Genomic DNA, 56330 nt, shown 5'->3' on the forward strand with positions numbered 1-56330 from the left:
AATGCCGGTTCAACGCCCGCTTTTGGTTATCGTGCATCCCTGGGGTATCGACATAGATCGCCTGCCCCGCTTCGGTGGTATTGATCCCCACAATGCTGTGGCGCGTCGTTTGCGGCTTGCGCGAGGTAATGCTGATTTTTTGTTTCAGCAAATGATTCATCAGCGTTGATTTGCCGACATTGGGCCGCCCGATTAGGGCAACATAACCACACTTCATTGATTAACCTTATGTAATAGTTCAAGCATTTTCTCAGCGGCGGCCTGCTCGGCTTTTTTGCGGGTAATCCCCGCACCGACGGTCGTGTCGCTAAGAATAGGGATGGTGCATTTGACACTAAAGGTTTGCTCATGCGACAGACCGGACATACTGATTAAGGTATATTCGGGCAACTCTAGCTTGCGGGCCTGCATCAGCTCCTGCAATTGGGTTTTAGGGTCTTTTTGGCCGCTTAGGGTTGACAGTCCAGCCAATTTTTCGGCAAACAACTGCTCTATCCATTGCTGGCAAGCGACAATACCCTGATCTTTAAATAGCGCACCCATGACCGCTTCCATAGCATCCGATAAAATCGAATCACGCCGGAACCCACCGCTCTTTAATTCCCCCGAACCCAACACCAGATAATCGCCTAACTGATGCTGCCGCGCCAAGGCCGCCAAAGACGACTCGTTGACCAAACTCGCCCGCAAACGGCTTAAGGTGCCTTCGCTGGCCTCAGGAAAACGGTCATATAATTTTTGCGCGATGACAAAGCCTAAAATGGCATCGCCCAAAAACTCTAGCCGCTCGTTATTTTTTGCACTCGCACTGCGGTGCGTCAACGCCAAGGCAAATAACTGAGGGTCACTAAACGTCAGCCCCAGTTTTTTACTCAATAGCTCCGGCTTTCTTACCACTAGCCACCGACCTCGAACGAATCGTTAAATTCGACTAACACACTTAAATTGCCCATAATCGGTTTGACGACCTCGTATTCAATCGTCACCTTAAGATAACCGCCGCTCTTAGTGATTTGGACATCTTCTGGCTTGACATCATAAACATAGTTCACACCAAATTGCTTACGCAAGCCATCACGGATTTGAAAATCGCTCTGATTTTCAATCCCCGGCACTTCCTTAAGCTTATCCAAAGCCCCCGATACCTTGGTGTGATCCATATAAATCGGCCCTATTTTCAAGATCAGCAGGGCGACAAAGCCGATAAACCCCAATATCATAATCAACGATATGAGGGTTATACCGCGCTGGGACTTACCTAATGTCTTCATAATGTTCTCCAGATGCTTAGATTAAATAAATGAAACTGTCATTTTAATGTAAAACCGTACCCAGACGGTCAAAGCCAATAATACCGCTGCGTTCTAAATCCCAGCTCATCCAAATAAAGAAAGCTTTGCCGACCAAATTTTCTTCCGGCACAAAGCCCCAATAACGTCCGTCATTACTGTTGTCGCGGTTATCACCCATGACAAAATACTGGCCTTGCGGAACCTCATAAACGCCTTCCCTGGACACGGTATCATTACGCACCAAAATACTGTGCTCAACCCCCAGCAAATTCTCCATCAACTGCTCAGCCCCAGTCATATCTTCGCCTTGGCCGACCCCTGTATAACGGCCCATCGACACCTCGCTGACTGCCTGACCATTAACCGTCAGACGTTTATTTTCATAAGCGATCTTATCGCCAGGCACACCAATGACCCGCTTAATATAATCCGTCGTCGGATCTTTAGGAAAACGGAACACCACAATATCACCGCGTTGCGGCTCGTTCAACGGAATAATTTTTTTGTTGATGACCGGCAAACGGATACCGTAAGTAAATTTATTGACCAAGATAAAATCCCCCACCAATAAAGTGGGCATCATCGAACCGGAAGGGATACGGAACGGCTCGGCCAAAAACGAGCGTAACAGCAAAACAATCAGCAGAATCGGAAAAAACGACCGGGCATATTCGACCGTTATAGGCTCCTCGGCTTCGTCGAACACCTTGCCTGCGGATTTGAGCCGCAACAGATAAGCTCCCCAAACAATGCCCGTTATCACCGTGCCAATTAACAAAAAAAATGAAAAATCAAAATCAATCATAGTAAATCGGGTCTGTAGTTAATGAAAAATAGGGAGTGATTATTCTTTGTTAAGTTGCAACACCGCCAAAAAAGCCTCTTGAGGGATTTCTATGCTGCCCACTTGCTTCATCCGTTTCTTACCCGCTTTTTGTTTTTCCAACAATTTTTTCTTCCGGCTGATGTCACCACCGTAACACTTTGCCGTGACATTTTTACGCATCGCTTTGACCGTAGAACGGGCAATGACTTTCGAACCTATCGCCGCTTGGATGGCGACTTCGTACATTTGCCGTGGAATCAGCTCTTTCATTTTTTCCACCAAATCCCGCCCCCGGTTATTGCTTAAATCCCTATGGACAATAATCGACAAAGCATCGACTTTCTCATTATTAATCAGTACATCTAACTTAATCAGATCGGCTTCCTGAAAGCGCAGGAACTCATAATCAAACGACGCGAAGCCCCGGCTGACTGATTTTAAACGGTCAAAAAAGTCCAGTACCACCTCGCTCAGAGGCATTTCATAATGCAAAGACACTTGCCGTCCGGCAAACTGCATATCTTTTTGTACCCCGCGTTTTTCGATACACAAACTGATCACACCGCCCAAATACGTTTCCGGCACCAAAATATTGGCGCGGATAATCGGCTCCCGGATTTCCTTGACGATACCGCCATCGGGCAATTTCGCCGGGTTATCCACCATCAGAATAGCACCGGTTTGGGTGATGACTTCGTAAATGACCGTCGGCGCGGTGGTGATCAAATCCACGTCATATTCACGCTCCAAGCGTTCTTGGACGATCTCCATGTGCAACATGCCCAAAAAGCCGCAACGGAAGCCAAAACCTAAGGCTTGCGACGTTTCCGGCTCAAACTGCAAGGCCGCATCGTTGAGGTTCAGTTTATTCAATGCCTCGCGCAACTCTTCGTAATTGTCGGAACTGACCGGATACAGCCCGGCAAACACCCGTGGCTGCACCCGCTGGAAACCGGTTAGCTGCTCGGTCGCGGGCTTATCCGTCCAAGTGATGGTATCGCCGACCGGCGCACCAAAAATATCCTTGATGCCCGCCACCAGAAATCCGACCTCTCCCGTATTCAGCACATCCTTTTCCAGGCGTTTAGGGGTAAACACCCCCACTTTTTCCGCCAGAAACGACTTGCCCGTGGACATAATGGTAATCTTCTGTTTTCTGCGGATGCTGCCGTGCATAATCCGAATCAGTGACACCACACCCAAATAACTGTCAAACCACGAATCAATAATCAACGCTTGCAAGGGGCCATCAATATTGCCGGTCGGCGGCGGCACTTTCAGTACCAACTGCTCCAATACATCATGGACACCAAACCCCGTTTTCGCGCTGATCATCAATGCCTCATCGGCAGGGATGCCAATCACTTCCTCAATTTCGGTCTGTACCCGCTCCGGCTCGGCAGACGGCAAATCAATTTTATTAAGCACTGGCACCACCTCCAGCCCTTGCTCTATCGCTGTATAGCAATTGGCGACACTTTGTGCCTCCACACCTTGAGCCGCATCCACCACCAACAACGCGCCTTCACAAGCCGCCAGCGACCGCGACACTTCATAAGAAAAATCGACATGCCCAGGGGTATCGATAAAGTTTAGCTGATAGGTTTCGCCATCCTTAGCCTTAAAGTCCAGCGTGACGCTTTGAGCCTTAATGGTAATGCCGCGCTCACGCTCAATATCCATCGAATCGAGCACTTGTGCCGACATTTCCCGCTCAGTCAGGCCGCCGCAAATCTGAATAAAACGGTCTGCCAGCGTCGATTTGCCATGATCGATATGGGCAATAATGGAGAAATTTCTGATATGTTTTAAATCCACTGATGTTCTACTGATAAGTTATGAAGATAATTTGGAATGCGGTAAGTTACTGTAGCGCTTGATATGCAGGGCATTGTAACAGATTCACAGGCCATTAAGGGGGCCGAACTGCGCTTTCCGGCAATTGCCCACCGAAACAGCCGCACCCGCCCTGCCACCGCCCGCCAATTTTTTGCCGCCGCCGACACTGCCACAAGGCGGCGAGACCTTAACGGGAATGGAACACTACAATCGTCTTGCCGTGCGCGGTCAACAACTTTTTGGCCTCCAGTTCCCGCAAAATCCGCCCTGCCATTTCTCTGGAACAGCCGACTAAGCGGCCAATCTCTTGACGGGAAATATGTAGCTGGATACCGTCAGGGTGGCTCATTGCATCCGGCTCATTGCATAAGTCCAGCAAAGCGCGGGCGATGCGCCCCTCGACATCCATGAAAGCCAAATCGGTAAATTTACGGCTGGTGGTCAGCAACCGTTCCGCCAACTGCTCACCGATCATATACAACAAATCTGGCGCATATTCCAGCAACTCCGTTTTCAGCAAGTAGTGGAAATGCTCATAACTGACTTCGGCCAGATAACTGGGGCAACGGGTTTTGACCGTCACCTTGCGCACATCGGTTTCCTTAAAAATGCCCACCTCGCCCAAAAACTCATTCCTATTGACATACGCCAGCATCAGTTCCTGCTTACTGTCGATATCTTCGGCGCAGACACTGACCGAACCTTCAATAATAAAATACAGCCTATCACCGCTGTCGCCAGGCTGCATGATAATGGCTTTGGCGGGATAGTGCTTTTTATGGCACAGCCTTAAAAACACCTCTAAGGCTTCTTGTCTATACATTGGCGGCTGGCTTTCCTGTGTCATACTAATCGCAAATCCTCTATTTTTTGTTATGATGCAAATTATCACCCTAGAATTTTAGCAAAAAAATCAACCTAGGAACGTTATCAATGTACATTTATATGCTACCCTATGCGTCTTTTTTCGCTAGGGAGAAAAATAATCATGCAAGCAACAATCAAATGGATAGACGGTGTCATGTTTGTGGGCGAAACGGGTAGCGGCCACGCGGTTGTTATAGACGGCCCGCCCGACCACGGCGGCCGCAATATGGGTGTACGCCCGATGGAACTGCTCTTATTAGGCGTAGGCAGTTGCTCGTCATTCGATGTAGTGCAGATTTTACAGAAAGGCCGCAACAACATCACCCATTGTGTCACCGAAGTGACCGCCGAACGGGTCGATGCCGTACCCAGCGTATTTAGCAAAATACATTTGCATTTTATTGTCACAGGCCATGATTTAAAACCAGCGGCGGTGGAACGGGCAGTCAAACTGTCAGCGGAAAAATACTGCTCTGCCTCAATCATGTTAAGCAAAGCAGTTGAAATCACCCATGATTTTGAAATTATAGAGGTTTAACTATTTTGAACAAATTGCAACTACACGGCTTTAATAACCTGACCAAGTCGCTCAGCTTCAATATCTACGATATTTGCTACGCCCCTGCCGAACAGCAACAGGCCTATATCGAATATATTGACGAGGCCTATAACGCCACCCGCCTGACGCAAATCCTTAAAGATGTCGCGGAAATTATCGGTGCGCAAATCCTTAACATAGCGCATCAAGATTACGATCCGCAAGGCGCCAGCGTCACCATGCTGATTTCCGAAGGCGATGTGACCCCGCCGATGAGCATGAACAGCCAATCGCCAGGCCCCTTACCTGAGACTGTACTGGCGCATTTGGACAAAAGCCATATCACCGTCCATACTTATCCCGAAAGCCATCCTGACAACGGCATCAGCACCTTCCGTGCCGATATTGACGTGTCCACCTGTGGCCGCATCTCGCCATTGAAAGCCCTAAACTACCTAATCCACAGCTTCGAGTCCGATGTTGTGACCATGGACTACCGGGTACGCGGCTTTACCCGCGACATCTCCGGCAAAAAACACTACATCGACCATAATATCACGTCGATCCAGAATTACATTGCCAAAGACACCCAAGAAAGCTACCAGATGATTGATGTTAACGTCTACCACGAAAACATCTTCCACACTAAAATGATGCTCAAAGAAACCGAACTTGAGAATTATTTGTTTGAAAAAGAAAGCAATTTAAGCGGCCCTGAAAAATCAGAAATCCAAAAGAAATTGCAAAAAGAAGTGACCGAGATTTTTTACGGGCATAACTACCGCAAAAAGAAAATCAAAGTCGCCGATTAAATCACACTAAGCGCACAGCAGGGTGTGGCGGCATAAACCCCAACACGCCCTCTACCACCAACAAACAAGCCTCCACGCAAACAACCGAACACCTCTGTCAGCTAATAGGCCTACTCCCCACCCCGAAACCATCCCAACTGTTTATGCAAACTCACCACCGTGCCGATAATAATCAAAGTCGGCGGCGAGATTTTCTCTTGGGCGATTTGGGCGGGCAAGGTGCTTAACGTTCCCGTGTAAACCCGTTGGGTACGGGTCGTGCCTTGCTGTATCAAGGCAATGGGCAAATCTGCCGGACTGCCGTGCGCCATCAGCGACTGGCAAATTTTCTCCAAGCCCATAGACCCCATATACACCACTATCGTTTGGTTAGGCGCGGCCAGTTGCGTCCAATTCAAATTAATGGAATCGTCCTTTAAATGCCCGGTGACAAACGTGCAAGATTGCGCATGGTCGCGGTGCGTCAGCGGAATCCCCGCATACGAGGCGCAACCGGAAGCGGCGGTAATGCCCGGCACGACCTGAAAAGCGATGCCCTCCTGCATTAAGGTCTCAATTTCCTCGCCTCCCCGGCCAAAAATAAACGGATCGCCGCCTTTTAGGCGCACCACACGCTTTCCTGACTTAGCTAAATCTGCCAGCAGCCTATTAATAGAATCTTGCGGCAGGCTATGATTTTGCCGCTGTTTGCCGACATAGATTTTTTCGCAATCGCGCCGAGCCAAATCCAACACTTCCGGCGATACCAAATGGTCATAAACCACCACATCAGCTTGCTGCATCAGGCGCAAAGCACGGAACGTCAACAAGTCCGCCGCGCCTGGGCCGGCACCGATCAGGTAAACCTCGCCTTGAGTGGCGGTATTTTCATAGTCCGCCAAGGTTTGCAACAGCTCTTGCTCGGCTTGCAAGCCGTTACCCGCATAGACTTTTTCAGCCACCGATCCTTGAAAAATGTTTTCCCAAAAAATCCGCCGCTGCTCAGGGACGCTAATACGTTGCTTTACCGCACCGCGAAATTTTTCCGCCAATTGCGCCAAACGCCCATAAGTAGGCGGCACAACGCTTTCTATCTTAGCGCGGAGCAACCGCGCCAACACTGGCGCGGCACCACCCGAAGACACGGCGACCATCAACGGTGCACGGTCGATAATGGCGGGCAAAATAAAACTGCACAAGGCAGGGCTATCGACGACATTAACAAAAATATGCTGGGCATCCGCAGCGGCGGCAACGGCTTGGTTAGTGTCCGCATTATCTGTCGCCGACACCACCAACATAAAGCCTAGTACATCGTCGGGGCTGAAGGCTTTTTCGATCACCGCCAGCTTTTTCTCGCTAGCCAATTGGGCAATAGCGGCGTTAATCGCCAAGGCGACCACCGTCACCTGCGCCCCGGCCCGGAGCAGCAAATCAATTTTACGCGCGGCGATATGCCCCGCACCGACGACCAAACAAGGGCGGTTATGAAGGTTAGCGAAAAGAGGGAAATAATCCATTGCGAGTGATGATGCGTCGATTGAAGTGGGGATGCTATTATAAGCGCTCTAAAACTTAGTTGCGAACCCTTAAAAAGCAAACATGATTGAATGTAATGTAGAAGTAGATGCCAGCGGGCTAATGTGCCCGTTGCCGTTGTTACGTTTAAAAAAGGCGTTAAACAGCATGGCCAGTGGCGAAATCGTTAAAGTCATCGCCACCGACCCGGCGGCACATCTGGATTTTGGCGTTTATGTCGACCAAGCCGGCCATCTGCTGATTGACATCGTGCGCCACGAGCACAGGCAAATTTTTTATGTGCAAAAAAAGTGATGCCGCCCAAAACAGTAAAGGATAGCGTTTTACGGCTACTTGCGCCAGTGCCGGAACTGCTGCTCAGGACACTCCCCCGTCCTTAAGCTGATAATCGGCCAGTTGGCCGTTTGCGCAAAAGCCGCCAACTTCGCATCCGGGTCAACCGCCACCGCATAATCGACCAGTTGCAACAGCGGCAAATCATTATGCGAGTCGCTATAAAACCAACTGTCTTGCAAGTTTGCGCCGGATTCTTTCAGCCACGCTTGCAAGTGGTTGATTTTCCCTGCCTGAAAGCAAGGCGTACCGACAAACCGCCCCGTATAACGCCCGTCCACCTGCTCCGGTGTCGTCGCCAATAAATTATCGATACCGTAAAGCCGGACGATCGGCTCGGTAACAAAGCGGTTGGTCGCGGTGATCACCAGTAAAGTGTCGCCCTGCGCCCGATGCTTATCGACTAACTGCTGGGCAGGCTTTAACAGGATCGGCGTGATGATGTCACGGACAAACTGCTCACGCCATTGGTAAAGCTGTTCCGGCTCATGCTCCGCCAAAGGCTTTAACGAAAACCGCAAAAACTCGACAATGTCCAACGTGCCTTGTTTATACGCTTCATAAAACCGCGCATTGGCCGCCTCGTAGGCCCTTTTATCAACCACACCCTGATCAACCAAAAACTGCCCCCATAAATAATCGCTGTCATCCGCTATCAACGTATTGTCTAAATCAAAAATCGCTAAACTCATAATCATCCTATTAAAAAAGGCCCCGCCGCCTTATTGGCGGGGCAATAATCCGGCCAGTTTGGACAAACCCGCCAAAAGCTAAAAATCAGCAGTGAAATGTATCATCAAAAGGCCGTTGCGCTATAGCTTCCCTGCATGATTTATGGAACAATGGAGTAATTACAAACATCTTGCCAAGCATAACAACACATTCTAAAGGCAGGGTAAAAAACAACAGGTTTTAACATGATAGACTCAAAAGGATACCGGCCCAATGTCGGGATCATCCTTTGCAATGACGAGGGTCGCGTGTTTTGGGCAAAACGGATGGGCGTGGACGCGTGGCAGTTCCCTCAAGGCGGCATTAATGACAATGAAGACCCTGAAGCAGCGATGTATCGAGAATTGTGGGAAGAAACCGGACTACAAAAACACCATGTACAACTTTTAGGCCGCACCCGTTACTGGTTGCGCTACCAATTGCCGGAGCGGTATATCCGCAAAAACTCGCTGCCCTTGTGCATCGGACAAAAACAAATCTGGTATATGCTGCGTCTGTTAACCACAGATGCACAAGTGCGCTTCGACCACAGCCCCAAACCGGAGTTTGATAGCTGGCGGTGGGTAGACTATTGGGAGCCGCTGAACGATGTGGTGTATTTTAAACGCAAGGTCTACCAAAAAGCCATGACCGAACTCGGCGTGATTCTGCCTGCCTACGGCATACCTATCAACATCTGCGGGTGCTTGCCTAAGGCTAATGCGGCGGGGAAGAAGGTTAAGCCTTAAATAAGCCTGAGGTGGGCTACGCGTTCTTGGGGGTAGGTTTTGCAGGACTAACGCTTCTATTTTTGCCACGAAATTAACAAGGCATCGCCATTCCGGCATACCCGCAGAACATAGGGATTGTCGGAATGCGCACCCGCTTACGCTGCCTTAATATTCAAAAAAATCGGTAAAACCCTGTCGTTGCAGACATGTTTTTAATTTATTATCACCTGTCCACAATAACCCGGCCAACTCCAAAGTTAAAGCAACATGCGGAGTATCGTTTTCATCCACGGATTTACATAAACCATAGGCTTGCTGCCAATTTTCAACACCAATCAACTCCTCTTTGTAAATATGGAGCCGCTTTAATAGCACATAATACAACTTGATAAGCTCGTGTTCCGGCAATTGGCTTAATCGGATAATTTTTTCTTTGTGCTTAAACAATTCCATTAATATCAGTTCACAAATAAACAATTCATGCCTACTTTCCAAAAGCACCTGTAAAAAGCGTGACTTTTCATGCAATAAAGCGGAAAAAATAATATTGGTGTCAACAATTATCGGTCGCATAAAACTTTATCTGCCAGCATTTGCCAAACATCACTATTAATCTCCTTAGCTAACTCTTCGGCTTGTTCTTGGTTTAATTGGCTATTTTTACTTAATGCCGTCAATTCAATATAGTCTAAAAAATTAGCCACCGCTTCTTGGGGGATAATCCCTTTAGGAAAACGGATCACAACTTCTTTCTCTTCCAAAGTCACTTGCGCTTGCATATCATTACACCTTATCAACAAATTAAAAGAAAAAAACATCATCTAATGGTTCGTCAAAATCATCATAAACGACGATTTTCTCCCTATATTCACCGACAGTCCGTTTTCCGGCAACTTGTTTTTGTTGCTGCCCAGATGGGGAAACCACAAAATCAGCGACTTACTTTTGTGGTTCAGACATTAAAATTTCAATTTCGCTTAATAATGGCTGGCGGTGCATATGTATTCTTCGATTGGCTTATCAACGGGTAAAAATAACGTCACAACGTATCAGCATTTTTCGGCTATCACTCCGCCCCCGTCTCCGGCTTAGCGCTAGGTACCCGCCGCTTACCAATATTCTTCTTATCCCGCTGGCGAATTTTCACCTTCTCCGCCGGCTTCTTTTTCTCCTCTTCCTTCTTCTTTTTCGCCCCCACCGCCTTGCCTGAGGACTTAACCTTCTTCGGCCCGGTATAACTGCCTTGCAATTCTTTAATAGTGCGGCGGATAAAGGCCTGCTTCAAAAACCGTTGGATGCCGGACATCAAATTCCATTCAGTGCTTTTAACCAAGGCGATGGTAACACCTTGCTCGTCAGCGCGGCCTGTACGGCCTATGCGGTGGATGTAGTCTATACCATTTCTGGGCACATCGAAGTTCACCACCAGATTAATGCCTTTCACATCCAAGCCCCTCGCCGCCAGATCGGTGGAGACCAAAATATCAATCACCCCTTCGCGGAACAGGTTCATCACCCGCTTGCGCTCGTAATGCTCCATTTCGCCATGCAGCACCCCCAAACGTAGGCCTAAATTGCGCAACGGGTTTTCCAATTCAATCGCCTTATTGCGGGTATTGGTAAACACCAAGGCTTTTTCATAATTGTCATTCAACAACAACCACGCTAACAGGCGTTGTTTATGGTCGTTGTCATCGGCCAAAACGATTTGCTGTTCAATGTTACTGTGGCCGTCGTGTAGCGTATTCAGGGCTACGACCTGATGCGGCTTTAGGATTTTGTCAGCCATTTTAATGACCCCATAATGGGTCAAGGTGGCCGAAAACAATAGCGTTTGCCGCTCAGGGTTACAATGCTTAGCAATCGCCAGCACCGCGTCGCTAAAGCCCATATCTAGCATCCGGTCGGCTTCATCTAAAATCAGCACCTCCAAATGGCTAAAATCAGAAGTCTTATTGGTCAATTGCTCCAATAAGCGCCCAGGGGTAGCGATAATGACATCGGCATTTCTGCGCAACACGCCTTGCTGTTGCTTAAAATCTTCGCCCCCCGTAATCAAACCGACCTTTAAATCCGTAAATTCGGCAAGCTGTAAGCAGTGTTGATAGATTTGGCTGGCGAGTTCGCGGGTGGGCGTTAAGATCAGGGCGCGGGTACCGAACAGCGACGTGGGTTTAGCCAGCAACTGCTGGAAGGTCGGCAATACAAACGCGGCGGTTTTGCCGCTGCCCGTTTCGGCGCTGACCAATAAGTCCTTACCCGTCAAGGCGGGCGGAATGGCGTGTTGCTGTACGGGAGTCGGTTGGGTAAAGCCCATTTTGGCAACAGCGGACTGTAAAGCGTCGCTAAGGGCCAATTGGGCAAAAGATAAGGGCGTTTCTGAGGTATTTGCTTGCATGTATAGGTGTGGAATAGGAGGAAACTTGAGCGGGTGCGCTAATGTGCCATTATAAACGCTTTACCCGCTAAGCCCCGTTTAAATGTCAGGTTGCCTATTGGCGTTTAAATGGTAAGCTTAGACCACCTATAGCTTAGAAGAGCCGTCCGTATGATACCGATTAGAGATACCGCCCCGTGTTATGACAAACCTTTAGTGACGTGGACGCTAATCGTCGTGTGCGTCGTGATTTTTGTCGCCATGTACTTTATGCCGGACGCGGACAGCTATCGCTTGATTAACCAATACGGGATGGTACCGATGCGTTATGCGCACGGCTGGGCCAGCTATAACGGCATGGCGTTTGACGGCTACTTTTCGTTTCTCAGCAACTTGTTCCTGCACTCCAGTTGGACGCATTTGTTAATGAACATGTGGTTCTTATGGATTTTTGCCGATAACGTCGAAGACCGTATGGGGCGGTGGCGGTTTTTGCTGTTTTACCTGATCTGCGGCCTGTTTGCGAGCGCGTTACAATGGTTTTTTGACCCTAATCTGACCATTCCGGTCGTCGGCGCGTCGGGGGCTATTGCCGGGGTATTGGCCGCCTATTTCTTCCTGTATCCGCTGGAGCGGGTGATTGTCTGGATTCCGTTATTTTTCTTACCCATCGTCATCCACGTCCCGGCCATTTCTTTCTTGGGCTTGTGGATATTGCTGCAACTGCACAACGCCACCACCTCGATTATCTTTGATAACGTCACCGTCGATGTGGCTTGGTGGGCGCATCTGGGCGGCTTTATCGCCGGGTCGCTGTTATACCGGTTCTTTTTGCGTAAGGATTACTTTGAGGGGCGTTGAGCAACTCCCCCTATTGAGCTTGGCCCCTTATAATGGCTTATTTTTACGATCATCTCGATCATGACATCAAAACCATATTGCTGGCGCAAATCCGCGATTTATGGACGCATAACTCCACGTCGCTTGAAGGCAATAGCCTGACCTTAGGGGAAACTGGCTTTATCCTTGAAGAAGGCCTCACCATTCAAGGCAAGCCTCTTAAAGACCATAACGAAATCTATGGCCATGCCAAAGCCATAGTCCTCATTTACGGCCTGTTAAGCCGTCCGCCCGCCCCGTTTAACCGTCAAGACCTGTTTCACCTGCACGAAACGGTAATGACCGAACGGGTCAGGGACATTGACCAGCCTATCGGCAATTGGAAGACGCAAACCAACTATACCAGCTATATTGGCGCGGATAATCGGCAAGCATGGCGGGAATACCCCGCACCACACTATATCGACAGCTTAATGGCCCAATGGCTAGATGCCTTAACCGCCTATTGCGCGGTTAGCCATACTGCTACCCAAGCGGCGGCGGCCTACGCGGACTTACATCTTAGCTTAGTCAGCATCCACCCGTTTTTCGATGGCAATGGCCGCATGGCAAGACTGCTCGCCAACCTGCCCGTACTCCAATGCGGCTTTCCGCCCATCGTTATCCCCCAGCAAGACCGCTACCAATACAAACAAACGCTATCGGCTTACCAAAACACTCTCCCTGACCTGGCAAACCTGAGCCGCTTAGAACAGCTTCCTGATAACCCTGAAAAACACCATTTTATTGGCTTATGCAACAGTTATTGGCAGGAAACCCTGCACTTATTAGCCAATGCCAATGCCATCCAAGAAAAACGCCGGCAGAGCAAGGCATAAACCGCAGCAGCCAAACAAACGGGGAGCGGCAAAGGAACCCCTAACCACAAGCAACGCTGATTTTTTTAGGTGTCGCTGACAGAGCCAACGCCGACAACCACGCTTGGGTCGGCAAGGGATAAATGCCCGGAAAATCCGTATCCCTAAAATCCGCATCATCCGCAAAAATGATGTTCAACTCGGCGGTCATCCGGTTGGGTAGCCGATACCAAGGCACCAACCCTTCTGTGTGCGTGGCGACCGCCCCACGGGTGCGAAAATCTAACTTGCCTTGCCGGTTGCTGTATTTCATCAGGGTATAAGCATTCATAATAAAGCGTAGCCGCTTCCAACCCGTCAGCTTAGGATGCCAACGCGATTGGTCTTGCCCTTGATGTTCCAACAAGGTCGCGTAATTGCCAAAAGCCAGTTGCGATTCGGCTTCATAAGCAAAGGTCAGGGCTTGGCTAAATGTCCATTCAGCCGGGATACCCGCATGGACTAGCGTAAAATTAAGCTTGGCATCATGATGGATCAGTGGACGGCCACGCAACCATTTCAACAACACCTCCCTATCCGGTGCTGTAAGGATTTCATCCAAAGTATCGCCCGCCTCCGGTTGCCTCAGTCCGGCCGCAACGGTCAGGACATGCAATTCCTGATCACCCAAAACCGTCACGGCTTTTTTCCCCAAGCCTTTCACAAACCGAAGCACCTCTAGCGACTGCGGCCCGCCATTGAGCAAATTCCCAGTAAACCATAAGCAATCGTTATCAGGATTAAACTGTATTTTCTCCAGCAACGCCAATAACGCTTGATAATCGCCTTTTACACTGCCGATCGCATAGGTGGTCATAGCACTTCACTTCCCAATAGATAATGCCCATACCCATATCAATTATTATGCCATCGCCTAAAAGCCACTGAGAAATCGAAAATCCGGCTGGGTATTGGGCAGATAAGCCCTAATAACGTGCCCTAAGCTGTTTTTAACCCGTGCCAAGCGGACAACGGCACTGTCATCAACGACAGGGCATGGCGGCTTTGTCATAAAGCCGCCGTCTTTTAGACGGCATTGTCAGCAATAGCACCAATGCCACTACCGCCGCCAGATGCCCAATAGCCCAAACACAGTGACAACCAAACTTTTTCAGCCCTTAATGCGGATGGTTTAAATATTGCTTGCGCCTAATCATCAACCAACAGGAGCTTATTATGGATAAAATCGGCATATTTTATGGTACTGAAAAAGGCCTGACCGCTGCGATGGCCCAAGTCATGTACCGGGTGTTAGGCGACGGTATTGCCGATGCGCCAGTCAATGTCAATCAGGCAAGAGTCGCGGACTTATTGCAATACCAAGCCTTGATTTTAGGTGTGCCCAGTTACGGGGTCGGTGAATTGCCGGGCAGAACCACAGGCAGTGAAGAAGGCAACTGGGAAGAGTTTTTATTCCGCCTGGATGAGGCCGATTTGTCGGGAAAACGGGTGGCGTTATTTGGTTTAGGCAACCAGCAAAAATACTATGACCGCTTTGCCAGCTCATTAATCCATTTATACCACTATATGGTGTCTTATGGTGCCGAAGTGATCGGACGCTGGGGGACAGAAGGCTATCATTTCACCCATTCCCATGCTGTTATCGACCAGCAATTTGTCGGTTTGGTGTTAGACCACCATAACCAACCGGAACTGACCAAAGACCGGATCATCACATGGCTGGAACAAATCAAACCGGCATTGCTGGAAAAATTGCCGCAACATCATTAACGCTTAGCCTGATAGGCTGTCACGGCCATCAGGCACCACCACCCTACGGAAAGTCAAATTAATCCGCCCCTCACGAAGATTTGCATCCATAGGGACGCTGTGTAACCAATGGTGTTGGAAATTCGGTTGCATCACCAGCAAGCTGCCGCTAGGTAAAACAATCTGCCCCTGTGCCAAGGTCTTTTTATGGCGAAATTGCAAAGGCCGCGCCGCGCCTAACGTTAAGGAGGCTATAACAGGCTGTGCGCCTAACTCCCGCTCATTATCCGCATGCCAGCCGACATAATCGTTGCCATCCCGATAGCAATTGACCAAAACCGAATTGAACGGGTAGTTTACATACGCCTCGACCTTGGCCTTAATCTCCGACAACAACGCCGTCCAAGGCCGGGTCTGCAACAAATTATTGCTATAACTGTAACGTATCCCGGCATCGGCGTGCCAGGTTTGTAACCGGGGCAGGACAAATTGCCGCCCCGCAACACAATAGCGGTTATCCGGCCAAGCGTGTCCGTCGCGTAACAACTGATACAGCCGACTACTATCGTCAGCATCGTAAAAGCCTTCCGTCAACGCCAATTCGGGACACTGCACCCTCTGCCCCATATCCATTAGCTTGGGCGGTTGTTAATATGCGTTGCTAAGGCCATATCCATCGTCGTGATATGCAGCGCTAACCATTGCGGCAAACGCTCTTTGACAAACGAACGCCCAAACACAATCAAACCCTTATCCACCCGCGACTTAAACTGTTTAAATTCCCCCAACACCCGCTGATGCTCACCTTTATGGTCGGCAATCCCAGGATAGGCAAACTCCGCCATCCATTGGTCTTCCCTAGCAAAATGCTGCTCGGTATGCTCGTATAACTGCTGGAACAACGCCGGAAAAGCGGCATTATCGGCGCTGGCCAAGGCGTTAAGCAAGCCGATAAACGCCGCGTGATCCTCATCAATCGGCCCATACGCCACGCTCAGTGTCGCCGAGTTTTCAAGCAAAGCCATAGTATTCCCCTAAACCTAAAAAATGCTTAACCAACCCGATAGCCTTCTTCCTGCAACACCCGCCTGACCACCGGACGCGTCAGCATCAGCCGATAATGTGCCAAACACTTTTCCGGCAACGGCATACCTATTTTGTCCGCCCAAAACTCGACATAAAACAAAGCTGCATCAGCAATGCTGAATGCGCCCAGTGCGTAGCCTTGCGGCGGTAATGCCCAATTAATGACCGCAAACGCCTGTTCGGCAATAGCCCAACCTTGGGCTTTAACCGCCTCACTATCGGCGGTGTTGATAGCGAATTTGTCGGTAGTGAACAGCCGCGCAAAGCCTTGCCCATGTACCGTACCGACCACATAAGCCATCAGCTCAAGGGCGCGGGCATCGCCGTCCGCATCGCCAGGCAAGAGCTGGGCTTTAGGGTAGCTACGCGCCAACCAATAGGCAATGGCTTGGAATTCGGTCAGGGCAGTGCCGTCATTGCGCACCAGCGTCGGGATTGTTGCCTTAGGGTTAATGGCAAGATAATCTGGTTGGGTGTGGTCCCCGGCCATAAGATTGACCAGATAAGCCTCAAAAACCAAATCCAATTCTTCCAACAAGATATGAATACCCGTCGAACAAGAACCCGGTGTCATATACAATTTCATAGGCTATCTTCTCCTAGAATAGAAGGCGGCACCGAGTCCAAAATATACGCATTCACGGCTAAGGCAAAGTTTTGCCACAGCCCGGCAATATCATGCCTGACGGCATTAACGTAGGCCTTGTCGGGCTTATGCTCGCTGGGGAAATTGGACAATGCGCAGGAAGTACGGTGCTTATCGACGACAAACAGCAAAAACTCATCGACAAAACCATCGAAAACCGTTAGCACCTGTTTGCTTAATTCCGATAAGCCCCGGTTTATCGGCACGGCACTGCTATCAAACGGCAAAATTTGCAAATAAGCCAACGCCTCGTCATAAGCCTGAGTCAAAACCACTAAGACATTACGCTGAAAACAGCCGTCCCATTGTTGCCGAGAAAGATCATAAGCCAGCAACTGTTCGTAATGTTTTCGCAACAGCAACTTGCGTTCGGCGATATAGCGGTGGAATTGGCCAATACTTGCGGCATTGGGCGAAATGTTTGTCATCAGGCAGTCCTTAAGAAAAATCTTCGTACATTGACGCAGCTGTTTAGGCGATGACCGTAATGCCAACCCTTAAAGTCAGCATAAAACAGCCACACAAGGGCGCAGAAAAGCCGCCCACCATTGGCCTCAGCGCGTTAAAGCAAAAACACATTCAATAATAAGGCCAACCTGTAATATTTTAATTAATAGTCAGTAAAATCAATTGGTAAGGAACTTAATGGACATTCTACCAAAACCATTAGCATAACGGGGAATCGCTTAAGGTTGTCATAAGTCCAACAAAATCGGCAAAAAAAGCGGACATCGTGACAGAGGAGTATGGGTTTAAAGCATAGAATCCGAAGCTGGCCATAAACATATAGAGCCCGGTAGCCAAATCCAAGAAATGCAACTATTTTGTTTTTTGTGTCTTTAGTGCTTTTCGTGGACAAGAGAAAAACCTACTTACGCTTTTGCTTCCTCAACAGCTTCTTAGCCGCCTTCTCGGCGCGGATAATCTCTAACTCGGCCAGCTCTTGCACCATCATTGCGGGCGTTTCCATGGTCATTTTCCCTAAGGTACCCGTACGGAATTCCGACAAAATAATTTTCGCCACTTTATCGCCGTCGATTTTTCCGCCTGCCCGCAAGCAACCGCGCTGCTTGCCAATCACCTCCAATAGCCCGGCTTCATGTTCGGGCAATTGCGTTAATTGAAAACGGGCTTTGACAGTTTCTGGATAGTGCTGCAACAAAAATTCCGCCAAGAAGGCGGCAATGTCATCGTGCTGAATGGCGGTATCTTTGATAGCCCCGGTCGTCGCCAAGCGGTAGCCGGTGTTTTTGTTCTCCAGATTTGCCCACAGCATCCCTGGGCTATCTAACAGGATAATGCCATTGCCTATATCGATGCGTTGGAGCATTTTAGTAATGGCGGGCTCGTTACCCGTTTTGGCGATCGTGCGGGCAGCCAAGATATTAATTAAGGTCGATTTGCCGACATTCGGGATACCCATAATCAAGGCATGGATTTGCTCACCTGCCCGCTTAGTCACCATCTTATGGCACAAGGCGGTAATCTGGCGGATTTTCTCCGGCTGGCCGGAAGTCACCGCCAGCGTTTTTACTCCCTGCTCTTGCTCCAGATAATCCTGCCAGTGTAGAGTCAGTTCCGGGTCGGCAAGGTCGCTTTTATTCAGCACCTTAATGCAGGGCTTATCGCCACGCAACTTGCCTATCATGGGGTTTTGGCTGCTAAAAGGGATGCGTGCATCAAGCACTTCTATAATCAAATCAATCTCAGGGAGAATGGCTTTAATTTCTTTACTGGCCTTGTGCATATGGCCGGGGTACCACTGAATCAACATAGTATATTAATCAATTAGAAAAAAAGAACGCTAAACCGACAAGATAGCAGATATGGCTTTAATTCGCTGAACAATCCCTTTATTATGGGAAACTGTTTTTTCCACCGCCGGTAAACCATGAAAGAAAATACCCTGACCAGCAGTTTTTACGCCTATTTGACCCGCTTAAGATGGATTAAGCGTTGGGGACTGAAACGCAACGCCCATGAAGAAAATGTCATGGAACACAGTTGGGAAGTGTCGGTCATCGCCCATACCTTAGCGCTGATTAAAAACCGTTACTTTAATGGCCAAGTTGATGCCAACGCCATTGCCACGGCGGCCTTGTACCATGACATCACCGAAGTCATCACCGGGGATTTACCCACCCCCATCAAATATTATTCCGAAGAAATCCGCAACGCTTATAAGGAGATTGAAAAACAGGCAGAAATGGAATTGTTACACCTATTGCCTAGCGAAATCCGCGAGGATTTTAGGCCACTGATTTGTCATGAGCACCTGCCGGAAGAACACATAAAAATCATCAAAGCCGCAGACAAAATTTCCGCTTACCTTAAATGCCAAGCCGAACTGAAAGCGGGTAATTTAGAATTTGAAATTGCCGCCGAGCATCTGGCGTTAAGGATTGCCGAATCCGACCAACAAGAAGTGGCGTTTTTTATGCGGGTGTTCGCGCCCAGTTGCGGCTTGACCTTAGACGGTTTAATGAAGACCTATTGAAATGGTGGGCATATAAAGCCTCCGACAAATTTTAGCCAAAAAAAAGCCGATGCAAACGCATCGGCTTTTTTAAGGGCAGGACGAAAAAGCTTACAAGCTGTTAACCGCGTTCAAATCTTGGAACGCTTGTTCCAAACGGGTAACGATGCTCACTTCGCTGGCACGTTGCCAAACCCGTGGGTCATAGAATTTTTTGTTCGGTTTGTCGGCACCGTCTGGGTTGCCGATTTGGCCTTGCAAATAACCTTCATTTTTCAGGTAATACTGTCTGATGCCGTCCCATGCCGCCCATTGGGTATCGGTATCAATGTTCATTTTGATAACGCCATAGCTGATAGATTCGCTGATTTCTTCAGGAGACGAACCGGAACCGCCGTGGAACACGAAATTCAAGCTATTAGCCGGAACGCCGTATTTTTCGGACACATATTTTTGTGAGTTATCCAAAATGCTCGGAGTCAGCTTAACGTTGCCTGGCGAATAAACGCCGTGGACGTTACCGAAAGAAGCCGCGATAGTGAAACGGTCACTGATTTTGCTCAAATGCTCGTAAGCATAAGCCACATCTTCCGGTTGGGTGTACAACATGGAATGATCCATGCCGCTGTTATCGACACCGTCTTCTTCACCGCCAGTCACGCCCAATTCAATTTCCAAGGTCATGCCCATTTTGGCCATGCGCGCTAAGTATTGGCCGCAAATTTCGATGTTTTCTTCCAAGCTTTCTTCCGACAAGTCCAACATGTGCGAACTGAACAGTGGCTTACCGGTTTGGGCAAAATGTTTTTCACCTGCATCTAACAGACCATCGATCCAAGGCAACAGATTTTTAGCGGCATGGTCAGTGTGCAAAATAACCGGCACGCCATAAGCTTCCGCGACATTATGCACATGTTGCGCACCTGAAATCGCGCCCAAAATAGCTTGTTGTTGACCGGCTAATTTCAGCCCCTTACCTGCGACGAATTGTGCGCCGCCGTTAGAGAACTGGACAATAACCGCCGACTTAACTTTAGCCGCCGCTTCTAATACCGCGTTGATAGAACCGGTACCGATAACGTTAACCGCTGGCAAAGCAAATTTATTTTCTTTGGCGATGGCAAAGACTTTTTGTACATCGTCGCCTGTAACTACACCTGGCTTGACGACATCTGAAATTTTTTGTGACATTGAAGTAAGAGTCCTAAATTTTGATAAATAAGCCCGAAAAAATCTAGGCCGCTTATCGCCGATAGCGCATAAACGGCCTACGCAGTGAATACTTAGGCAGCCACTTCTTCTAATGTTGCCAAGCGCTCAGCCAACAGTTTTTCTAAAGCTTCTAAGGCAACGGTAAAGCCGTTGATGCCTTCTGCCAGCTTGTCAGTCGCCATACGGTTTGCAGCGTGCATGGTATCAAACAGCTCTTTAGTGACATTGATTTTTTCGATAGACAAGGTCGCCGCGTGCGCTGGGTCTAATTTGCGTGGCAGTTCGCCTTCAGTCGCTTGCAATTCAGCCAACAAAGAAGGGGCAATAGTCAACAAGTCAGAACCGGCCAATTCGGTGATTTCGCCGATGTTACGGAAGCTTGCGCCCATAACTTCAGTTTTGTAACCGAACTTTTTGTAGTAGTTATAGATTTCAGTGACCGACAATACGCCTGGATCTTCCGCCGCAGGGTAAGAATCACGGCCTGTGTCTTTTTTGTACCAGTCAAGGATACGGCCTACGAAAGGTGAGATCAAGGTGATACCGTTTTCGGCACAAGCAACCGCTTGGTGCAGACCGAACAACAAGGTCAGGTTGCAATGGATACCTTCTTTTTCTAAAACGGCGGCGGCTTGGATACCTTCCCAAGTTGACGCTATTTTAATCAAAATACGCTCACGCGCAATGCCCGCCGCTTCGTATTGGGCGATCAGTTCACGGCCTTTAGCAATAGTTGCATCCGTGTCGAAAGACAGACGTGCGTCAACTTCGGTAGAAACCCGGCCAGGAATAATTTCCAAGATTTTCAGACCAAAAGACACAGCCAAACGGTCAAACGCCAAAGAAACGACTTGAGCGGAAGTGGCATCCGCACCTAAAGTTGCTCTTGCACCTGTCAGGGTATCGTCAACAATGCCTTGATATTGTGGCATTTGTGCCGCCGCAGTGATCAAAGAGGGGTTAGTTGTCGCATCTTGAGGTTTAACTGTTTCAATCGCTTGAATGTCTCCAGTATCTGCGACAATAACAGTGAACTCTCTAAGTTGCTCAAGTAAATTTTTTGCCATAAATAGTGCCTTCTTATAATAGTAAAAATTTTTTAAATAGCCGGATGGGAAAGCGTCTGTATTTTAAAGCGTTATGCCAGCTACTGGGGGGCGGGCTAGAATTCACAACGCCACAAACAACAAACAGCACCTAAGATGCTGTTTGTCTATTCCACACATCAATCATCTGAAAGTTAAAAACTAGGCACGATTCCTCATATACTTATCGACACCTGTTTCAATCATTTCAATTTTATTTTTGTTTGCCAATGCTTGTCTTGCCATGTATTTAGTTACACGGCTAATTTTAGGCAGACTGTCCTGGTTTTGTAAGTATTTGGCAACGCCTGTCAATTCAGGTTTTGCCACGGCGGCAGGCTTTTCTAATTTAGCCAGCAACGCCTGCTTTCTCATGTACTTAGCGACCTTACTCAATTGCGGCAGATCTTCCTGTTGCTTAAGATACTTTTCCACGCCAGTTAGTTCAATATGAATAACGGCTGGTTTTGCCTGTTTCGCTGCCAAGGCTTGTTTGGCCATATACTTAGCGACTTTCGTTGCGGGCGGCAGGCTCTCTTGTTTTTTCAGATACTTTGCCACGCCGCTCAACACAGGTGCGTCTTTTTGGTTGCTTAAATATTTGGCAACACCGGTCAATTGCAGTTTAGCGGCTGGCTTTGGGGCGTTTTTTTCCGCCAGTGACTTTTTCAGCATGTAGCGGGTAACACCGCTAACAGGCGTTTGTTGGGCTTTTTCTAAATATTTAGCCACGCCCGTAATCACTTGAGTATTTCTTTGTTCTTCGAGTGACTCCGCTTCTTCTTTATCCGCCTCTAAAAGCCGTCTTTGGCTTTCCAAATATCTCGCAACGCCAGTCAGACCACTTGCATCGGCAGCATAGACAGGCGCAGCAATGTGAGTTTCCACATGCGTCCCTTCATCATCGTGCCGTTTCATAAAAAAGAATAAGCCAGCCACAGCGGGGAAAAAAAATCCACTCAAGTAATTTTGGTTCATTGCTTATCCCCGGTTACGCATGTATTTTTCAACGCCAGTCGCCGCACCTGCCGCTGTTGATTTGGCGACAGTCACTTGTTTGGCAAGATATTTGGCAACACCTGTAGAAGGCGCGGCTTTAACTTGTTTTTCCAAGTATCTGGAAACGCCAGTACCGGACACTTTATTTAAGTATCTGGATACGCCTGTCAAACCGCCTTTAGCGACGGGAGCAGGAGCAGGGCTAGCCGCCGCTTTTTTACCGCTGCATTTGGTTTGGCCTTTAAACAGGAAGCCGCCGACCAAGCCTAAAGCAATCAGGCCGATCAAGTAAGTGGATTGTGACTCTTCTTTAGCGGCAGCAGCGACGCTGGTGCTTTCAATTGGGGTCTCTACAGCAGCACTTTCGCTGACGCTTTCTGATTTACTGGCCTTAGCAGGTGCAACGGCACCGGGTTTATAGTTAGGGTCACTATAGACAACTTGTGGCTGAAAGTTGGCGGCCGGATATTTCGCATCCACTTCATTGCTGGCAGAAGCCTCTGCAACTTTTGCCGCAGGTTTGCTGGCTGAACCACTTTTGGCTATCAAATCGTTATCTTGAAAAACGACTTGTGGTTGGAAGTCTGCCGCAGGGTATTTCTGATCTGCACCTGCTAGCGGACTAGCAATCAATAAGGTCGCAAACAAACCATTTATAAGATTATTTTTTTTCACGTTGTTCACCTTTAAGTCGGAAGAAATAGAGGGTGGGCCTAAGGAGGATAAATAGCCATTTATCTTACTTAGGGCTTACCCTCCATGAGTAAGCTATGCAAATAGTCTAAAAGCCATTGCCAACACCAAGCTGCTTGTTGCCCGGTGCTGCGGCAACGGCTTAATTTTAGTTTTAAAGTACCGCTTCTACATTTAGAACTACATTTTCAACAGTAAAACCGAACTCTTTAAACAGTTGCCCTGCGGGTGCTGATTCACCGAAATGATCAATACCGACAATTCTTCCATTGGTGCCGACATACTTCCACCAACCATCGGTCACGCCTGCTTCAACGGCAACGCGTTGGGTTACAGAAGAAGGCAATACGGACTCTTTATAAGCCGCATCTTGGGCATCAAAAATGTTGGTCGATGGCATGGAAACGACACGGATGTTCTTACCTGAGGCTTTTAACTGTTCCGCCGCCTTCACAGCCAGCTCAACTTCTGAACCGGTCGCGATAATAATCGCGTCAGGTGTACCTTCGCTATCAACCAAGATATACCCGCCACGGGTGATGGCACTAATTTGTGCATCAGTACGCGGAACATGCGGCAAGTTTTGGCGTGAAAACACCAGTACCGAAGGGCCGTCTTTACGTTCAATCGCAGCACGCCAAGCGACAGCGGTTTCGACTGCGTCACAAGTACGCCAAACGTGCATACCCGGAATTAACCGCAGGGTCGCCGTTTGTTCGACAGGCTGGTGGGTCGGGCCGTCTTCACCTAAACCGATAGAGTCGTGGGTGTAAACGAAGATAGAACGGATTTTCATTAAAGAAGCCATTCTGACCGCGTTACGTGCATACTCAGAGAACATCAGGAAGGTCGCACCGAAAGGCACCAAACCGCCGTGTAAGGCCACGCCGTTCATAATCGCGGACATCCCGAACTCACGGACACCGTAATTGACATAGTTGGCATTGGGTTTATCGGCCCGCATAGGCTTATAACCTGTCCACTCCGTCATGTTAGAGCAACCTAAGTCAGCAGAACCGCCAAAAATTTCCGGCAATAATTTCGCGTAACCTTCGATAGACGCTAAAGAGGATAAACGGGTAGCAGTGGTTTTGGCTTCAGCGTTCACGGCACTGACAAACGCGTCCGCGCCTTCAGCCCAATCTGTCGGCAAATCACCTGCCATACGGCGTTGGTATTCCGCCGCCAACTCAGGATATTCCGCTTGATACGCTTGGAATTTTTCATTCCACGCCTGTTCGGCGTGCGCACCTTTTTCTTTGGCATCCCAGCCGGCATAAACGTGTTCAGGCACTTCAAAAGCACCATAATCCCAACCTAATGCCGCCTTAGTCAGATTGATTTCGGCATCACCTAACGGTGCGCCGTGGCAAGCATGGGAACCGGATTTATTGGGCGAACCAAAACCGATAGTGGTTTTGCAGCAAATTAAGGTCGGTTTGCCGGTAACAGCTTTTGCCAACTCAATCGCTTTGTAGAGAGCATCAGAATCGTGGCCGTCAACATCGGCAATCACATGCCAGCCATAAGCCTCGAAACGTTGTGGGGTATTATCCGTAAACCATCCATCAACATGACCGTCGATAGAAATGCCGTTGTCATCCCAAAACGCCACCAGTTTGCCCAAACCTAAAGTACCGGCTAACGAACAGGCTTCATGGGAAATGCCTTCCATCAGACAGCCGTCACCTAAAAAGACGTAGGTGTTGTGATCAACGACAGTATGCCCGTCACGGTTAAATTGCGCGGCCAGAGCTTTTTCGGCAATCGCCATACCGACAGCATTAGTAATACCTTGGCCTAATGGCCCAGTGGTGGTTTCTATGCCAGGCGCGTAACCGTATTCTGGGTGTCCGGGGGTTTTAGAATGCAACTGACGGAATCTTTTCAGCTCGTCAATCGGCAGATCATAACCTGTCAGATGCAACAGGGAGTAGATCAGCATTGAGCCATGACCATTTGAGAGAACAAAACGATCACGATTCGACCATTTTGGGTTGGTCGGATTATGGGTCATGAAGTCATTCCAGAGAACTTCGGCGATATCCGCCATGCCCATTGGTGCCCCTGGGTGACCAGAGTTTGCTTTTTGTACAGCATCCATGCTCAAAGCGCGTATGGCGTTCGCTAATTCTCGGCGCGAAGTCATATTGTTCTCCTTACTATTTAAATTACTTATCAGTGACAACAGCCATAACAAGGCCTTGCCAGGAAAATTATTTTGTTATTATGCAAATAAAACGGGAACGGGTATAACTAACCCGTTCCCTTGGCATTATTCTAAGTTAGCGTGCCTTTCTCTCATAATCTCTTCAGGAATTCCTTTTTCATGAATGATATGGGATACAGTCGATTCTAAAAATAATAAAGTGGACAGTTCAAACACAGTACCCATTGGCATACCAAAAACTTTTCCGTATTGCTCGGCACGGCCAATTTGAAACACTGCATCCGCCATATCACCGATAGTTGATGAATCCTTAGCGGAAATCAACACGATGTTAGCGCCTATCTTTTTAGCACTTTTAGTAAATGCCACTAATTGCTCAGTTTCCCCAGAACCGGAGATAATGATCAACAAATCACCGGCTTTTATGCTCGGTGTGACAATCTCACCTACGACGCTTACATCGTAACCACCATGCACTAATCTCATAGCAAAGAAATTACCGACAAGCTTGGAGCGGCCGGCACCCGCGATAAAAATGCGTTTGGCGCTGTCGAGCAATTGAGTCAACTTTACATCGTATGTGCCGTCTGTGGCTTCAAGAATGCTTGAAATCTTTTCTATGACAAGTTGCTGGTGCATTCTTATACCTCAGTTGCGTCAACCAATTCACGGATTTCACGGGCAGCTTCAGCAGGAGATGGAGCGCCGTAGATAGCCGCGCCAACAACGATGATATTTGCACCTGATTTGACAACGTCTTGTACGGTTGCCGCTTTGATACCGCCAGCAACTGAAATTCTGACGTTCAAGCCTAATCTGGCGATGTCGTTCAGGTCAGAGAAAGGTGTGTGGCCGGCCGCTTGTGCGTCCAGACCTGTGTGGATACCCATGATGTGGGCGCCAGCTTCAAATGTTGCGCGTGCGCAAGCAACTTTGTCTTCAACGTTGATCAAGTCGATTTGGGCTTCTGCGCCGAAGGCGTTAGCCGCTTTGATAACACCCATGCAAGTTGCCAGACCGGAAACACCCAGAACTGTACAAATGTCTGCGCCAGCAGCATAAAATGGCGTTGCTTCGTATTCGCCAGCGTCCATAGTTTTAAGGTCAACCAAGATCAGCTTGTCTGGGAATTTAGCTCTCAATGCTTTAACCAGGTTAACGCCGTTGTGTTTGATGCATGGAGTTCCGATTTCAAAAATGTCAACGTGTGGTGCAACTTGCTCAGCAAGCGCAACGGTTGCGTCGAAATCTAATGAATCCAATGCCATCTGAATTAATGGTCTAGCCATGATATGTGCTCCGAAGGGTTATTAATAATTATAGTTTGTTGCATAATTGTTTTGCGGACGTAACTGTAAAGTAGAATAGGCATATATGTCAATGCCCCAATGCTTAATGCCCAATTAACGCCGCCGCCCGCTTACGCGACCCCATAAAAATATCATACAAAATCATTATTTTACAATTAATATCTCCACCTCCTTATTTCCGCCCGCCCAGCAACAGCCCCGTAAGCCTAAGACCGCCTAGCAAACACTCTAGTTAAGCGGACTACGGCTAACGCCAAGCCCCCACCGCACTGCGAAAACCGCCTCTTTTCGGCACTATTTAAAGATGCCAATTGACAATAAACCTTTTATACTAGTCGGCTAACTAAAAGCCCTTTCATTTGAGACCCTGTATGGAACCCTTTATCAATATCCGCGCCCTTATCATTGACATGGACGGGGTTTTGTGGCACGGCGACCAAGCCATCCCCGGCCTGACGGATTTTTTCCAAACGCTACGCGCCCAAAACCTCCGTTTTATTCTTGCCACCAACAACGCCAGCCTGACCCCGCCCCAATATGTTAACAAACTGGCGAAAATGGGCGTAACCGTCACCGAAAATGAAATCTTAACCTCCGGCATGGCCACCGCCCTCTACTTGAGCCAGCATGAAGACCCTGCCACTACCCGCGTTTTCGTCCTTGGTGAAGCGGGCGCGAGCGAACCGCTACGCCAATGCGGCTTTACCTTGACCGGACTCTACCAGCTTAACAGCGCCAAAACTCCAGGCGAAGGCGCGGATATTGTCGTCTGCGGCAAAGACCAAACCCTTAGTTGGGATAAGCTCGCCACCGCCAGCCTTAACATCCGTGCCGGGGCTAAATTCATCGGCACCAATGCCGACACCACCCTACCCACCGAATACGGCATCACCCACGGTAACGGCGCGATTTTGGCCGCCCTGCAAGCGGCGACCGGTGTCAGCCCGACTATCATCGGTAAACCGGAACCGATCATTTATCAACAAGCCATGGCCTTACTCGGCACCGACCCAGCCGAAACCGTCGCGATAGGCGACCGCCTGGAAACCGACATTTTAGGCGCAGTGCGGACGGGTATCCGCAGCCTGATGGTCTTAACAGGCGTATCGACCCAAGCCGACTTGGAAACCTCAGATTACGGCCCGACCTGGGTCATGGCGGACATCCGCGCCGTCACCGAGGCCTTAAAAACCTTAGCCGCTTAACCCCCAACCTCGCCAAGGCGACCGCCATGAAGAAATTTCTAAACGCAACCGACACCTTGCTTACCGAAAGCCTCGGCGGCTTTGCCTTGGCACATGCCGACATCATCGAATTAAGCGCCCCGCCTTATGTTATCCGCCGCAAACAGCCCAAGCAGGTAGGCAAAGTCGCCTTGATCTCCGGCGGCGGCTCCGGTCACGAACCGTTGCATACCGGCTTGGTCGGCTTAGGAATGCTCGATGCCGCCTGTCCTGGGCAAATCTTTACCTCCCCTACCCCCGACCAAATGCTGGCGGCGGCGCAAGCGGTCGACACGGGCGGCGGGGTATTATTTATCGTCAAGAATTACGCGGGTGACGTGATGAATTTTGAAATTGCCGCCGAACTGCTGGACAGCCCGAACGCGACTGTATTGGTAAATGATGATGTCGCCATACCCAAAAGCCAAAGCACTGGGCGGCGCGGTGTCGCAGGCACCTTAATCGTGGAAAAAATCGTCGGGGCCGCCGCCGAGCAAGGCGCCGACTTGGCGGCGTGCAAAGCCTTGGGCGAGCGCGTCAACCAAAACACCGCCTCTATGGGTGTAGCCCTGAGCAGTTGCACCGTACCCGCCCTAGGCCACCCGACCTTTACCTTAGGCGAGCAGGAAATGGAAATGGGCGTCGGCATTCATGGCGAACATGGCCGCGCCACCTTACCGCTGACTACCGCCAGCGCGATTACCGCGCAACTGGCGGCACACATTGACGACGACTTAAAACCCCAAGCCAACGCCCAAGCGTTGTTGCACATCAATGGCTTTGGGGCCACACCGCTGATGGAGTTGTATCTGATCTACGCCTTAGCCGCCGAACATTGGCAACAGCAAGGTGTCAACATCGTCCGTTCCTTAGTCGGTAACTACACCACGTCCCTAGACATGGCAGGTTGCTCCATCACCCTAACTTTGCTCGATGACGAAATGCTGCGGCTCTGGGACGCACCCGTCCATACCGCCCAGTTACGCTGGGGCTGCTGACAACACCGCGCTAATGGCGCAAATCATCAACTGGCAGGACTTTGCGCCCGCATCGATATGGCCGACCGAACGTTCCGCCAAAAACGCCGCCCGCCCCTTGGTCGCAAACATCGCGCGGGTAGACTCTACCCCCGCTATAGCGACCGCCTGCACCCCGGTTAACACCTCGGCGGCGGTACAGGCATCCGACTGGAGATAAACCGCCACTGGCACCAAAACATCCAGCATGGTTTTCTCGCCTGCCTCAGATTTGCCGCGCCGCTTCATCGCCTCAACCCCCTGCGCAAACACCCCGGCAAAGCCCTGCAAATCCAAAGTCTGGTCTGCCGCCGCCTTCGCCATCGTCAGCAACAACGTCCCCAACAAAGACCCCGACGCACCACCCACCGTCGACATCAAGGTCATACCCATCTTTTGCCACGCCGCCGACCACGTCAACAAACCCAATTCCTCGCGCTGCGCCAGCAAAGCCACCAGCCCGCGCTGGAGATTAATCACATGGTCGCCATCACCAATCGCCTGATCCAACGCCGCCACCGCCTCGGCATTTTCGTCAATGGCATTGGCAACGGCTTCGATTAACTGGGGTAACAGGGTGGTAGGATAAGTCATGATTAAGTCTCAATTTTTAACGAATAGACGGGTAATAATGCACCGTGTTTTTAATATCCGCTTTACAGCTTCGCCTGCAAAGCCTTGTCCAACGTCAACAGCTCAAGGCTGTGGGCTTGTGCTGTGGCGGCAATAATGCTGTCGGGCAGTTTTGTACGGTGTTGCCGCCGGAACTGGATGGTCAGCTCCTCAATGGCGGGGCTTAGGCTTAGGTAGGTCATCCTGTCCAGCAAGGCCTTAACCGTCCGCTCCTCATGCTCTGTTATGCCAACAAAGCCCAATAGCTCCATACGGGTGACGGTACTGTAGGCGCATTGGCTAATACCTACTTGCTTGCTTTGCATTAAGGCAATCACTGCCGCGCTGTGTTGGTACATACCAAGGATAATATTAGTGTCCAGCAAATAGTTAACGCCATTCATCGCGCATGGCCTGTTGAATGGTCAAAGGGTCTCCAGCAAAGGAAGGCAGCTTAGGAAGCGTGCTTATGATGTCCGCCATCAGTTCCGGCGGCGGCTCGGTTTGCTTCGCGCCCAAATAGTCAGCAAGGGCTTGCCTGATCAATTGCACCGCGCCCGTGTGTTCGCGTTCCATCAGTTGATGCAATAATCGGGCAGTATCGTCATCAAGCTCTAAGGTCATCATGGCTTTGGCTCCGTTGGGGTTTTGTGTTTGGGTTTGTTGGCGGGTTCAGCACCCGCCCCTGTGTACCAGTCAAACTGCACTCAATCCGGTGTTGGGTACACGCTTGGGTACACACCAATTGTGCGGTTAAATGACACTATATGCAACAACCTGACACGAACAATACCTTATTTTCAAAGTCTTAAAAGTATTTTGACACCACATGACACCACCTGAAACATCACTCAATGTTTTGAATCTGCTCCCGCATCTGCTCAATCAGCACTTTCAACTCAATCGCAATCTGGGTCATTTCCTTATCCGCCGACTTTGACCCTAAGGTATTGGCCTCACGGTTCAGTTCCTGCATTAAAAAATCCAAACGCCTGCCGACGGGTTCGGGCTGCTTCAACACCCGCAAAACTTCGCTGATATGGGTGTCTAAGCGGTCCAGCTCTTCAGTGATGTCGAGCTTTTGCGTCAGAATGACCAACTCCTGTTCCAAGCGGTCAAAATCCGGTTGCGCGACCAACTCGACAACCCGGTCTTTCAGGCGGTTACGGATCAGGCGCAACACTTCCGGCATCCGCCCGCTGGCGGAGACGACAAAGCCCTGCATTTTTGAACAACGCTCTTCAATCAGTATCTTCAACTGCGCACCTTCGCGCTGGCGGACTTCCAAAAAGATCGCCAAGGTTTGTTTAAGCAAGCGCTTAATGCCTGCATTCAATGCCTCGCGGTCAACATCCGGCTCTTGTTGGATACCCGGAAACGCCAAAATATCCAAAGCCGAGAACGACAACGCCGCCGGCATCAGTTGCTCGATTTGCTCGGTCGCCGCCAACAAGGTCGATACCGCCTGCAAATTGACGCTAAAACCCGCCCCATCGTTGGCTTTCTTATAACTGACCGTACATTCGACCTTACCACGGCTAACTTTTTCGGCAATCAGACTGCGCAAGTCGGCTTCTACACTCCGTAAACGTTCCGGCAACTTGACTGTGACATCACAATAGCGGTGGTTGACCGAACGCAATTCACAATTAATGGTCAAGCTTCCTATTTCCGCCTCCTGGCTGGCATAAGCCGTCATACTTTTTATCATTTTTCACCTAATGCGAATGGGGTTATGTAAGGTAGGCACATCTGTAAGCCGCGCCATTTTAGGTGCAACTATACTATGATTAGCTTGTAAACAGCAGATAGGCCGATTAACTTTCTTAACGCTTTGTGTATTTACATCAGAATTACCGCCAATTCAGGTATACTGTGCGGTTTTCATTTTGGCGGAACAAAACTTATGAGACCAAGCGGACGCAATCCCGATCAACTGCGCGAGATAACATTTACCTGTGGCTATACCAAACATGCAGAAGGCTCGGTGTTAGTTGAATTTGGTGATACCCGTGTACTATGCACCGCCAGTGTTGACCGTAGTGTACCGCGCTTTTTAAAAGGCAAGGGCGAAGGCTGGATAACCGCCGAATACGGCATGTTACCCCGCTCCACGCACAGCCGCATGGGGCGCGAAGCCAGTAACGGCAGACAAGGCGGGCGGACACTGGAAATTCAGCGCCTGATTGGCCGTTCCTTACGCGCGGCGGTTGATTTAAAGGCCTTAGGCGAACACACCCTGACCATCGACTGCGACGTTTTGCAAGCGGACGGCGGCACCCGCACGGCGGCGATTACCGGCGGCTTTGTCGCCTTATCATTGGCGGTCAAAACCATGATGAAACGCAAGCAAATCAAATCCAACCCCTTATACGGCCAAGTTGCGTCGATTTCGGTCGGCATTTTTAACGGTATCCCAGTTTTGGATTTGGACTATGCCGAAGACAGTAACGCCGAAACCGATATGAACGTGGTAATGAACGATGCCGGCGCCTTCATCGAAGTGCAAGGCACCGCCGAAGGCCACGCCTTCCGCAAAGACGAATTGGATGCCATGCTGATCTTAGCAGGCGGCGGCATCAACCAATTGATGGAAAAACAACGTCAGGTGCTGGAGGCCTACCGTTAATGTTCCCCCTAGGCCAACAAATTGTTTTAGCCAGCGGCAATGCCGGAAAAATCCGCGAAATCCAAGCCATTTTGGCGGGGCAAGTCATTGTGCCGCAAGCGGCGTTTAACGTCGCCGAATGCCCCGAAACCGGCTGCACGTTTGTTGAAAACGCACTATTAAAAGCGCGTAACGCCGCCTTACAATCCGGCCTGCCCGCCATTGCCGACGATTCCGGGCTGATCGTCGATGCCTTACACGGTGCGCCCGGTGTCCGCTCGGCGCGTTATGCGGGTGAAGTGGCCAGCGACCAAGACAATGTGCAAAAACTGCTCAGCGCCTTGGCGGACGTACCGGACGGGCAGCGCACGGCAAGGTTTGTCTGCGTCCTCGCCCTGCTGCAACACGCCGAAGACCCTTGCCCCCTCATCGCCCAAGGCGTATGGGAAGGACACATCTTGCGCCAGCCTGTCGGCGAACGCGGCTTTGGTTACGATCCGGTGTTTTGGGTGGCGGAGCAACAATGCTCATCCGCACAACTGCCTGCGGAACTGAAAAACGCCCTCAGCCATCGCGGGCAAGCGTTAAGGCAGTTATTGGCGTTGGTGGCGGGTAAACTGACACAGCCGTAACAAAGCCTAACACCGACACGCCCGTTTAGGCTACCGTGCAAAGGCTAAAGACCTTTGCACTCCATCCCTTATCATCCCAAGCCAAGTAGTCTTTATAATTTTCCGATAAATCAGTGACATCCGGCATACCGCCTAAATAACCTGTTTTTTGCAAAATTGCTAAAACCCTTTCACCTTCCATTGGCATGTACCTCGCCTTATCTATTTCATCAATAGCGAAAGCGATTAACTCAGACGTATTTTTTTTGAGTGTCTGCTCCAGCATCCCTAACTTTTCCAAATGCTGACTATCCAATTCGGCGGAGATTTGCATTGTGTTATCCTCTTTTTGGCTTAATATGGCATTGTTTTTGTCGGCCAATATACCCTACCCAACCGCCCTTTTTAGCCGCCAAGCCACCCAAAACCCAACAATAACCCGCCTCGCCTCCCTTAAACCAAAAACTAACACTTAACGCCAAGCCGCAAATAAGTTAAATTAGTTACCATGACGACAGAAACCAGCCTCCCCCACCACATTGCCCGCCAATTTGACGCGTCCGCCTGCGCCCTTGCGCCGTTGGGCAATGGCCTAATTAACGACACTTTTTTAGTCAGCACTACGGATGGGCGGCACTTTGTCTTACAACGCATCAACCAACAGGTATTCCCCCAGCCTTTGCTGATTAACGCCAACTTATCGGTGCTCAGCAAGCATATCCGGCAACAGCCTGGGGCACGGCTGCAAATCCCCGCCATCGTGTACACGGCGGCTGGCGAAAGCCATGTCCAAGATAGCCAAGGCGGCTTGTGGCGGGCGCAAAGCTTTATCGCCAATACCCAAAGCCTGGAGTCCCTACGCAACCTAGACGATGCCAGACAAACTGGCTACGCGTTGGGGCATTTCCATCGCCTGCTCAGCAACCTTAACCCCTTAAGCCTGCACGACACCTTGCCGGGTTTCCACATCACCCCGACTTATTTAAACCATTATCATAACATTAGCAGCCAAACCTGCGGAACCGACCCGTTTTGCGCCGACTTCATCAGCAACTTTCAAGACCGTGCCGACCGCTTAGAAACCGCCCAACAACAAGGTCGCCTATATTTACGGGTCATCCATGGCGACCCTAAACTGAATAATTTTTTGTTTGCTAAAGACACCGCCAGTATTGTCAGCCTGATAGACTTAGATACCGTCAAACCTGGCCTAGTGCATTATGATATTGGCGACTGCCTACGCTCATGCTGCCACGACCCCGTTACTGACCACTTTAACCTGGACATCGGCGCGGCGATTTTAACAGGCTACCTTAGCGAAGCGGGGGCATTTTTCAGCCCCGACGACTACGCCTACCTGTATGCCGCCATCGAATTATTGCCGTTTGAACTGGGCTTGCGGTTTTATACCGACTACCTGCAAGGCAACCGCTACTTTAAAGTATCTGCACCCGAACAAAACCTGCACCGCGCCCAAGCACAATTCCGGCTCTGCGCCTCAGTTGCCGCCCAACAGGCCGCACTCAGCGCATTAATTAAACAACTGACACCCGATAAGGCCACCCTTGATTGAGACCGCTGCCACCGAACGCCGCCAGCACCTGCTTGGCTTCACGCTGGTGCTATTGGGTGCTTTTGGTTTTTCCGCAAAAGCCATCCTGATTAAGCTCGCCTACGCCGAAGACACCCCAATCGATGCCATTAGCCTAATGGCCTTGCGCATGGCATTTTCCCTACCGTTCTTTCTGCTCGTCGCAGGCTGGCAACAACAGACCACACAAGCCGCCATGACCCGCAAACAATGGCTAACCATCACTGCCTTAGGCTTAATGGGTTATTATATTGCCAGCTACTTAGACTTCCTTGGCCTGCAAAGCATTTCCGCCGGGTTAGAACGGGTTATCCTCTTCTTATACCCGACCTTGGTTGTACTTTTTTCAGCCCTATTTTATCGGCGCCATATCACCTTACGCGTCGGCGTGGCGCTAACCTTAAGCTATGCGGGGATGTTGCTGGTGTTTATCGAACAACTGTCACTCACCAATCAAGCTATTTGGTTAGGCTCAGCCTTAGTGCTGGGCAGCGCTATTGTCTTCGCCTTATTTACCATGGGCAGCGGTGTCATGACGCACAGTATCGGTGCCGCACGTTTTACCGCTTACACCATGACCGTCGCCAGTTTGGCGACCTTAGTGCATTTTGGCTTAAGCCACGGCTTGGAACTGACCCAGTGGCCGTTAAAAATTTATGGCTTGGCTTTGCTGATGGCGATTTTCTCAACCGTACTGCCCGCGTTTTTAATGAATGCCGGTATCCGCAAAATTGGCGCAAGTTCGGCTTCCATCATCAGCACCATAGGCCCCATCGCCACCTTAGCGCTGGCGCACTTTGTCTTGGCAGAAGCCATTACCGCCCTGCAAATAGCCGGCACTTTTTTGGTACTGGCAGGGGTTTATGTGGTCGGCAAAAAATAAAAACCTTAAAAAGTGACATAGTACCTTTACATTAGCTTACCAATTTTCTAAAGTCCCACTTTAACAAACGGACTGACCGCCCATAACGACACATCCAAAAGCTTCCACCTACCCGTAAATGATGGATAAACGATGATTAACTTTACAAAAATGCAAGGGTTGGGCAATGATTTTGTAGTCATTGATGCCATCTCTCAAACCATTAGCTTAACGCCGGAACAAATCCGCTTTATGTCAGACCGCCATTTCGGCATTGGTTTCGACCAATTGCTGCTGGTGGAGCCGCCCATCAATGCCAACGCCGATTTTAAATACCGCATCTTTAACGCTGACGGTGGCGAAGTCTCACAGTGCGGTAATGGCGCCCGTTGCTTTGCCCGCTTTGTCCGTGACAAAGGTTTGTCCGATAAAGCCGCCATTTGTGTCGATACCGACTGTGGACAACTGACTCTCTATTTTGACGATGACGGCCTCATTACCGTCAATATGGGGGTACCACGCCACGCCCCCCACGAAATCCCCCTACAAGCGGAACAGGAATCCAAGTTTTATACCGTCGCGGTAAACGATACCGAAAAAGCCTTTGGCGCGGTCTCTATGGGTAATCCCCACGCCGTCATCCAAGTCAACGACATCCGCACCGCGCAAGTCAAAGACATAGGCGCCGCCTTAGAAAGCCACCCCGTCTTCCCTGCCCGCGCCAACATCGGCTTTATGCAGGTGCTAGACCGCCAACATATCAAGCTACGGGTCTACGAACGTGGTGCGGCAGAAACCTTGGCCTGTGGCAGCGGCGCCTGCGCGGCGGTCGTCATCGGCATAGAACAGCATCTGCTCGACCACAATGTCAGCGTCGAACTGCCGGGCGGCACTCTCAAAATCCACTGGGACGGACGGGGCGAACCGGTCTTAATGACCGGCCCTGCCATTTCCGTATTCGACGGCAACATCAGCCTGACGAACGAACCCTACCTATCGGAACTGTCAGAAGGCCAAGTCGAACGTTACCTACAAAAACACCCCGAATTTTTCAATGAACACCTTAACTTGCTAGAACAAATTCACATCCCCCACCCCAGCGGCAACGCCGTGTCGCTGATTTCCAAACAACTGGAAATATTCCGTAGCCGCCATCACGAAATGGAAAACCAGTTGACCGAGCTGATCGACATAGCGCGTGATAACGATACCTCCATCATGCGTATGCACAAACTGTCTTTGGCCTTATTGGATGCCACCACCCTGGCCGATGCCGTCAAAAACCTCAATATCGCCCTGTGCGAATATTTCCTGACCGATTTTGTCGCCATCAGAATCATCAAAGAAGGCGGCCACCCTCACTTAGACGAGCTATTTATCACCCCGCACAGCGAAAAACTGAAACCGTTTATCAAAGAATTGTCCACCCAACAACCCGGCTGCGGACGGCCAACCTTGGCACAAGCGCGGGTACTGTTTGGCGAAGCCGTCGCCGCCGATGTAAAATCCTGCGCCATTATCCCGATGATGTTTACCGAACTGGAAGGCATACTCGCCATCGGTAGCCGTGAAGAAGACCGTTTTGTCGAAGGCATGGGACATTTATTTTTAAAACAAATGAGCGAACTGGTCGGCACCCGCTTTATCGCCCTGCTCAAAGCCTCCTGATGCACACGGATGCCGAACAGCAACTGGCGGCCTTTTTCACGCAGCTGGCCGAAGAGAAACGTGCTTCCCGCCATACCGTCAAAAGCTACCAACTGGACATGGCCAATCTGTACCGCTATTGCACAGACAAAGCCATTACCCAATGGCGCGACGTACAGGCCGCCGACATCCGTGCCCATATCGCCGGCCGCCATCGCCAAGGCATCGCCAGTAAAAGCCTACAGCGCGAACTCTCCGCCATCCGAAGCTTTTACCACTACCTGCTGCAACACCAATACGCCAACATCAATCCGGCACAGCACGTCAAAGCCCCTAAACAAGCGCGTAAACTGCCCAAAACCCTTGATGTCGACCAAGTTAAAGGCCTGCTCGAAGCCGGCACCAGTTCCATCCTGGAAGTCCGCGACCTCGCCATGTTTGAGCTGTTTTACTCCTCCGGCTTACGGCTGAGCGAACTGTCGGCGCTCAACTTAGAAGATATCGACCTAGGCGACCACTCGCTGCGGGTACGCGCCGGTAAAGGCGACAAGGCACGCTACCTGCCCATCGGCGGCAAAGCCATCGCCGCCCTGGAAAATTGGTTGCCACAACGGCAAAAATACGCCAAACCCGAAGACAGCGCCCTGTTTATCGCCGCCAAGGGGAGCCGTTTAGGGCAACGCAATATTGAACTGAGGCTAAAGGTCTGGTGTCAGAAAAAAGGCATTGCCGAAGCCGTGCATCCGCACATGCTCCGGCATTCCTTTGCCAGCCATTTGCTGGAAGCCAGCCAAGACTTGCGTGGTGTCCAGGAACTGCTAGGCCATAGCAACATTAGCACCACCCAAATTTATACCCATTTAGACTTTCAGCATCTTGCTGATATTTATGATAAAGCCCACCCAAGAGCGAAAAAAAAACCGTAATATTGACCGCCCCGATAAGCAAAAACCCAAAAAACCTGCTACCATGTAGCCTATTTTTAACATAAAGAAAGAGCTTTCTTTTAAGCGGGTATCGATTCAAGGCATAGAGGCCTGCCGATACTGGCAAATTAAATCGGAAGCCAACCAGGCAATCCGTTTTAATGCGCATACTTCTGCAAAGGTACTGAAAAATGGCGGCGAATAATACAACGCAAGATGTAAAATCTAGAGGCATACTCTGGGGCTTTGGTGTGTTTATCGCCATTGTCATGGTAGTCCTGATAGTTTTAGGTGCTTGGTGGGGAAGCGAGCCTGGGCAGTTCAATATCTTGGATGAAGCGGAAACCCGCGCCAAAGAAACCCACGACACCGAAAATATGCCGGTCGGCTACGTCTACACCAACACCTTGGCACATATCGCCGAAGTGCTGCTCCACAAGCCCGGCGGCTACATCACCAATGACGTAGGCCCACCGGGCGTACTGCTCGACAACGTCCCTAGCTGGGAATTTGGCGCCTTGGTCATGTTGCGCGATGCCACCTCGGCGTTACGGAACCACTTCGCCCGCGACCAGTCACAATCGGCCGAAGACCCTGATTTGGCGACCGCCGAACCGTACTTTTATTTTGAGAATGACTCTTGGGCCTTACCGTCCACCGAAGCCGAATATGAAAAAGGCGTGGAAGCCCTGCATAAATACATGACCCGCCTGCAACACTACGGCGGCAACGTCAAGCAGGCACAGTTTTATTCCCGCGCCGACAATCTGTGGCAATACACCGAAGTTGTCATCAAACGTTTGGGCGGCTTATCCACCCGCCTGACCGCCAACAACTCAGGCAACAACTTTGGCCCAGGGCTTACCCAAGTCGATATAGACCTTAACGAAAAAGATGCCAACGTCGCCAGAATCCCTTGGATGGAAATTGATAACGTCTTTTATGAAGCGCGTGGGGCGGGCTGGGCGTTATTGCATATCCTGCGGGCCATCAAGCATGACTTTAAAGACATCCTGCTCGACAAACGCGCCATGCGTACCGTCGACATTATGATCAAATCCTTGGAAAACTCCTTAGAGCCTATCTTAAGCCCGATGATCCTAGACGGCGGCGGTTATGGCCTGTTTGCCAACTACTCCTTGACGATGGCTAACTACATCGCCCGTGCCAACGCCGCCGCGTTGGATTTGCGTGACATTATGAACCGAGGTTAACCGTATATGGACGAACAAATCAACAGCAACTTAAAGCAGCTTAGCACTTGGAAACGTATTTTCTTTATGCTGATTTTCGCCGTGATCGGCGAACTTATCCGCCTACTGGTATGGACAGTTGTCATCCTGCAAGTCGCCTCTTCCCTGCTGACCGGCAAACCCAACCCCAACGTCCTTAGCTTTGGGCGCAGCCTGTCGCTTTACAGCTACCATATCCTGCTGTTTTTGACCTTCTCGACCGAAATTGTCCCGTTCCCGTTTTCAGACTGGAACAGCACCACCGCCCTACAACTCGCCGACACCGAAGCCACCAAAGACTAAACCGCCTTTAACTAAGGCAAACCTAAAAGGAGCGCGGGCATCTTGCCCGCCCCAGCGGCCAAACCAACCGCCCTTCCTAAACCAAGCCGCCAATAAGGCCATTCGCAGCGGCGGGCTCCACCGCCCCCCCTATTGCAACAGCGTCTGCAATACCTTGTTTTGCCATCAAATACTGCACCATATCCTGATTATCCACTTGCTCATAAATCGCTTCAACAGCCAGCGTTAAGGCTATCGACTCAAAAACCGCCAAATCGCCCAAATAATAATAATCTGGCTTCCAAGCATTGCTTTTGCGCAGCACTTGTACTTGGACGAAATCTTGCTCAATCACCACATATTCCTGCAAAGACGGCAGATTGATATACCTTAACAGTTTTGTGGTAAGATCGGATTTTCTGGTCGATTGCGACAACACCTCGACAATTAAAGTCGGGGCGTTCGAGAAATAACTCTGTCCCTGCACTTTTGTGCAATCAACGACAACATCAGGGTAAACATAATCATGCCCGACGCTAACCTTCAACGGCACCTTAATGTCAGACATAAACGCGGTGCAAGGCTTACCCTTCAAATGGTTTCTGAATTCACTGGCTATATTTAAAGATAAAATATTATGGTTGATGCTGGATCCGGCCATGGCATAAACCTGCCCACCGATATATTCGCGCCGGACATCCGAACCCGGTTCAGTCGCCAGATAATCTTTTTCAGACATCGGGATGCCTGCATAATCAAAATAAGCGTGTAATGCCATATCTACAATCTCCAAGTGGGACTGGCGCTAGCTGAATGCAGGAACCAGTATATGAAATGTTAGGTTTTGGTTTTATAAGCCTTATGATACCTGAAATTGCCCACAAAACGCTGTAAGAGCAGGCCAATTTCAAGCCACCGCCCCGACTTATAAATTGTCCTTCCCTTGGCATCGGCAAAAGCTTTTTCTGCCCCATCCAGACAAAAATAAAAGCACATCAGTATAGCGGCTAATAACCACTGCTCCAGCTACATTTGCCAACCAACCCGAAAAAAAATTCAGAAAAGCTCAATTTTTTTTCCAAAAATGGTAATTTTCAACAGACACGGCTCTTTTTATTTGCCAAAATGAAGACCAGTTAAACAATGGATGCCAAAAACCCATACCCATGATCTTTACCTGGCCGATTTTAAGCGGTAGCTCCCCCCTTAACCGCGTTTTTGTCAAATCCTCCAAACTGTGCCTGCTCTCCGTAGCGATAGGCCTAGTAGGTGCGGTTTTGTGCTTAACGCCGCTGGGTGAAACCCTTGAAGAAGAAGGTGGCTTGGCTTGGCTGTTTGCTCTGCGCGGCGAAACTGCACCGCCGCAAGATATTGTTATCATCAGCGTCGACCAAACCTCAGCGGATTTTTTCAAACTCGCTGACGATCCAACAGACTGGCCGCGCGAATATTATGCGCAATTGATCGACCAGATCAACCAACAGCATCCGACGTTGATCGCCCTCAATATCTTTTTTGGCAAACCCATTAATGCAATAACCGACCAACAACTGGCGACTGCCATTGCCCGCGACAACAATGTTATTTTAGGCAGCTACATCAAATATAAGACGCTTAACCCATCAAGCGGTGGCGCTGCTCCCAGCACAGAAACCCTGATGGAATCCATTGAGCTTATTAACAACGCCGCGCTCAGTGCCGCACCCTTCCCCTTACCTAAAGGGGCTTCCACCGTCAAACAATTTTGGGTTGACAAAGAAAGCGCCGGCCTTAGAACCTTCCCCGACTTTATTTTTCAATGTTATGTCCTTAAAAAAGCCTATCCCAACCTTCTGACCTTACTGGCTATCGCCCAATCTCCTCTAGCCACGCAGTTGCCGCCCAGCTTTGCCGAACTGGCCAAACAGCACACTCTATCCGAAGACCTAGAAAAACTCCGCGATGCGTTGGCCTTACAGGCGACCAACCCCGACCACTGGCAACACCTGCTTAACCAAGCCGCCGTACCTGCCCAACAGCAACGCCTCTTAGCCGCTTGGCTAAATTTGGCCGACCATAAAAGCCTCTATTACAACCACTACGGCAATGTCGGCAAAATTACAACCATTCCGTTTTATCAGGCCCTCAACGGCCTACCGCCCGATACCTTACGCGACAGAATCGTCTTGGTCGGCTTCTCCGAAAGCATCGAACCCGAAAAAGCCCAAGGCTACTACACCGTCTATTCACACGCCCATAACCAAACCACCAGCCCGATTGACCTTGCTGCCACCGCCTTAGGCAATCTCATTGATAATACTTGGCTAAAGCCCTTAAGAAGCGCCTATCAGTTTCTCCTGTTGCTAGGCTGGGGTATGCTGCTATCGGCTTACTGCGTGATACGCTCTTACCGCCTCGCCATCACCGTCATTTTGGCCTCAGGAGCAGCATACACTTATTTCGCCTACTACGAATTTGTCACCGCCGCTATCTGGCTACCGTTAACTATTCCCCTCGCCCTACAAATGCCCTTAGTGCTGACCGCCGCCTCGGTTATCCACTTTCGCCACACCAACCGTACCAAAACCAAAATGCAGTTGGCATTGCATAAACTACTGCCCAAAGAAGTGGTCGATAACATTCCGCACCAGCCCGATACCATGATCATGGACACCAGCGGTAAACTGACTCAAGGTGTCTGTCTGGCTACCGATGTCTGCGACTACACCCAATTGTCCGAAGCCTTAAAGCCTAAGGCCTTAATTGACCTGATGAACGCCTATTACCAGACCGTCTTTCCGCTGGTCAACCAACACGGCGGGTTTGTCACCGATCTGGCAGGCGATGGCATGTATGCCGTATGGGCCCACACCGACCATAATCAGCAAGCGCGTAGTAACGCCTGCCAAGCGGCACTGACCATTAAACAGAACTTGGCAGCGTTTAACCAAGATCAGCCCTATCCCTTAATCACCCGCTTTGGTTTGGCCTGTGGCGAAATCAGCATTGGCCATACCGGCTTTACAGGCCGACTGATCTATCGGGCAATAGGCGATCCGGTCAATACCGCTTCAAGAATTGAAGCCCTTAACAAACAACTAGGCACTCATATTTTGGTTAATGCCGCGGTCATTGCCGACTTAGACGATTTTTTCCTGCGTGATGTCGGCTTATTTATCTTAAAAGGCAAAGCCAAACCCGTACATATTTTTGAACTGATGGCGACCCAGCAACAAGCGAGCGACCGCGACCGCGCCTTAACGGCTGCCTTTGCCAAAGCCCTAGCCCTCTTCCAAGACCACCAATGGCTGCCCGCGCGGCAAGCTTTTAGCAAAATAACCGAACAATTTCCTAATGATGGCCCTAGCGGCTTCTTCCTGCGCTACTTGGAGAACACCACAAAATTGCCAGAAAAATCCGTCGATAATCAATTACCCATGATTATCAATGTCACCACACTGAGCTTTTAGTTGTAATATGGGCAGTGATATGCTTCAATTAGCCAGCAAAAAAGTGCAGTTGATTTTGTTTCGGGGGAAACAAACGCCGCACCTCTTTCAGTCAGCTATAATAACAATAACTATGCGCCAGAAAGTCCGCTATTCTTACATTGTCATTGCGCTGCTTGTACCCTTAAGTACACAAGCGGCACTCAATTGTGGGCAGTCGGTCGCACAAATCGTCTCCGCACAAGGTAAAGTCGAGAGCCAACAGCCCGACAGCAATACCTGGTTAAACATCGAAGCGCACAATGAACTTTGTCCGGGCGATAAAATCCGCACCGGCAAACACAGCCGCGCCACCTTACAAATGCGCAACGAGTCGGTCATCACCCTAGAGCAAGCCACTACGCTGATTTTTCCGCCACCCTTCGACGATACCCCAAAATGGCTAGCTTACCTGCGCGAAGGCACCGCCTTCTTCCGTAGCCGCCAACCGCAAAACCTAGAAGTGCAAACCCCCTTTGTCAACGCCGTGCATGAAGGCACCGAATTTTTGGTCAGCGTTAACAGCGGACAAACTGCCGTTACTGTCTTTGATGGGCAAGTCCGTGCCTATAACGCAATGGGCAGCGCCCAAATCAAACCCGGCTTTATTGGTGTTACTCCTCAAGGCAAAAAGCCCTATTTGCAAGCCCTGCTCATCAAACCCGAAGATGCCGTGCAATGGGCTTTATACTATCCGCCGCTGCTGGATTATAAAAAATTTCTCGCCCCCAACACGTCGCCGTCCCAGCAACAAACCGTCAAAAGCCAATTACTGGAAAATTTTGATACCGCCATACCCAGCAACCAACAGGACAACGGCTTTTTAGCGACAAAAGCGTCTTTGTTATTAAGCGTCGGGCGTGCCGACGAAGCCCAACAGCTCATCGGCCAGATCTTAGAACGTGACCCCAAAAACAGCGAAGCTTTCGCCTTACAAGCCATTATCGCGGTCAGCAAAAACCGCCAAGACGAAGCCTTAGCACTGGCGCAAAAAGCCGTGGGCAACAACGTCAAATCCAGTGCCGCCCTACTTGCCCTATCTTACGCTTACCAAGTCTTATTTAAACTGCCGGAAGCCCTGCAAGCCGCCCAGGCCGCTTTGCAACAGGAACCCACCAGCGCCCTGGTCTTGGCCAGAATTTCTGAACTGCAACTGTCCTTAGGCGAACGCGACCAAGGCCTAGCAGCCGCCCAACAAGCGCGTAACGCCGACCCGGCTCTGGCCCGCACCCAAACCGTATTAGGTTTTGCTTATCTGGCGCAAGTCAACACCCAATTTGCCCAAGAAGCCTTTCAGCAAGCCATTAGCATAGACTCTTCCGATCCATTAGCTTGGTTAGGCTGGGCACTGACCGATATCCGCACCGGCAAACTAGAGTCAGGCAAGCAAAAGCTGGAAACCGCCGCCAACCTCGACCCCAACAACGCCGTTATCCGCAGCTACCTGGGCAAAGCCCATTTTGAACTGCGCAACCCCGACTACGCCGAAACCGAATTTAAACTGGCCAAAGCCAACGACAGCAAAGACCCGACTCCCTGGTTTTACGATGCCATCTTAAAGCAATCGACTAACCGCCCCGTCGCCGCCCTGCACGATATGCAGCAAGCCATGGACTTAAACGACAACCGCGCCGTCTACCGCTCACGTTTCTTGCTGGACCAAGATGCCGCCGTGCGCGGCACGGGCTTAGGCCGCATTTACAATGACTTAGGCTTTAACGATGTCGCCAACCGCCAAGCCATAAAATCTTTAGCCCTAGACCCCGGCAACTATTCGGCGCAACGCCTGCTATCGGACAGTAGCTCCAACCAACCGCGCCAAGAAGTTACCCGCGCCAGTGCCTTATTGCAATCGCAACTCCTGCAATCGGTCAACCTTAATCCCGTGCAACCGCGCTTGGCCTACACCGACCTTAACATCCCCAAAAGCGTCGGCCCTGCGGAAGTGGGTTTTAACGAATACAATAAAGTCTTTGAGCGCGATAACTACCGCATCACCAACACCACCAGCTACGGCTCCAACAACCTGATCGGCAACGAAGCCGTACTGTCGGGGATCGCCAATAAACTCTCTTACAGCTTTGGCCAGTTGCATTATGAGAATGACGGCTATCGGGCGAACAACGACATTAAGCATGATTTGTATAACGCCTTCCTGCAATATGAATTCTCGCCTAAATTTAATGTTCAGGCGGAATATCGGCGCCGGGATACCGAGCATGGCGATTTGCAACAAAAAGGCGATATGTCGGACTTTAATGCCGATTATCGGCGGAAATTGGGGCAGGATACTTATCGGCTAGGGGCAACCTTTGCGCCTACCCAGCATTCTAAATGGTTGACCTCGTTTATTTATGCTAATCGGAATGAGTTTTTGAATAGCTTTTCTTATCTGAGCAGTTCAGCAAAAAATAGCGGTTATCAGTTAGAGTCGGCTTATTTGCTTGAATATGAACGCTTTAACTTAACTGTAGGTAGTAGCCGATATTCTTATGATATTCAAAACCAATGGAATTCAAGCAACCCTTTTCTTTGCTCGATCTTAGGTTGCCAATTAACCAACACTAACGATACCCAAAATTCCGGTTACGTCTATTCAAACATCAAGTTATTGGACAATCTGACCGCAACAGGGGGGGTGAGCTATGATAGCTACAATGATAGCCAAGCAAACAATTTAACCATTGAACGGGCAAACCCTAAATTCGGCTTGCTCTGGCAATTTAATAAAGAATTATTATTCAGATTAGCCGTTTTCGACACCTTAAAATCGCCGATTATCGTCAATCAACAGTTGCAACCTATGCAAATTGCGGGCTTTAACCAGTTTTTTGATGATGGCAATGGCACTCAAGCCACGCAATATGCCATTGGTATGGATTATCACCCAAACCAAAATTGGTACACAGGCATAGAACTCTATACCCGCGACATCCGTTTTCCCTATCTGCAAGGAAGTATGTTTTTATTCGAACCACGCACAGAAAATCTCTACCGATTCTATGTCAACTGGATCATCCATGAACACTGGCTGATGAACTCAGGGTTCCGTTATGAAGATTTTCATGCGACAGGTGTCAGCACCCCAAAGGCCGTTGCTACCGCCTACCTGCCGACCAGCTTACGCTTTTTCCATGAAATTGGTGTCTTTGCCGAATTACGCGGTACATATATCAACCAACAGGTGGACACACTATCAGGTGGCGACCCAAGCTTTAGCACCGATTTTTATCTGGTTGATGCCGCTATCGGTTACCGCCTGCCCAAACAATACGGCATATTCAGCTTAGAGGCCGATAACCTGCTGGATAACCGCTTCAAATTCAGAGACCGCGCATTTCAAACCAACGAAATACGCACGTCTGATATTACCCCAGCGCAAACCTTTATGGCTCGCTTTACCTTTAATTTTTAATTACTTTTTAAGGAATCACTATGCCAACTCCACACCATAAATTGCCTAAAACTGCCGAAGATGCTATGGCAAAAGCAATGGGCGGACAAACGCCAACCAGTACCGTCGCAACGGTAGCTAATGGCGATATCAGCCTTTTTTATCCAGACGGCGTAACGCCAACGGAATACAAGGACATACCTGCTGATCAAATGCAAAATGTACAAGAAGTGACCACTTTTTTATATACACCTACCCCGCCAACAACGGGCGTAGCCGCCTCTGCCAGTGTAAAACAACTAACTTGCGTTGTTATGAATGGCGTGACTTATTGCTGGTAACCATCAATACACCTCCCGCATAAGCGTTAACCATAGTCATCGGTAAACGGAACTGACAAACGGCTTAGGCTTTAAATAGTAGGCCAACTTAGCCTAACCCGCTTGTCCAGCCCGTTAACTCAGCACTAAGCAGCACATTGCATTTAGGCCTTTCAGTGCCCCAAAACCTGAAAGGCCTAACTCGTTCAGCCAATCTTGTTTCATGCACATTTCTTAGCTACCCGATTAACCCATAGATGGGGAGAAAGCCTCCTGAATACCGTCATGTCAGCACAGCCGTAAAAAAACTTCATCGGCACAACCTTCTCCCTATTAGGCACTAAACCACTGCATTTTCAGCAAAACACCGTTGACACGTGTGCTTAGGCTCTCGAGCAATGGCTGAAGACCTTTGCATTGGGACTTTTAACCCCAACTCTTGGCTTCGGCTCCGCTCAGCCACAACGCCTCCGCCCTGTTCCCTGAGCGAAGCCGAAGGGAACGGAGGGAAGCTTCGCTTGGCCATCGGGCAATGGCTAAAGACCATTGCACTCCGTTGAACGTTGCCAAAGCACTTTAATTTCCCCATCCAATAGCCTGTTATCCGCACTTTAGCAATTCAACTTAACAAGCTTCTCTAAGCAAGTGTTTTTCTGTTATCATCGCCCTTTGCACTGTTAACGTTTCATTTTCTTTTTGGCGTTCGTGCGTCTATAATCGCCACCATATATCAAATCAGGAATATTTACCATGCAGCAAGATGCTTTATTAGGCTTAAAAAAAGTCGCGTTTCTCTCCTTGTTACCTAATGAAGCCATTGAGTCACTGGCGTTAAAGGCGAAGTGTTGCACATTCCCTAAGCAAACCATCATCATTACCGAAAAAGATGAAACAGACTCGCTGTATATCATTATTTCGGGTAAGGTAAAGATTTTTACCAGTGACAACGGCGGGCGGGAAGTGACTTTAGTGACCCAAGAAACCGGGTCGTATTTTGGCGAGTTGGCGTTGCTGGCAAATGAGCCGCGCTCTGCGTCGGTCATCACCTTAGAAAAAACGGTCTGTGGGGTCATCTCTAAAGTCGACTTTACCCTCTGGCTGACCGAACACCCGGATGTGACGCTAAACCTCTTAGCCGACTTATCGGAAAAAGTCCGCCAGCTCACCCAAAAAGTCAAACATCTGGCATTATCGAATGTCCATGAACGCACAGTGCAAGTTTTGTATAAATTGGCCGTCAGGGATGAACACGGCAATTTTTTCATCCAACGCCGCCCCACCCAGCAAGAGCTTGCCAGTATGGTCGGCGCATCACGCGAAATGATTAATAAAGTGCTGAAAGATTTAAGCCAAAAAGGTCATATTGAAATCCATGAAAGAACAATGATCCTTAAAATTCCTTTTTAGCAAGCAGGTTTTACCCGTCTTCTTCATCCTCATCGTCTTCCTCATAAGACGGGTCTGGCCTATCCAAAGCATCGTCGGCATCGCCATCAAACGCGAACAGGCTTTTTAGGTAGCGGTACAGCAGGCGCGAGGTTTTGGGCGGTTTGCCCAACTCGGTTTCTTTTTGGGCGTTGCGGATCAGTTGCCTTACCTGTTGGCGGTCGGCATGGGGATAGTCGTCCAGCAATTCGCTTAAGGCCTCATTACCTTCGGTCAGCAAGCGTTCCCGCCAGCGTTCAACAATATGATGCTCCCTGGTCGCATGGGCACTTTTGTTTTCCAGACGCGCCAATTTATCGGTAAATTCCTGCACATCGATTTTGTAAAGTTGCCCCGCGATATATTTCAGCAGACGTTTGCGTGCCCCTTTCAGCGGCATCCCCGACACTTGCGCTATGGATTTATGGATATTGTCAGGCAACTCTAAGCTCGCCAGTTGCGCAGGCGAAAGCGCGGACATTTTTTCGCCCAATTCAAACAGCGCCGAAATTTCTTTTTTTAACTGCGTTTTGTTAGGACGGATGGCGTAGTAGACAATCTCGCCGTTTTCGTCATATTCGTATTCATAATCGTCTTCGTTTTCTTCGTTCATAGCCAATCAATAACCACCCGTGTGCCGGCAGAACCGACGGTAAAACACCCTACTTTATCACAGTCTCAGCCATTGCCATCGGTTTAATCGCTTGCCAAGCGGCGATTTTTTCCGCTACCGCCAAAGTGGCGTAAGCAGGGCTGGTGGAGGGCAGGCGCTGATAGTGCAAATGGCAAAAATCCTCCCCTAACATCGGCAAAACCCGTTGCCGATAAATTTTTTCAGCCATACCGCCATTAAAAAACACTCGGACAATAGAGGGATGTTGGCGGTAAAAGCCTAAAAAATCGTTAACCTCAATACTGTTAGGGTCGATATTCGCATCCAAACTGCCCTTACGCGCCGCCTTGCGCAATACGTCCCAAACCGCCATTTTCTGGTTTTTTAGCAACGTTTGCCGCTGCGCATAGTCTGGCGGCAATTCGCCGAATAATGCCGCCATAATCGGCCAAAAAGCGTTTCTGGGATGGGCGTAATATTGCTGCGCCTGTAAGGAAGCTGCACCGGGCATGGAACCTAAAACCAATACAGTCGCGTACGGGTCGGCGATGGGGGGGAAAGCGGTGTGTTTAGTCATACGGATAAATTAAAAGCCCGTTAAATCGGAGTGCAACGGTCTTCAGCCATTGCACGATAAGCATTTTTAGGCTGTGGCCCCTATGGCCTTGAGCCATCGTGGCAAAGTCTGAAGACCTTTGCACTCCACTATAAAATTTTCCGGTACGCGCGGTTAAATTTGCGATAATACACGGTCATTATTTTTACAGGAAATTCATCTCGCCATGTGGTTTAAAAATCTTAGCATTTTTCGTCTTACAGAAGCCTTTACCTTATCATCCGAAGAGCTGGAGCAGAAGTTGGAGGCTTTAGCGTTCCGTCCTTGCGGGCCGCATGAAGAGTTTGCGTTTGGCTGGACGGCGCCGCTCGGCAAAAGCGGGCAGCAGTTAGTCCATAGCAGCAATGGCTTTATGATGCTGTGCGGCAAAAAAGAAGAGCGGGTCTTGCCTGCCTCGGTGGTTAACGAACTGCTCCAAGAAAAAATTTCCGATGCCGAAGACAAACAAGGCCGGAAATTGAGCAAAAAAGACCGCACAACGATTAAGGATGAGCTGATTTTTGAGCTGTTGCCCAAAGCCTTCACCTTTTCGCGCAAAACCTATGCTTATATCGACCCGCAAGGCGGCTGGGTGATTGTCGATGCAGCTTCGGCTAAGGCGGCGGAAGACCTGCTTAGCCTATTGCGCAAATGCTTAGGCTCTCTGCCTGCCGTGCCGCTGAATACCGTCAACAAACCGACAGCCGTACTGACGGAATGGCTAAGCAGCCAACAAACGCCTGATGACCTGACGGTTGAAGACGAATGCGAATTGCGTTCGCCCGAAGAGGCGGGCGGCATTATCCGCTGTAAGCGCCATGACCTGGCTTTGCCGGAAATTAAAAACCATTTGGATACCGGCAAGCAAGTGATTAAGCTGGCGGTCAATTGGGCGGATCGGCTGGCGTTTATTGTCGATGAACATCTGGCCATCAAACGCCTGCGCTTTTTGGACTTAGTCCAAGACCAAGCGGCGGATGTGCAAGCCGATAACGAGGCGGAACGCTTTGATGCCGATTTTGCGATTATGTCACTGGAGTTGGGACAGTTTCTGCCACGTTTGGTGGAATTGTTCGGCGGTGAACAAGCCGGTTAAGCACACGGCATAAAAAAAGCCCGATGGCAAAACCATCGGGCTTTTTTATGAAGCCATAAAGCGATGGCTTATTTCATCATCGTTTTTTTGAACATGCTGTCCAATTTGCTGCTAGTTTCTTGTGCGTATTGAGCGGCACGGTTAGCGGCAGATTCAGCGGCAGCAGCTCTTGAAGAAGCGTCGTTAGCAGCAGACATTGCGCTAGAAGCGTCAGAAGAAGCTTGGGCAACAGATGTTTTCAAGCTGTCGATTTGTGATTGCAGACCGTCGATGTCTGAACTGCTTGCGCAACCGACAACCATGCTAACAGCCAATGCGACCATTGATAATTTCACTACTCTTTTCATATCATTTTCCTAAATATAAAGTTATTACAAAAAAATCTTACACCTGAGTGTAATTTTATCACCGATTACTGCATTTTCCAGCTTTATTTTATCTTTACCACTGTTCCTGTATCGACAAGCTGGCTTAAATGGTCAATTTGGCCGTTAGTCAGTGCGATACAGCCGTGTGTCCAATCAAAAAGCGTATGGACTCTTTCATCCGCGCTACCCAAGCCATGAATGCCGATTTGGCCGCCTAATGGCGTATTCTGTGGGGGTATTTCGTTGTTCATGTGCGCGGACACAATTCTATAATAGGTAGGCTCGTCTATGACATGGCGCTGAAAGGCTTTTTGGGCATCGTCAACAGAGGGATAGGTTAAACCAAAAAAGCGCCGAAATGAAGATTTTTCGCCAACCCAACCAATTTTGTAACTGCCGTGGGGGGTGATATTATCGCCACGATAAGCTTTCGTTCCCGCCCCGCCCCGGCCTATGGCAATCTTATCAATGGTTTCAATGGTATGCTCCCCTTTTTTGACTTCGATTTTACGCGCTTTAGTATCGACCAACAACCATACATCATCGTTTGCCGAAACGACCACAGAAAAAAAACTGCAACAGACTAATGAAAATATTCGTAACATATAGCTTCTAAACTCACAAAAACAATAAACGCCCTTCGGCATCCGATTAACAACACAAAGGATTCAGTATGCACATAGAAATGATTACTACCCATCCCTATCAAGACCAAAATCCAGGCACATCAGGGCTCAGAAAGAAAGTGAAAGTCTTTCAGCAACCTGGTTATCTGGAAAATTTTGTACAGTCAATTTTTGACTCGTTAGAAGATTTCACCGGAAAAACCCTCGTCTTGGGCGGTGATGGCCGTTATTTTAACCGGGCCGCGATACAAATCATCATAAAAATTGCTGCCGCTAATGGCTTTGGCGAATTGCTGATCGGCCAAGGCGGCTTATTATCGACACCGGCCGCATCACATATTATCAGAAAATATCAGGCTTTTGGCGGTTTGATTTTATCGGCAAGCCACAATCCAGGCGGCCCCGAAGAAGATTTCGGCATTAAATACAATGTCGGTAACGGAGGCCCAGCACCCGAAAAAGACACGGCGGCGTTTTATCAACGTAGCCAGTCCATCAATGCTTATAAAACAATCGCAATGGCGGATGTCGACTTGGACAACCTGGGCAGCCAGCAAATCGGCGACTTAACAATCACTATTATCGACCCGGTGAGCGATTACGCCGAACTGATGCAAAGTATATTCGATTTCCCCCTGCTAAAGCAAAGTATCAGTTCTGGTTACATCACTTTATTGTTTGATGCCATGCACGCCATCACCGGCCCTTATGCCCGACGCATTCTTGTCGATATGCTAGGCGCACCTGCCGAATCGGTGATTAACGCTGAGCCTCTGGAGGATTTTGGCGGCCACCACCCCGACCCTAACTTGGCCCATGCCCATGAATTGGCGGAAGTGATGTTCAGCGACCATGCCCCCACGTTTGGGGCAGCCTCTGACGGTGACGGCGACCGCAATATGATTACGGGGAGCCAGATTTTCGTCACCCCTAGCGACAGCTTAGCGATCATGGCCGCCAATGCCCAGTTAATTCCGGCCTACTCGGCGGGCTTAAGCGGGGTCGCCCGCTCCATGCCGACCAGCCAAGCGGTCGACCGCGTGGCCGCCAGCTATAATATCCCCTGCTATGAAACTCCGACAGGCTGGAAATTTTTCGGCAATCTGTTAGATGCGGGCAAAATCACCCTATGCGGCGAAGAAAGCTTCGGCACCGGTTCCAACCATGTCCGCGAAAAAGACGGCTTATGGGCGGTGCTGTTTTGGCTAAATCTAATTGCCAGAAGACGGCAATCAGTGGCGGACATTGTCCATGAACATTGGCAGAAATTTGGCCGTGACATTTATTGCCGCCACGATTATGAGGCGGTGGAAACGCCGATAGCCAATGCTATTGTCGAACATCTGCGGGCGCAATTGCCGACCTTACCCGGCCAAGTGTTCGGCGAGTACACGGTGAAATTTGCCGATGAGTTCTGTTATAAAGATTCGGTGGATGGCAGCATCAGCCGTAACCAAGGCATCCGGGTCGGCTTTACCAACGGCTCGCGGATTGTTTTCCGCTTGTCCGGCACGGGTACAGTCGGTGCGACCCTGCGGATTTACATCGAACGCTTCGAACCTGACAGCAGCCGCCAAAACCAAGATGCCCAAGTGGCGCTGGCGGAACTGATCGAATTGGCCGAGCAATTGTGTGAAGTAAAAAAACGCACCGGACGGGTCGGACCTGACGTGATGACTTAAACCGCAACGGTTTTTCGGGAGCGCGGACATCTTGACCGCGCTCCCAGGCAAACCATCGCTAATGGCCTCTAGCCCGCCGCCTCAAAATGATGGACGACGCTGTGTAAATAGCCAATCACCAACACCCCGGCAGCAATCAAAGCAATCTGCTCTAAAGAAGCCTTCATGTCGGTTTTTTTATGCAATGACGGGATTAAATCCGCCACGGCGATATAAATGAAGCTGGAGGCCGCCAGGGCAAGAAAATACGGCAAGCTGTCATGCAGGTCTTCTAGGCTGTAATACGCCAAGACACCGCCGAAAACGGTCGATAAACTCGCCAGGATATTATAAAAAAGGGCTTTGCTTTTAGAATAGCCGCTTTCCAATAAAATGGCAAAATCACCGACTTCTTGGGGGATTTCATGGGCGGCAACCGCCAGGCTGGAGACGATGCCCAACTGCACGTCAGTCAAAAAAGCGGCGGCGATCAAAATACCGTCAACAAAATTATGGATGCTGTCACCCAAAATAATCAGCGCCCCTGCCGATTTTGCGCCATGCCCATGATGGTGGCTATGGTCATGCGCTTCATGTGCGTGGTGTGCCTCTTCGTCACCGTGCGCCTCACAGCTGCCCGAATGGCAATGCCGCCAAATCAATAACTTTTCCAGGACAAAAAAGCCTAAAATACCCGCTAAAATCGTCGCCGACAAGGTTTGGAACTGCTCAGCGCACACTTTAGCAAACGCTTCGGGGATCAGGCCATAAAAGGCGACCGTCAATAACGCGCCAATGGCAAAACTGATGCCGTGCGGCAACACCGCCGCCCTGTGCCTATCCGGCAACAGCAAGAACACCGCCGCCGCCAACACGCTTAACAAACCGCCGACAGCGGTAAAAATAATAATCAATAACAATAAATTCACTACTGTCAAATTCTCCAGATTAAGCTCGCCATGCGCCCGGTCACTGGCTCGCGGCGGAAAGAATAAAAGCGGCTGGCATCGGTAACGGTACACAAACCGCCGCCATAGACGTGGCTAACACCCAAAGCCGCCAATTCTCGCCGTGCTAAGCCGTAAATATCGGCCAACCATTTATCGCCGCCTTGGGCGGTAAATTCAGCCCCGTTAGCAGGGTCTTTCGCCACAAATGCCGCCCGCACCTCGTCGCCGACTTCAAAGCAAGCCGGCCCTATAGCCGGCCCTAACCATACCAGCACATCAGTCGTCTGTAACGCGGCAATTGTCTTGCTGATAATGCCTGCCGCCAAGCCCCGCCACCCGGCATGGATGGCGGCGACTTTTTGCCCGTCCGCCGAACACACCAACACAGGCAAGCAATCGGCGGTCAACACCGCGCATACCACGCCCGCTTGGTCAGTAAAACTGGCATCGGCAGACACCACGCCACTGACTATCGCAGCATCAACCACTTGGTCGCTATGGGTTTGCGCCAACCACACCGGCTCGGCAGGTAAGGCCAGCATCGCCCTAATGTGCTGGCGGTTTTGCGTGACCGTTCCGGCATCGTCACCGACATGCAGGGCGGGGTTAAGGCTGGCATAAGGCGGCAAACTAAATCCGCCAGTGCGCAAGGTCGTAGCGGCGCGTATCTGGGCAGGAGCAGGCCAATCCGGGCTTAGCCAAGACTTATTCTTGCTCATTGTCTGCCAAAGCCCCGACTAACTCAGTCATATCATCCGGCATTGGCTGCGCCCATTCCATATACGCATCCGTAACGGGATGCTGCAAGCCCAATTTTGCCGCATGTAGGGCTTGACGCTTAAAACCGCGTAAAGCCAACTCCAAGCGTTCGTTGCAATCGGGCGGCATTTGGAAACGCCCGCCATACACAGGGTCGCCGATCAAAGGAAACCGGATATGCGCCATGTGCACCCGAATTTGATGGGTACGGCCTGTCTCCAGCTTCACTTGAATTAAGGTATGGCGGGTAAAGCGCTGCACCACCCGATAGTGGGTCACGGCAAACTTGCCCGACTCTTTGACAATATAACGCTTGCGGTCGGAAGGATGCCGGGCTATCGGCTCGTCAACCGTGCCGCCTGCGGTCATACGCCCGCGCGTGACCGCCAGATATTCGCGGTGGATGGTCCGCGCCTGCAATTGCTCGGTCAGGCTGTTATGCGCCTGCAAGGTCTTGGCGATCATCAGCAAACCGCTGGTTTCTTTATCGATGCGGTGGACAATCCCCGCCCGCGGCAAGGTCTCCAAATTCGGCTCATGGTGCAACAAGGCGTTGACCAAGGTGCCGCGCCAATTGCCGACCGCCGGATGGACGACCAGCCCGGCGGGCTTATTGACGATCAGGATGCTGTCGTCTTCATAAACGATGTCTAACGGGATGTTTTCCGGCTCCGAGGTAATCACCACCTCCGGATCGGCATCTAAGGCAATCTCTTCGCCGCCTTCCAATTTATCTTTGGCCTTAAGGGCCACGCCGTTGACTTGGACGCGCCCGGCTTTGATCCAAATCTGCAATTTACTGCGCGAATACTCGGAAAACAATTCCGCCAACGCTTGGTCTAAGCGCATCCCGGCCAATTCATAAGGGACTTCTGCTGTCAATTTTGTCATAACAAATTTTCTGAATAACCTTTTGTTAAGTTATACTCACGGATTACTGAGCTGACTCTACTCTATCGCGTCAATCCAGCGAGAAAAACCCCTAATATTACAACGTGTCGTTAGAACTATGCGATTAATTTTTATAAAAATTTTTATCATCTGCTGTTTAGGGCTATCTTTGCAGGGATGCAGCCTGTTCGGCGATAAAGCCGCAGAAGAGAATCCAGAAAACGAATATAATGGCTGGAACGCGGAAAAATTCCGTACCGAAGCGCAAAAATCAATGGATTCAGGTGCTTATGACAAAGCCATCAAAATCTATGAAGCCTTAGAATCGCGCTATCCGTTTGGTGAATCGTCCGCCCAAACCCAGTTGGATATTGCTTACGCGTATTTCAAAAATAGTGAGCCTGAGGCCGCAATCGCTGCCGCCGACCGCTTCATCAAAATGAATCCGCGCAATCCGCATGTCGATTATGCCTATTATCTAAAAGGCTTGGTCAATTATAACCGCGACATCGGCTTTGTTGACCGCTTTCTGCCCACCGACACTTCGCAACGCGACCCGGGCAGTGCACGGGAGGCCTACCGCAATTT

The 56330-nt window shown here is 49.9% G+C and carries 63 protein-coding genes and 1 pseudogene (2 of these 64 cut by a window edge); 26 read left to right on the plus strand and 38 right to left on the minus strand.

The window, feature by feature from the left end; translation table 11 throughout:
• The 6 genes from era to crp form a co-directional block, all read right to left on the minus strand.
• On the minus strand, window positions 1-217 hold the 5' end (the start) of the coding sequence (gene era / locus CEK71_RS00280; protein ID WP_088617506.1) for a GTPase Era. Its footprint begins 668 nt before the window's first position; the window shows 217 of its 885 coding nt (coding positions 1-217); the start codon lies at window positions 215-217; the stop codon falls past the left edge of the window.
• Entirely contained in the window at window positions 214-897 is a 684-nt protein-coding gene (gene rnc / locus CEK71_RS00285) for a ribonuclease III (RefSeq protein ID WP_088617507.1), read from the minus strand. The genes era and rnc overlap by 4 nt, the downstream gene beginning before the upstream one ends.
• Window positions 897-1271 (minus strand): DUF4845 domain-containing protein, encoded by a 375-nt coding sequence (locus CEK71_RS00290; protein ID WP_088617508.1) that lies wholly within the window; start codon window positions 1269-1271, stop codon window positions 897-899. Before CEK71_RS00290 ends, rnc begins: the two co-directional genes overlap by 1 nt.
• A 43-nt stretch (window positions 1272-1314) precedes the next feature.
• Window positions 1315-2094, minus strand: a complete 780-nt coding sequence (gene lepB, locus CEK71_RS00295) for a signal peptidase I (RefSeq protein WP_088621442.1) — start codon at window positions 2092-2094, stop codon at window positions 1315-1317.
• A gap of 42 nt (window positions 2095-2136) precedes the next feature.
• Window positions 2137-3936 carry a translation elongation factor 4 gene (gene lepA / locus CEK71_RS00300; protein WP_088617509.1) on the minus strand — a complete coding sequence of 600 codons (1800 nt, stop codon included), beginning with the start codon at window positions 3934-3936 and terminating at the stop codon, window positions 2137-2139.
• Window positions 3937-4144: 208 nt separating this feature from the next.
• Complete coding sequence (gene crp / locus CEK71_RS00305; RefSeq protein WP_232463724.1) at window positions 4145-4780, minus strand: cAMP-activated global transcriptional regulator CRP; 636 nt, start codon at window positions 4778-4780, stop codon at window positions 4145-4147.
• A 165-nt stretch (window positions 4781-4945) separates the two neighbouring features.
• Between crp and CEK71_RS00310 the strand changes: the two genes are divergently transcribed.
• Window positions 4946-5362 (plus strand): OsmC family protein, encoded by a 417-nt coding sequence (locus tag CEK71_RS00310; protein ID WP_088617511.1) that lies wholly within the window; start codon window positions 4946-4948, stop codon window positions 5360-5362.
• A gap of 5 nt (window positions 5363-5367) precedes the next feature.
• Window positions 5368-6174, plus strand: coding sequence for an adenosylmethionine decarboxylase (gene speD, locus CEK71_RS00315; RefSeq protein WP_088617512.1), 807 nt, complete (start codon window positions 5368-5370; stop codon window positions 6172-6174).
• Between the two features lie 110 nt (window positions 6175-6284).
• Here speD and cysG read toward each other — a convergent pair whose 3' ends face one another.
• Window positions 6285-7673, minus strand: coding sequence for a siroheme synthase CysG (cysG, locus tag CEK71_RS00320; protein ID WP_088617513.1), 1389 nt, complete (start codon window positions 7671-7673; stop codon window positions 6285-6287).
• A gap of 82 nt (window positions 7674-7755) precedes the next feature.
• Here cysG and CEK71_RS00325 point away from each other — a divergent pair, with 82 nt between their 5' ends.
• Complete coding sequence (locus CEK71_RS00325; RefSeq protein WP_088617514.1) at window positions 7756-7986, plus strand: sulfurtransferase TusA family protein; 231 nt, start codon at window positions 7756-7758, stop codon at window positions 7984-7986.
• 35 nt (window positions 7987-8021) lie between these two features.
• On the opposite strand, the gene CEK71_RS00330 is transcribed toward CEK71_RS00325, so the two are convergent.
• Window positions 8022-8717, minus strand: a complete 696-nt coding sequence (locus tag CEK71_RS00330) for a histidinol-phosphatase (protein ID WP_088617515.1) — start codon at window positions 8715-8717, stop codon at window positions 8022-8024.
• 225 nt (window positions 8718-8942) lie between these two features.
• Between CEK71_RS00330 and CEK71_RS00335 the strand changes: the two genes are divergently transcribed.
• Window positions 8943-9485, plus strand: a complete 543-nt coding sequence (locus CEK71_RS00335) for an RNA pyrophosphohydrolase (RefSeq protein ID WP_088617516.1) — start codon at window positions 8943-8945, stop codon at window positions 9483-9485.
• A gap of 147 nt (window positions 9486-9632) precedes the next feature.
• Here CEK71_RS00335 and CEK71_RS00340 read toward each other — a convergent pair whose 3' ends face one another.
• The 3 genes from CEK71_RS00340 to CEK71_RS00350 all read right to left on the minus strand — a co-directional run bounded on the left by CEK71_RS00340 (window position 9633) and on the right by CEK71_RS00350 (window position 11865).
• The gene (locus CEK71_RS00340; RefSeq protein ID WP_088617517.1) at window positions 9633-10040 is read right to left on the minus strand and encodes a PIN domain-containing protein; all 408 of its coding nucleotides are present in this window, start codon (window positions 10038-10040) and stop codon (window positions 9633-9635) included.
• Window positions 10028-10246 carry a hypothetical protein gene (locus CEK71_RS00345; RefSeq protein WP_157678885.1) on the minus strand — a complete coding sequence of 73 codons (219 nt, stop codon included), beginning with the start codon at window positions 10244-10246 and terminating at the stop codon, window positions 10028-10030. Before CEK71_RS00345 ends, CEK71_RS00340 begins: the two co-directional genes overlap by 13 nt.
• A gap of 287 nt (window positions 10247-10533) precedes the next feature.
• The gene (locus tag CEK71_RS00350; RefSeq protein WP_088617519.1) at window positions 10534-11865 is read right to left on the minus strand and encodes a DEAD/DEAH box helicase; all 1332 of its coding nucleotides are present in this window, start codon (window positions 11863-11865) and stop codon (window positions 10534-10536) included.
• 150 nt (window positions 11866-12015) lie between these two features.
• Here CEK71_RS00350 and CEK71_RS00355 point away from each other — a divergent pair, with 150 nt between their 5' ends.
• Window positions 12016-12705, plus strand: a complete 690-nt coding sequence (locus tag CEK71_RS00355) for a rhomboid family intramembrane serine protease (RefSeq protein ID WP_088617520.1) — start codon at window positions 12016-12018, stop codon at window positions 12703-12705.
• Window positions 12706-12737: 32 nt separating this feature from the next.
• A complete protein-coding gene (locus CEK71_RS00360) occupies window positions 12738-13562 on the plus strand; it encodes a Fic family protein (protein ID WP_088617521.1) in 825 nt (274 codons plus the stop codon).
• A 40-nt stretch (window positions 13563-13602) separates the two neighbouring features.
• On the opposite strand, the gene CEK71_RS00365 is transcribed toward CEK71_RS00360, so the two are convergent.
• A complete protein-coding gene (locus CEK71_RS00365) occupies window positions 13603-14397 on the minus strand; it encodes a symmetrical bis(5'-nucleosyl)-tetraphosphatase (RefSeq protein WP_088617522.1) in 795 nt (264 codons plus the stop codon).
• Window positions 14398-14454: 57 nt separating this feature from the next.
• The gene (locus tag CEK71_RS22335; RefSeq protein WP_157678887.1) at window positions 14455-14592 is read right to left on the minus strand and encodes a hypothetical protein; all 138 of its coding nucleotides are present in this window, start codon (window positions 14590-14592) and stop codon (window positions 14455-14457) included.
• Between the two features lie 164 nt (window positions 14593-14756).
• Here CEK71_RS22335 and CEK71_RS00370 point away from each other — a divergent pair, with 164 nt between their 5' ends.
• The gene (locus tag CEK71_RS00370) at window positions 14757-15311 is read left to right on the plus strand and encodes a flavodoxin (protein WP_088617523.1); all 555 of its coding nucleotides are present in this window, start codon (window positions 14757-14759) and stop codon (window positions 15309-15311) included.
• Window positions 15312-15314: 3 nt separating this feature from the next.
• Here CEK71_RS00370 and CEK71_RS00375 read toward each other — a convergent pair whose 3' ends face one another.
• The 5 genes from CEK71_RS00375 to ylqF form a co-directional block, all read right to left on the minus strand.
• A complete protein-coding gene (locus CEK71_RS00375) occupies window positions 15315-15917 on the minus strand; it encodes an alpha-ketoglutarate-dependent dioxygenase AlkB family protein (protein ID WP_088621443.1) in 603 nt (200 codons plus the stop codon).
• A 5-nt stretch (window positions 15918-15922) separates the two neighbouring features.
• Window positions 15923-16315 carry a bacteriohemerythrin gene (locus CEK71_RS00380; protein WP_088617524.1) on the minus strand — a complete coding sequence of 131 codons (393 nt, stop codon included), beginning with the start codon at window positions 16313-16315 and terminating at the stop codon, window positions 15923-15925.
• A 26-nt stretch (window positions 16316-16341) separates the two neighbouring features.
• Window positions 16342-16962 carry a glutathione S-transferase family protein gene (locus CEK71_RS00385; protein WP_088617525.1) on the minus strand — a complete coding sequence of 207 codons (621 nt, stop codon included), beginning with the start codon at window positions 16960-16962 and terminating at the stop codon, window positions 16342-16344.
• A complete protein-coding gene (locus tag CEK71_RS00390; protein WP_088617526.1) occupies window positions 16959-17450 on the minus strand; it encodes an amine oxidase in 492 nt (163 codons plus the stop codon). Before CEK71_RS00390 ends, CEK71_RS00385 begins: the two co-directional genes overlap by 4 nt.
• A gap of 440 nt (window positions 17451-17890) precedes the next feature.
• Entirely contained in the window at window positions 17891-18796 is a 906-nt protein-coding gene (gene ylqF, locus CEK71_RS00395; protein ID WP_088617527.1) for a ribosome biogenesis GTPase YlqF, read from the minus strand.
• A gap of 117 nt (window positions 18797-18913) precedes the next feature.
• On the opposite strand from ylqF, the gene yfbR reads away from it, so the two are divergent.
• A complete protein-coding gene (yfbR, locus tag CEK71_RS00400; RefSeq protein ID WP_088617528.1) occupies window positions 18914-19519 on the plus strand; it encodes a 5'-deoxynucleotidase in 606 nt (201 codons plus the stop codon).
• Window positions 19520-19609: 90 nt separating this feature from the next.
• Here the strand turns inward: yfbR and fbaA are convergent, their stop codons facing one another.
• From fbaA to hxlA, 7 genes are all read right to left on the minus strand, one after another.
• A complete protein-coding gene (gene fbaA, locus CEK71_RS00405) occupies window positions 19610-20689 on the minus strand; it encodes a class II fructose-bisphosphate aldolase (protein ID WP_088617529.1) in 1080 nt (359 codons plus the stop codon).
• Between the two features lie 92 nt (window positions 20690-20781).
• Window positions 20782-21777 carry a transaldolase gene (locus CEK71_RS00410; RefSeq protein ID WP_088617530.1) on the minus strand — a complete coding sequence of 332 codons (996 nt, stop codon included), beginning with the start codon at window positions 21775-21777 and terminating at the stop codon, window positions 20782-20784.
• 180 nt (window positions 21778-21957) lie between these two features.
• A complete protein-coding gene (locus CEK71_RS00415) occupies window positions 21958-22773 on the minus strand; it encodes a hypothetical protein (protein WP_088617531.1) in 816 nt (271 codons plus the stop codon).
• A gap of 3 nt (window positions 22774-22776) precedes the next feature.
• Window positions 22777-23469: a hypothetical protein gene (locus CEK71_RS00420; protein ID WP_146054520.1), complete on the minus strand. Its 693-nt coding sequence runs from the start codon at window positions 23467-23469 to the stop codon at window positions 22777-22779.
• Between the two features lie 172 nt (window positions 23470-23641).
• On the minus strand, window positions 23642-25636 hold the full coding sequence (gene tkt, locus CEK71_RS00425; RefSeq protein ID WP_088617533.1) for a transketolase: 1995 nt from the start codon (window positions 25634-25636) through the stop codon (window positions 23642-23644).
• Between the two features lie 126 nt (window positions 25637-25762).
• Window positions 25763-26296, minus strand: coding sequence for a 6-phospho-3-hexuloisomerase (gene hxlB, locus CEK71_RS00430; protein ID WP_088617534.1), 534 nt, complete (start codon window positions 26294-26296; stop codon window positions 25763-25765).
• 2 nt (window positions 26297-26298) lie between these two features.
• A complete protein-coding gene (gene hxlA / locus CEK71_RS00435) occupies window positions 26299-26946 on the minus strand; it encodes a 3-hexulose-6-phosphate synthase (RefSeq protein WP_088617535.1) in 648 nt (215 codons plus the stop codon).
• Between the two features lie 392 nt (window positions 26947-27338).
• On the opposite strand from hxlA, the gene CEK71_RS00440 reads away from it, so the two are divergent.
• Together CEK71_RS00440 and dhaK are read left to right on the plus strand one after the other, a co-directional pair.
• Window positions 27339-28172: an HAD-IIA family hydrolase gene (locus CEK71_RS00440; protein WP_088617536.1), complete on the plus strand. Its 834-nt coding sequence runs from the start codon at window positions 27339-27341 to the stop codon at window positions 28170-28172.
• Window positions 28173-28198: 26 nt separating this feature from the next.
• Complete coding sequence (dhaK, locus tag CEK71_RS00445) at window positions 28199-29188, plus strand: dihydroxyacetone kinase subunit DhaK (protein ID WP_088617537.1); 990 nt, start codon at window positions 28199-28201, stop codon at window positions 29186-29188.
• Here dhaK and dhaL read toward each other — a convergent pair.
• From dhaL to CEK71_RS00465, 4 genes are all read right to left on the minus strand, one after another.
• On the minus strand, window positions 29171-29800 hold the full coding sequence (gene dhaL, locus CEK71_RS00450; RefSeq protein WP_088617538.1) for a dihydroxyacetone kinase subunit DhaL: 630 nt from the start codon (window positions 29798-29800) through the stop codon (window positions 29171-29173). The two genes, dhaK and dhaL, sit on opposite strands and share 18 nt — an antisense overlap.
• A 62-nt stretch (window positions 29801-29862) precedes the next feature.
• Window positions 29863-30222, minus strand: coding sequence for a type II toxin-antitoxin system VapC family toxin (locus CEK71_RS00455; protein ID WP_088617539.1), 360 nt, complete (start codon window positions 30220-30222; stop codon window positions 29863-29865).
• Complete coding sequence (locus CEK71_RS00460) at window positions 30209-30445, minus strand: ribbon-helix-helix domain-containing protein (RefSeq protein WP_088617540.1); 237 nt, start codon at window positions 30443-30445, stop codon at window positions 30209-30211. Before CEK71_RS00460 ends, CEK71_RS00455 begins: the two co-directional genes overlap by 14 nt.
• Window positions 30446-30665: 220 nt before the next feature.
• Window positions 30666-31529 (minus strand): YicC/YloC family endoribonuclease, encoded by an 864-nt coding sequence (locus CEK71_RS00465; RefSeq protein ID WP_088617541.1) that lies wholly within the window; start codon window positions 31527-31529, stop codon window positions 30666-30668.
• A 195-nt stretch (window positions 31530-31724) separates the two neighbouring features.
• On the opposite strand from CEK71_RS00465, the gene rph reads away from it, so the two are divergent.
• Together rph and rdgB are read left to right on the plus strand one after the other, a co-directional pair.
• On the plus strand, window positions 31725-32447 hold the full coding sequence (gene rph / locus CEK71_RS00470) for a ribonuclease PH (RefSeq protein WP_088617542.1): 723 nt from the start codon (window positions 31725-31727) through the stop codon (window positions 32445-32447).
• Window positions 32447-33058 carry an RdgB/HAM1 family non-canonical purine NTP pyrophosphatase gene (gene rdgB / locus CEK71_RS00475; RefSeq protein ID WP_088617543.1) on the plus strand — a complete coding sequence of 204 codons (612 nt, stop codon included), beginning with the start codon at window positions 32447-32449 and terminating at the stop codon, window positions 33056-33058. Before rph ends, rdgB begins: the two co-directional genes overlap by 1 nt.
• Window positions 33059-33083: 25 nt before the next feature.
• Here the strand turns inward: rdgB and CEK71_RS00480 are convergent, their stop codons facing one another.
• The gene (locus tag CEK71_RS00480; RefSeq protein ID WP_157678889.1) at window positions 33084-33371 is read right to left on the minus strand and encodes a hypothetical protein; all 288 of its coding nucleotides are present in this window, start codon (window positions 33369-33371) and stop codon (window positions 33084-33086) included.
• Window positions 33372-33545: 174 nt separating this feature from the next.
• Between CEK71_RS00480 and CEK71_RS00485 the strand changes: the two genes are divergently transcribed.
• From CEK71_RS00485 to CEK71_RS00510, 7 genes and pseudogenes are all read left to right on the plus strand, one after another.
• Window positions 33546-34610, plus strand: coding sequence for a phosphotransferase enzyme family protein (locus CEK71_RS00485; RefSeq protein ID WP_088617545.1), 1065 nt, complete (start codon window positions 33546-33548; stop codon window positions 34608-34610).
• The gene (locus CEK71_RS00490) at window positions 34603-35511 is read left to right on the plus strand and encodes a DMT family transporter (RefSeq protein ID WP_232463726.1); all 909 of its coding nucleotides are present in this window, start codon (window positions 34603-34605) and stop codon (window positions 35509-35511) included. Before CEK71_RS00485 ends, CEK71_RS00490 begins: the two co-directional genes overlap by 8 nt.
• A 132-nt stretch (window positions 35512-35643) precedes the next feature.
• Window positions 35644-36468, plus strand: a pseudogene (gene dapF, locus CEK71_RS23065) (diaminopimelate epimerase); the annotation flags it as partial.
• 24 nt (window positions 36469-36492) lie between these two features.
• Window positions 36493-37158 (plus strand): DUF484 family protein, encoded by a 666-nt coding sequence (locus CEK71_RS23425; protein WP_332455548.1) that lies wholly within the window; start codon window positions 36493-36495, stop codon window positions 37156-37158.
• Window positions 37158-38063 carry a tyrosine recombinase XerC gene (gene xerC, locus CEK71_RS00500; RefSeq protein ID WP_088617546.1) on the plus strand — a complete coding sequence of 302 codons (906 nt, stop codon included), beginning with the start codon at window positions 37158-37160 and terminating at the stop codon, window positions 38061-38063. Before CEK71_RS23425 ends, xerC begins: the two co-directional genes overlap by 1 nt.
• Before the next feature lie 191 nt (window positions 38064-38254).
• Complete coding sequence (locus tag CEK71_RS00505; protein ID WP_088617547.1) at window positions 38255-39277, plus strand: DUF2333 family protein; 1023 nt, start codon at window positions 38255-38257, stop codon at window positions 39275-39277.
• 6 nt (window positions 39278-39283) lie between these two features.
• Complete coding sequence (locus tag CEK71_RS00510; RefSeq protein ID WP_088617548.1) at window positions 39284-39598, plus strand: DUF4389 domain-containing protein; 315 nt, start codon at window positions 39284-39286, stop codon at window positions 39596-39598.
• Between the two features lie 76 nt (window positions 39599-39674).
• Here CEK71_RS00510 and CEK71_RS00515 read toward each other — a convergent pair whose 3' ends face one another.
• Window positions 39675-40355: a Uma2 family endonuclease gene (locus CEK71_RS00515; protein ID WP_232463727.1), complete on the minus strand. Its 681-nt coding sequence runs from the start codon at window positions 40353-40355 to the stop codon at window positions 39675-39677.
• A 388-nt stretch (window positions 40356-40743) separates the two neighbouring features.
• On the opposite strand from CEK71_RS00515, the gene CEK71_RS00520 reads away from it, so the two are divergent.
• From CEK71_RS00520 to CEK71_RS00535, 4 genes are all read left to right on the plus strand, one after another.
• The gene (locus tag CEK71_RS00520; RefSeq protein ID WP_088617549.1) at window positions 40744-43026 is read left to right on the plus strand and encodes a CHASE2 domain-containing protein; all 2283 of its coding nucleotides are present in this window, start codon (window positions 40744-40746) and stop codon (window positions 43024-43026) included.
• Between the two features lie 112 nt (window positions 43027-43138).
• Window positions 43139-46459 carry a TonB-dependent receptor domain-containing protein gene (locus tag CEK71_RS00525; RefSeq protein WP_157678891.1) on the plus strand — a complete coding sequence of 1107 codons (3321 nt, stop codon included), beginning with the start codon at window positions 43139-43141 and terminating at the stop codon, window positions 46457-46459.
• 20 nt (window positions 46460-46479) lie between these two features.
• Window positions 46480-46779, plus strand: coding sequence for a hypothetical protein (locus CEK71_RS22345; protein WP_157678893.1), 300 nt, complete (start codon window positions 46480-46482; stop codon window positions 46777-46779).
• Window positions 46780-47508: 729 nt separating this feature from the next.
• A complete protein-coding gene (locus CEK71_RS00535; RefSeq protein ID WP_088617552.1) occupies window positions 47509-48165 on the plus strand; it encodes a Crp/Fnr family transcriptional regulator in 657 nt (218 codons plus the stop codon).
• Between the two features lie 10 nt (window positions 48166-48175).
• Here the strand turns inward: CEK71_RS00535 and yjgA are convergent, their stop codons facing one another.
• Window positions 48176-48796, minus strand: coding sequence for a ribosome biogenesis factor YjgA (gene yjgA, locus CEK71_RS00540; protein WP_088617553.1), 621 nt, complete (start codon window positions 48794-48796; stop codon window positions 48176-48178).
• A 49-nt stretch (window positions 48797-48845) separates the two neighbouring features.
• Window positions 48846-49373 carry a DNA-deoxyinosine glycosylase gene (locus CEK71_RS00545; RefSeq protein ID WP_088617554.1) on the minus strand — a complete coding sequence of 176 codons (528 nt, stop codon included), beginning with the start codon at window positions 49371-49373 and terminating at the stop codon, window positions 48846-48848.
• Between the two features lie 205 nt (window positions 49374-49578).
• Here CEK71_RS00545 and rdgC point away from each other — a divergent pair, with 205 nt between their 5' ends.
• On the plus strand, window positions 49579-50487 hold the full coding sequence (gene rdgC, locus CEK71_RS00550) for a recombination-associated protein RdgC (RefSeq protein ID WP_088617555.1): 909 nt from the start codon (window positions 49579-49581) through the stop codon (window positions 50485-50487).
• Between the two features lie 68 nt (window positions 50488-50555).
• Here the strand turns inward: rdgC and CEK71_RS00555 are convergent, their stop codons facing one another.
• Together CEK71_RS00555 and CEK71_RS00560 are read right to left on the minus strand one after the other, a co-directional pair.
• Window positions 50556-50834: an Lpp/OprI family alanine-zipper lipoprotein gene (locus tag CEK71_RS00555; RefSeq protein ID WP_088617556.1), complete on the minus strand. Its 279-nt coding sequence runs from the start codon at window positions 50832-50834 to the stop codon at window positions 50556-50558.
• Window positions 50835-50917: 83 nt separating this feature from the next.
• Complete coding sequence (locus CEK71_RS00560) at window positions 50918-51460, minus strand: L,D-transpeptidase family protein (protein WP_088617557.1); 543 nt, start codon at window positions 51458-51460, stop codon at window positions 50918-50920.
• Window positions 51461-51528: 68 nt separating this feature from the next.
• Between CEK71_RS00560 and CEK71_RS00565 the strand changes: the two genes are divergently transcribed.
• Window positions 51529-53163: an alpha-D-glucose phosphate-specific phosphoglucomutase gene (locus CEK71_RS00565; protein ID WP_088617558.1), complete on the plus strand. Its 1635-nt coding sequence runs from the start codon at window positions 51529-51531 to the stop codon at window positions 53161-53163.
• A 68-nt stretch (window positions 53164-53231) separates the two neighbouring features.
• Here CEK71_RS00565 and CEK71_RS00570 read toward each other — a convergent pair whose 3' ends face one another.
• The 3 genes from CEK71_RS00570 to rluD are packed head-to-tail and all read right to left on the minus strand — an operon-like array spanning window position 53232 to window position 55742.
• Complete coding sequence (locus CEK71_RS00570) at window positions 53232-54071, minus strand: ZIP family metal transporter (protein ID WP_088617559.1); 840 nt, start codon at window positions 54069-54071, stop codon at window positions 53232-53234.
• 5 nt (window positions 54072-54076) lie between these two features.
• Window positions 54077-54811 carry a peptidoglycan editing factor PgeF gene (gene pgeF / locus CEK71_RS00575; RefSeq protein WP_088617560.1) on the minus strand — a complete coding sequence of 245 codons (735 nt, stop codon included), beginning with the start codon at window positions 54809-54811 and terminating at the stop codon, window positions 54077-54079.
• Window positions 54798-55742, minus strand: coding sequence for a 23S rRNA pseudouridine(1911/1915/1917) synthase RluD (gene rluD, locus CEK71_RS00580; protein ID WP_088617561.1), 945 nt, complete (start codon window positions 55740-55742; stop codon window positions 54798-54800). The genes pgeF and rluD overlap by 14 nt, the downstream gene beginning before the upstream one ends.
• Before the next feature lie 118 nt (window positions 55743-55860).
• Here rluD and CEK71_RS00585 point away from each other — a divergent pair, with 118 nt between their 5' ends.
• Window positions 55861-56330 carry the 5' portion of an outer membrane protein assembly factor BamD gene (locus CEK71_RS00585; RefSeq protein WP_088617562.1) on the plus strand. Its footprint extends 367 nt past the window's final position, so 470 of the gene's 837 nt are visible here — the first part of the coding sequence; the start codon lies at window positions 55861-55863; its stop codon lies off the right edge, out of view.

It is taken from the genome of Methylovulum psychrotolerans (assembly GCF_002209385.1).
Taxonomy (GTDB): domain Bacteria; phylum Pseudomonadota; class Gammaproteobacteria; order Methylococcales; family Methylomonadaceae; genus Methylovulum; species Methylovulum psychrotolerans.

Excerpts from the sequence above, each read along its gene's own strand:
- CEK71_RS00290 (WP_088617508.1), bottom strand. The coding sequence starts at position 1,271 with ATGAAGACATTAGGTAAGTCCCAGCGCGGTATAACCCTCATATCGTTG.
- crp (WP_232463724.1), bottom strand. The coding sequence starts at position 4,780 with ATGTATAGACAAGAAGCCTTAGAGGTGTTTTTAAGGCTGTGCCATAAA.
- CEK71_RS00310 (WP_088617511.1), top strand. The coding sequence starts at position 4,946 with ATGCAAGCAACAATCAAATGGATAGACGGTGTCATGTTTGTGGGCGAA.
- cysG (WP_088617513.1), bottom strand. The coding sequence starts at position 7,673 with ATGGATTATTTCCCTCTTTTCGCTAACCTTCATAACCGCCCTTGTTTG.
- CEK71_RS00325 (WP_088617514.1), top strand. The coding sequence starts at position 7,756 with ATGATTGAATGTAATGTAGAAGTAGATGCCAGCGGGCTAATGTGCCCG.
- CEK71_RS00330 (WP_088617515.1), bottom strand. The coding sequence starts at position 8,717 with ATGAGTTTAGCGATTTTTGATTTAGACAATACGTTGATAGCGGATGAC.
- CEK71_RS00335 (WP_088617516.1), top strand. The coding sequence starts at position 8,943 with ATGATAGACTCAAAAGGATACCGGCCCAATGTCGGGATCATCCTTTGC.
- CEK71_RS00340 (WP_088617517.1), bottom strand. The coding sequence starts at position 10,040 with ATGCGACCGATAATTGTTGACACCAATATTATTTTTTCCGCTTTATTG.
- CEK71_RS00345 (WP_157678885.1), bottom strand. The coding sequence starts at position 10,246 with ATGCAAGCGCAAGTGACTTTGGAAGAGAAAGAAGTTGTGATCCGTTTT.
- CEK71_RS00350 (WP_088617519.1), bottom strand. The coding sequence starts at position 11,865 with ATGCAAGCAAATACCTCAGAAACGCCCTTATCTTTTGCCCAATTGGCC.
- CEK71_RS00355 (WP_088617520.1), top strand. The coding sequence starts at position 12,016 with ATGATACCGATTAGAGATACCGCCCCGTGTTATGACAAACCTTTAGTG.
- CEK71_RS00360 (WP_088617521.1), top strand. The coding sequence starts at position 12,738 with ATGGCTTATTTTTACGATCATCTCGATCATGACATCAAAACCATATTG.
- CEK71_RS00365 (WP_088617522.1), bottom strand. The coding sequence starts at position 14,397 with ATGACCACCTATGCGATCGGCAGTGTAAAAGGCGATTATCAAGCGTTA.
- CEK71_RS22335 (WP_157678887.1), bottom strand. The coding sequence starts at position 14,592 with ATGACAAAGCCGCCATGCCCTGTCGTTGATGACAGTGCCGTTGTCCGC.
- CEK71_RS00370 (WP_088617523.1), top strand. The coding sequence starts at position 14,757 with ATGGATAAAATCGGCATATTTTATGGTACTGAAAAAGGCCTGACCGCT.
- CEK71_RS00375 (WP_088621443.1), bottom strand. The coding sequence starts at position 15,917 with ATGGGGCAGAGGGTGCAGTGTCCCGAATTGGCGTTGACGGAAGGCTTT.
- CEK71_RS00380 (WP_088617524.1), bottom strand. The coding sequence starts at position 16,315 with ATGGCTTTGCTTGAAAACTCGGCGACACTGAGCGTGGCGTATGGGCCG.
- CEK71_RS00385 (WP_088617525.1), bottom strand. The coding sequence starts at position 16,962 with ATGAAATTGTATATGACACCGGGTTCTTGTTCGACGGGTATTCATATC.
- CEK71_RS00390 (WP_088617526.1), bottom strand. The coding sequence starts at position 17,450 with ATGACAAACATTTCGCCCAATGCCGCAAGTATTGGCCAATTCCACCGC.
- ylqF (WP_088617527.1), bottom strand. The coding sequence starts at position 18,796 with ATGTTGATTCAGTGGTACCCCGGCCATATGCACAAGGCCAGTAAAGAA.
- yfbR (WP_088617528.1), top strand. The coding sequence starts at position 18,914 with ATGAAAGAAAATACCCTGACCAGCAGTTTTTACGCCTATTTGACCCGC.
- fbaA (WP_088617529.1), bottom strand. The coding sequence starts at position 20,689 with ATGTCACAAAAAATTTCAGATGTCGTCAAGCCAGGTGTAGTTACAGGC.
- CEK71_RS00410 (WP_088617530.1), bottom strand. The coding sequence starts at position 21,777 with ATGGCAAAAAATTTACTTGAGCAACTTAGAGAGTTCACTGTTATTGTC.
- CEK71_RS00415 (WP_088617531.1), bottom strand. The coding sequence starts at position 22,773 with ATGAACCAAAATTACTTGAGTGGATTTTTTTTCCCCGCTGTGGCTGGC.
- tkt (WP_088617533.1), bottom strand. The coding sequence starts at position 25,636 with ATGACTTCGCGCCGAGAATTAGCGAACGCCATACGCGCTTTGAGCATG.
- hxlB (WP_088617534.1), bottom strand. The coding sequence starts at position 26,296 with ATGCACCAGCAACTTGTCATAGAAAAGATTTCAAGCATTCTTGAAGCC.
- hxlA (WP_088617535.1), bottom strand. The coding sequence starts at position 26,946 with ATGGCTAGACCATTAATTCAGATGGCATTGGATTCATTAGATTTCGAC.
- CEK71_RS00440 (WP_088617536.1), top strand. The coding sequence starts at position 27,339 with ATGGAACCCTTTATCAATATCCGCGCCCTTATCATTGACATGGACGGG.
- dhaK (WP_088617537.1), top strand. The coding sequence starts at position 28,199 with ATGAAGAAATTTCTAAACGCAACCGACACCTTGCTTACCGAAAGCCTC.
- dhaL (WP_088617538.1), bottom strand. The coding sequence starts at position 29,800 with ATGACTTATCCTACCACCCTGTTACCCCAGTTAATCGAAGCCGTTGCC.
- CEK71_RS00455 (WP_088617539.1), bottom strand. The coding sequence starts at position 30,222 with ATGAATGGCGTTAACTATTTGCTGGACACTAATATTATCCTTGGTATG.
- CEK71_RS00460 (WP_088617540.1), bottom strand. The coding sequence starts at position 30,445 with ATGATGACCTTAGAGCTTGATGACGATACTGCCCGATTATTGCATCAA.
- CEK71_RS00465 (WP_088617541.1), bottom strand. The coding sequence starts at position 31,529 with ATGATAAAAAGTATGACGGCTTATGCCAGCCAGGAGGCGGAAATAGGA.
- rph (WP_088617542.1), top strand. The coding sequence starts at position 31,725 with ATGAGACCAAGCGGACGCAATCCCGATCAACTGCGCGAGATAACATTT.
- rdgB (WP_088617543.1), top strand. The coding sequence starts at position 32,447 with ATGTTCCCCCTAGGCCAACAAATTGTTTTAGCCAGCGGCAATGCCGGA.
- CEK71_RS00480 (WP_157678889.1), bottom strand. The coding sequence starts at position 33,371 with ATGCAAATCTCCGCCGAATTGGATAGTCAGCATTTGGAAAAGTTAGGG.
- CEK71_RS00485 (WP_088617545.1), top strand. The coding sequence starts at position 33,546 with ATGACGACAGAAACCAGCCTCCCCCACCACATTGCCCGCCAATTTGAC.
- xerC (WP_088617546.1), top strand. The coding sequence starts at position 37,158 with ATGCACACGGATGCCGAACAGCAACTGGCGGCCTTTTTCACGCAGCTG.
- CEK71_RS00505 (WP_088617547.1), top strand. The coding sequence starts at position 38,255 with ATGGCGGCGAATAATACAACGCAAGATGTAAAATCTAGAGGCATACTC.
- CEK71_RS00510 (WP_088617548.1), top strand. The coding sequence starts at position 39,284 with ATGGACGAACAAATCAACAGCAACTTAAAGCAGCTTAGCACTTGGAAA.
- CEK71_RS00515 (WP_232463727.1), bottom strand. The coding sequence starts at position 40,355 with ATGGCATTACACGCTTATTTTGATTATGCAGGCATCCCGATGTCTGAA.
- CEK71_RS00520 (WP_088617549.1), top strand. The coding sequence starts at position 40,744 with ATGATCTTTACCTGGCCGATTTTAAGCGGTAGCTCCCCCCTTAACCGC.
- CEK71_RS00525 (WP_157678891.1), top strand. The coding sequence starts at position 43,139 with ATGCGCCAGAAAGTCCGCTATTCTTACATTGTCATTGCGCTGCTTGTA.
- CEK71_RS22345 (WP_157678893.1), top strand. The coding sequence starts at position 46,480 with ATGCCAACTCCACACCATAAATTGCCTAAAACTGCCGAAGATGCTATG.
- CEK71_RS00535 (WP_088617552.1), top strand. The coding sequence starts at position 47,509 with ATGCAGCAAGATGCTTTATTAGGCTTAAAAAAAGTCGCGTTTCTCTCC.
- yjgA (WP_088617553.1), bottom strand. The coding sequence starts at position 48,796 with ATGAACGAAGAAAACGAAGACGATTATGAATACGAATATGACGAAAAC.
- CEK71_RS00545 (WP_088617554.1), bottom strand. The coding sequence starts at position 49,373 with ATGACTAAACACACCGCTTTCCCCCCCATCGCCGACCCGTACGCGACT.
- rdgC (WP_088617555.1), top strand. The coding sequence starts at position 49,579 with ATGTGGTTTAAAAATCTTAGCATTTTTCGTCTTACAGAAGCCTTTACC.
- CEK71_RS00555 (WP_088617556.1), bottom strand. The coding sequence starts at position 50,834 with ATGAAAAGAGTAGTGAAATTATCAATGGTCGCATTGGCTGTTAGCATG.
- CEK71_RS00560 (WP_088617557.1), bottom strand. The coding sequence starts at position 51,460 with ATGTTACGAATATTTTCATTAGTCTGTTGCAGTTTTTTTTCTGTGGTC.
- CEK71_RS00565 (WP_088617558.1), top strand. The coding sequence starts at position 51,529 with ATGCACATAGAAATGATTACTACCCATCCCTATCAAGACCAAAATCCA.
- pgeF (WP_088617560.1), bottom strand. The coding sequence starts at position 54,811 with ATGAGCAAGAATAAGTCTTGGCTAAGCCCGGATTGGCCTGCTCCTGCC.
- rluD (WP_088617561.1), bottom strand. The coding sequence starts at position 55,742 with ATGACAAAATTGACAGCAGAAGTCCCTTATGAATTGGCCGGGATGCGC.